General features: G+C 59.9%; 50 protein-coding genes (1 of these 50 only partly in view). 10 read left to right on the top strand and 40 right to left on the bottom strand.

Annotated elements, in window-relative coordinates; genetic code table 11:
- Positions 1-490: 490 nt before the first annotated feature.
- From RAH42_RS11875 to RAH42_RS11865, 3 genes are all read right to left on the bottom strand, one after another.
- Positions 491-1,843 carry an APC family permease gene (locus tag RAH42_RS11875; protein WP_199674778.1) on the bottom strand — a complete coding sequence of 451 codons (1,353 nt, stop codon included), beginning with the start codon at positions 1,841-1,843 and terminating at the stop codon, positions 491-493.
- 84 nt (positions 1,844-1,927) lie between these two features.
- Positions 1,928-3,151 carry an amidohydrolase gene (locus tag RAH42_RS11870; RefSeq protein ID WP_078014987.1) on the bottom strand — a complete coding sequence of 408 codons (1,224 nt, stop codon included), beginning with the start codon at positions 3,149-3,151 and terminating at the stop codon, positions 1,928-1,930.
- A gap of 205 nt (positions 3,152-3,356) precedes the next feature.
- Positions 3,357-5,225, bottom strand: coding sequence for an AAA family ATPase (locus RAH42_RS11865; RefSeq protein ID WP_317539590.1), 1,869 nt, complete (start codon positions 5,223-5,225; stop codon positions 3,357-3,359).
- Between the two features lie 146 nt (positions 5,226-5,371).
- Between RAH42_RS11865 and RAH42_RS11860 the strand changes: the two genes are divergently transcribed.
- Positions 5,372-6,161, top strand: a protein-coding gene (locus tag RAH42_RS11860; protein WP_317539589.1) for an IS5 family transposase whose coding sequence is annotated in 2 segments (ribosomal slippage) — positions 5,372-5,740 and positions 5,742-6,161 — 789 coding nt in all. Because the reading frame shifts where the segments join, the coding sequence is not laid out codon by codon here.
- Positions 6,162-6,700: 539 nt separating this feature from the next.
- Here RAH42_RS11860 and RAH42_RS11855 read toward each other — a convergent pair.
- From RAH42_RS11855 to RAH42_RS11835, 5 genes are read right to left on the bottom strand one after another with little or no spacing between them, the layout of a single operon-like run.
- Positions 6,701-9,568, bottom strand: a complete 2,868-nt coding sequence (locus tag RAH42_RS11855; protein ID WP_120372737.1) for a UPF0182 family protein — start codon at positions 9,566-9,568, stop codon at positions 6,701-6,703.
- A 52-nt stretch (positions 9,569-9,620) separates the two neighbouring features.
- A complete protein-coding gene (locus RAH42_RS11850; protein ID WP_120372736.1) occupies positions 9,621-10,403 on the bottom strand; it encodes a hypothetical protein in 783 nt (260 codons plus the stop codon).
- Positions 10,404-10,433: 30 nt separating this feature from the next.
- Positions 10,434-11,513: a transaldolase gene (gene tal / locus RAH42_RS11845; protein ID WP_120372735.1), complete on the bottom strand. Its 1,080-nt coding sequence runs from the start codon at positions 11,511-11,513 to the stop codon at positions 10,434-10,436.
- 32 nt (positions 11,514-11,545) lie between these two features.
- Positions 11,546-12,262: a sulfite exporter TauE/SafE family protein gene (locus RAH42_RS11840; protein ID WP_120372734.1), complete on the bottom strand. Its 717-nt coding sequence runs from the start codon at positions 12,260-12,262 to the stop codon at positions 11,546-11,548.
- Between the two features lie 9 nt (positions 12,263-12,271).
- Positions 12,272-12,763: a hypothetical protein gene (locus RAH42_RS11835; RefSeq protein WP_120372733.1), complete on the bottom strand. Its 492-nt coding sequence runs from the start codon at positions 12,761-12,763 to the stop codon at positions 12,272-12,274.
- A gap of 327 nt (positions 12,764-13,090) precedes the next feature.
- On the opposite strand from RAH42_RS11835, the gene RAH42_RS11830 reads away from it, so the two are divergent.
- The gene (locus tag RAH42_RS11830) at positions 13,091-13,732 is read left to right on the top strand and encodes an HAD family hydrolase (protein WP_009164596.1); all 642 of its coding nucleotides are present in this window, start codon (positions 13,091-13,093) and stop codon (positions 13,730-13,732) included.
- A gap of 52 nt (positions 13,733-13,784) precedes the next feature.
- Here the strand turns inward: RAH42_RS11830 and RAH42_RS11825 are convergent, their stop codons facing one another.
- From RAH42_RS11825 to RAH42_RS11765, 13 genes are all read right to left on the bottom strand, one after another.
- On the bottom strand, positions 13,785-14,915 hold the full coding sequence (locus tag RAH42_RS11825) for an MmcQ/YjbR family DNA-binding protein (RefSeq protein WP_120372732.1): 1,131 nt from the start codon (positions 14,913-14,915) through the stop codon (positions 13,785-13,787).
- A 13-nt stretch (positions 14,916-14,928) separates the two neighbouring features.
- Entirely contained in the window at positions 14,929-15,474 is a 546-nt protein-coding gene (locus RAH42_RS11820; protein WP_158606313.1) for a GNAT family N-acetyltransferase, read from the bottom strand.
- Positions 15,475-15,551: 77 nt separating this feature from the next.
- Positions 15,552-16,694: a M20/M25/M40 family metallo-hydrolase gene (locus tag RAH42_RS11815; RefSeq protein ID WP_233543508.1), complete on the bottom strand. Its 1,143-nt coding sequence runs from the start codon at positions 16,692-16,694 to the stop codon at positions 15,552-15,554.
- 68 nt (positions 16,695-16,762) lie between these two features.
- Positions 16,763-17,656: a DMT family transporter gene (locus RAH42_RS11810; RefSeq protein WP_009164600.1), complete on the bottom strand. Its 894-nt coding sequence runs from the start codon at positions 17,654-17,656 to the stop codon at positions 16,763-16,765.
- A 274-nt stretch (positions 17,657-17,930) separates the two neighbouring features.
- Complete coding sequence (locus RAH42_RS11805) at positions 17,931-19,865, bottom strand: S9 family peptidase (RefSeq protein WP_120372729.1); 1,935 nt, start codon at positions 19,863-19,865, stop codon at positions 17,931-17,933.
- A 56-nt stretch (positions 19,866-19,921) separates the two neighbouring features.
- Entirely contained in the window at positions 19,922-20,956 is a 1,035-nt protein-coding gene (locus RAH42_RS11800) for a membrane dipeptidase (RefSeq protein WP_317539588.1), read from the bottom strand.
- A gap of 259 nt (positions 20,957-21,215) precedes the next feature.
- Positions 21,216-26,288: a YadA-like family protein gene (locus RAH42_RS11795; RefSeq protein WP_317539587.1), complete on the bottom strand. Its 5,073-nt coding sequence runs from the start codon at positions 26,286-26,288 to the stop codon at positions 21,216-21,218.
- 439 nt (positions 26,289-26,727) lie between these two features.
- A complete protein-coding gene (citF, locus tag RAH42_RS11790; protein ID WP_317539586.1) occupies positions 26,728-28,284 on the bottom strand; it encodes a citrate lyase subunit alpha in 1,557 nt (518 codons plus the stop codon).
- Between the two features lies 1 nt (position 28,285).
- Positions 28,286-29,197: an aldolase/citrate lyase family protein gene (locus RAH42_RS11785; protein WP_317539585.1), complete on the bottom strand. Its 912-nt coding sequence runs from the start codon at positions 29,195-29,197 to the stop codon at positions 28,286-28,288.
- Entirely contained in the window at positions 29,194-29,499 is a 306-nt protein-coding gene (citD, locus tag RAH42_RS11780; RefSeq protein ID WP_078015011.1) for a citrate lyase acyl carrier protein, read from the bottom strand. The genes RAH42_RS11785 and citD overlap by 4 nt, the downstream gene beginning before the upstream one ends.
- 83 nt (positions 29,500-29,582) lie before the next feature.
- Positions 29,583-31,094, bottom strand: coding sequence for a tripartite tricarboxylate transporter permease (locus tag RAH42_RS11775; protein WP_317539584.1), 1,512 nt, complete (start codon positions 31,092-31,094; stop codon positions 29,583-29,585).
- Positions 31,095-31,108: 14 nt separating this feature from the next.
- On the bottom strand, positions 31,109-31,654 hold the full coding sequence (locus RAH42_RS11770) for a tripartite tricarboxylate transporter TctB family protein (RefSeq protein ID WP_158606312.1): 546 nt from the start codon (positions 31,652-31,654) through the stop codon (positions 31,109-31,111).
- Positions 31,655-31,772: 118 nt separating this feature from the next.
- Positions 31,773-32,765 (bottom strand): tripartite tricarboxylate transporter substrate binding protein, encoded by a 993-nt coding sequence (locus RAH42_RS11765; RefSeq protein WP_078015014.1) that lies wholly within the window; start codon positions 32,763-32,765, stop codon positions 31,773-31,775.
- Between the two features lie 162 nt (positions 32,766-32,927).
- Between RAH42_RS11765 and RAH42_RS11760 the strand changes: the two genes are divergently transcribed.
- A complete protein-coding gene (locus RAH42_RS11760; RefSeq protein ID WP_120372721.1) occupies positions 32,928-33,839 on the top strand; it encodes a LysR family transcriptional regulator in 912 nt (303 codons plus the stop codon).
- 301 nt (positions 33,840-34,140) lie between these two features.
- On the opposite strand, the gene RAH42_RS11755 is transcribed toward RAH42_RS11760, so the two are convergent.
- The 3 genes from RAH42_RS11755 to rmuC all read right to left on the bottom strand — a co-directional run bounded on the left by RAH42_RS11755 (position 34,141) and on the right by rmuC (position 37,921).
- Complete coding sequence (locus RAH42_RS11755) at positions 34,141-35,031, bottom strand: acetamidase/formamidase family protein (protein WP_078015016.1); 891 nt, start codon at positions 35,029-35,031, stop codon at positions 34,141-34,143.
- A gap of 14 nt (positions 35,032-35,045) precedes the next feature.
- Complete coding sequence (locus tag RAH42_RS11750) at positions 35,046-36,260, bottom strand: amino acid permease (RefSeq protein ID WP_078015017.1); 1,215 nt, start codon at positions 36,258-36,260, stop codon at positions 35,046-35,048.
- Positions 36,261-36,544: 284 nt separating this feature from the next.
- Entirely contained in the window at positions 36,545-37,921 is a 1,377-nt protein-coding gene (gene rmuC, locus RAH42_RS11745; protein ID WP_317539583.1) for a DNA recombination protein RmuC, read from the bottom strand.
- Positions 37,922-38,320: 399 nt separating this feature from the next.
- On the opposite strand from rmuC, the gene RAH42_RS11740 reads away from it, so the two are divergent.
- Positions 38,321-39,349 (top strand): aminotransferase class I/II-fold pyridoxal phosphate-dependent enzyme, encoded by a 1,029-nt coding sequence (locus tag RAH42_RS11740; protein ID WP_120373144.1) that lies wholly within the window; start codon positions 38,321-38,323, stop codon positions 39,347-39,349.
- Positions 39,350-39,451: 102 nt separating this feature from the next.
- Here RAH42_RS11740 and RAH42_RS11735 read toward each other — a convergent pair whose 3' ends face one another.
- The 11 genes from RAH42_RS11735 to RAH42_RS11685 all read right to left on the bottom strand — a co-directional run bounded on the left by RAH42_RS11735 (position 39,452) and on the right by RAH42_RS11685 (position 48,895).
- A complete protein-coding gene (locus tag RAH42_RS11735) occupies positions 39,452-39,820 on the bottom strand; it encodes a nuclear transport factor 2 family protein (RefSeq protein ID WP_078015020.1) in 369 nt (122 codons plus the stop codon).
- 48 nt (positions 39,821-39,868) lie between these two features.
- On the bottom strand, positions 39,869-40,486 hold the full coding sequence (locus tag RAH42_RS11730) for a Type 1 glutamine amidotransferase-like domain-containing protein (RefSeq protein WP_317539582.1): 618 nt from the start codon (positions 40,484-40,486) through the stop codon (positions 39,869-39,871).
- Between the two features lie 312 nt (positions 40,487-40,798).
- Positions 40,799-41,152 (bottom strand): nucleotide pyrophosphohydrolase, encoded by a 354-nt coding sequence (locus tag RAH42_RS11725; RefSeq protein ID WP_317539581.1) that lies wholly within the window; start codon positions 41,150-41,152, stop codon positions 40,799-40,801.
- Between the two features lie 144 nt (positions 41,153-41,296).
- The gene (locus tag RAH42_RS11720; protein ID WP_158606356.1) at positions 41,297-41,443 is read right to left on the bottom strand and encodes a hypothetical protein; all 147 of its coding nucleotides are present in this window, start codon (positions 41,441-41,443) and stop codon (positions 41,297-41,299) included.
- Between the two features lie 433 nt (positions 41,444-41,876).
- Positions 41,877-43,157 carry a TRAP transporter large permease gene (locus tag RAH42_RS11715; RefSeq protein WP_317539580.1) on the bottom strand — a complete coding sequence of 427 codons (1,281 nt, stop codon included), beginning with the start codon at positions 43,155-43,157 and terminating at the stop codon, positions 41,877-41,879.
- A complete protein-coding gene (locus RAH42_RS11710; RefSeq protein WP_078015023.1) occupies positions 43,158-43,652 on the bottom strand; it encodes a TRAP transporter small permease subunit in 495 nt (164 codons plus the stop codon).
- A 94-nt stretch (positions 43,653-43,746) separates the two neighbouring features.
- The gene (locus RAH42_RS11705) at positions 43,747-44,739 is read right to left on the bottom strand and encodes a TRAP transporter substrate-binding protein (protein WP_296426972.1); all 993 of its coding nucleotides are present in this window, start codon (positions 44,737-44,739) and stop codon (positions 43,747-43,749) included.
- Between the two features lie 77 nt (positions 44,740-44,816).
- Positions 44,817-45,644, bottom strand: a complete 828-nt coding sequence (locus tag RAH42_RS11700) for a carbon-nitrogen hydrolase family protein (protein ID WP_317539579.1) — start codon at positions 45,642-45,644, stop codon at positions 44,817-44,819.
- Between the two features lie 14 nt (positions 45,645-45,658).
- A complete protein-coding gene (locus RAH42_RS11695; protein ID WP_158606212.1) occupies positions 45,659-46,330 on the bottom strand; it encodes an RraA family protein in 672 nt (223 codons plus the stop codon).
- A gap of 220 nt (positions 46,331-46,550) precedes the next feature.
- Positions 46,551-47,303 (bottom strand): transporter substrate-binding domain-containing protein, encoded by a 753-nt coding sequence (locus RAH42_RS11690; protein WP_317539578.1) that lies wholly within the window; start codon positions 47,301-47,303, stop codon positions 46,551-46,553.
- 215 nt (positions 47,304-47,518) lie between these two features.
- Positions 47,519-48,895, bottom strand: a complete 1,377-nt coding sequence (locus tag RAH42_RS11685) for a PLP-dependent aminotransferase family protein (RefSeq protein WP_317539577.1) — start codon at positions 48,893-48,895, stop codon at positions 47,519-47,521.
- 358 nt (positions 48,896-49,253) lie between these two features.
- Here RAH42_RS11685 and RAH42_RS11680 point away from each other — a divergent pair, with 358 nt between their 5' ends.
- The 6 genes from RAH42_RS11680 to RAH42_RS11655 all read left to right on the top strand — a co-directional run bounded on the left by RAH42_RS11680 (position 49,254) and on the right by RAH42_RS11655 (position 52,848).
- Entirely contained in the window at positions 49,254-49,523 is a 270-nt protein-coding gene (locus RAH42_RS11680) for a hypothetical protein (protein WP_317539576.1), read from the top strand.
- A 73-nt stretch (positions 49,524-49,596) separates the two neighbouring features.
- Complete coding sequence (locus tag RAH42_RS11675) at positions 49,597-49,923, top strand: metal ABC transporter substrate-binding protein (protein WP_317539575.1); 327 nt, start codon at positions 49,597-49,599, stop codon at positions 49,921-49,923.
- 5 nt (positions 49,924-49,928) lie between these two features.
- A complete protein-coding gene (locus RAH42_RS11670; protein WP_317539574.1) occupies positions 49,929-50,633 on the top strand; it encodes a metal ABC transporter substrate-binding protein in 705 nt (234 codons plus the stop codon).
- Between the two features lies 1 nt (position 50,634).
- Entirely contained in the window at positions 50,635-51,390 is a 756-nt protein-coding gene (locus RAH42_RS11665; protein ID WP_078015032.1) for a metal ABC transporter ATP-binding protein, read from the top strand.
- Positions 51,384-52,214, top strand: coding sequence for a metal ABC transporter permease (locus RAH42_RS11660; RefSeq protein ID WP_078015033.1), 831 nt, complete (start codon positions 51,384-51,386; stop codon positions 52,212-52,214). The genes RAH42_RS11665 and RAH42_RS11660 overlap by 7 nt, the downstream gene beginning before the upstream one ends.
- 22 nt (positions 52,215-52,236) lie before the next feature.
- Positions 52,237-52,848: a hypothetical protein gene (locus tag RAH42_RS11655; protein WP_078015034.1), complete on the top strand. Its 612-nt coding sequence runs from the start codon at positions 52,237-52,239 to the stop codon at positions 52,846-52,848.
- Positions 52,849-53,097: 249 nt separating this feature from the next.
- Here the strand turns inward: RAH42_RS11655 and RAH42_RS11650 are convergent, their stop codons facing one another.
- The 5 genes from RAH42_RS11650 to RAH42_RS11630 form a co-directional block, all read right to left on the bottom strand.
- Positions 53,098-53,943 carry a DUF6282 family protein gene (locus tag RAH42_RS11650; RefSeq protein ID WP_317539573.1) on the bottom strand — a complete coding sequence of 282 codons (846 nt, stop codon included), beginning with the start codon at positions 53,941-53,943 and terminating at the stop codon, positions 53,098-53,100.
- 88 nt (positions 53,944-54,031) lie between these two features.
- Positions 54,032-55,285, bottom strand: coding sequence for an SLC13 family permease (locus RAH42_RS11645; protein WP_120371674.1), 1,254 nt, complete (start codon positions 55,283-55,285; stop codon positions 54,032-54,034).
- A gap of 32 nt (positions 55,286-55,317) precedes the next feature.
- A complete protein-coding gene (locus tag RAH42_RS11640; protein WP_317539572.1) occupies positions 55,318-56,016 on the bottom strand; it encodes an RraA family protein in 699 nt (232 codons plus the stop codon).
- Between the two features lie 64 nt (positions 56,017-56,080).
- Positions 56,081-57,601 carry a tripartite tricarboxylate transporter permease gene (locus RAH42_RS11635; RefSeq protein WP_078015038.1) on the bottom strand — a complete coding sequence of 507 codons (1,521 nt, stop codon included), beginning with the start codon at positions 57,599-57,601 and terminating at the stop codon, positions 56,081-56,083.
- 15 nt (positions 57,602-57,616) lie between these two features.
- Positions 57,617-57,671: the 3' portion of a tripartite tricarboxylate transporter TctB family protein gene (locus RAH42_RS11630; RefSeq protein WP_317539571.1), read on the bottom strand. 380 nt of this gene lie beyond the right edge of the window; only the last 55 of its 435 coding nucleotides appear in the window; its start codon lies off the right edge, out of view; it ends in the stop codon at positions 57,617-57,619.

The following is a 57,671-nucleotide window of genomic DNA, read 5'->3' as shown; positions in this document are numbered from 1 at the left end:
GTTTCTTTTATTTCCCGTTGCACTTGGATTGTATACCTAAGAACAAAAAGACCTCCTGCAGTAGAATGAAATCTACGGCAGAAGGTCTTTCGTATTAACAAGAAAATATTCAAATGCAGAATATCTGGTAAAAGGGGATGAATATATGCACCGTCATTGACCTCTGCGGCAAGATAGTAGGGGGTACAGAATCAGCACGAACATGACGGCTTCTCCTGTGACCGATACGATCTGCGAAGCTTAAAAAACGAAAAGGTCACTGATAGACTCGCACTCCACAGTGACCAGGAGTCGCGGTACAATATTAGAACTTGGATCAAGAATGCCACTTTCAGCCGTCAATGCCCAATAGAAACAGTTCCTACGATAATTCATCGATGGGAAACTTCTTCGGAACGCTTAAATCACGTACCTAAACCGCATGAAATTTGCGAACGGAATGCAACTGGCAGCCTGCGGAGTATGAAATGCAGCGCGGAATCAGAATGCGTCAGGATAACTCATAGCTGTTCTCCACTTTGACCTTGCCGCTCTTGTAGCGGAGACTGCCGAAGAGAAAGGCGAAGGCGACCACGCCCAGGTTGCCTAACAACAGAGACAAGGGCAGCTTAAAGGACGAAGTGACGCCGGAGACAACAATGACCAGAAGATCTACGATGCATAGCGTTTTCAATGCACCGTCGCTGATATGGAAGTCGGACTTTTTCCAGACTTCCGGCAGCACCTTGGGCATTCTCCATAGGCACAGCACGATCATGGATTTGGTGATGGCACCTACGGTAATAGTGATATTGCTGATGATGCCGATATTAATATTGAAAGCGATGGGCACAAAGCCAACCACATAATAGAAAGCCAGCAAAATCAAGGGAGTTCGGTACTTGGGATGCAAACGGGCCAGAGAGCGGGGATACCAGCCGTCGTTGCAGGCCTGCATCAGGGGCTTGGTACAGGTAGCGATGGAACTGTTCAGGGTGGTCAGCAGGGCCATCCAACCGCCGCCGATGCAGAACAAGTAGTATAGGGGCTTGGACAGAATCGCAGAAGCCACGACGCTCAGAGGTTGACCGGCAACCTGATTGATAGGCAGCACTCCGGCGGCCACAATGCCAATCAAACCGTAGAACACGGAAACACCCAGAGTGGAGAACAGCATGACCCGGGGAATGTCGCGAGTGGGATTCCTGGCTTCGCCGCTCATCTGAGTGACAAACTGGGCGCCGTCACAGGTGTAGCTCATGAGGACAGAAGCCTGCCACAGCCCCATAAATCCGCGGGTCATAAAGCTGGCGGGGTCGAAGTAGTTGCCGTCCAGCTTAGTGAGCCCGACAGCCGTGAAGATGGTCAGGGAAATGACCAGAAATATCACGGCCAGATTCTGGACTTTAGCAAATGCATTGATGCCGAAAGTGTTGGTGATAAAAAGCAGTGTCAGTATGCCCAATGCAATAGTTTTTCGGGTGAGGGCAGGCAGGAAGGGCATGGCGTAGTCTGCGAAGGAAAGGGCGTACATGGACAGTGTAACACTGGTCAGCAGGGCAATCATAGAGTAGGTACCGGTCCAGCGGGGCCCCAGGAAGGTGCCGACCATAGAATAGTCGCCGCCTCTGTAACGAGCCACCGAGTTCAAAAAGATCTGAGGGGAGCGGGCCAAAATGGCGATGAGACCGCCAACGACGAAAGCGATGCAGATGCTTCGGCCGGTGTCATCAATGCCCCAGCCGGTCAGAGACATGATACCTGAACCAATGATGGAACCGATGCCGACTGCCATCAGGTCCCAGAAGCCAAGGACACGCTTCAGTTCTTTTGTGGACGATAGATTTTTCATATTATCTGACATATGTTACTCTCTCCTTTCGTAATTTGACATTTTGGCATTTACTTTAGACGGAGAACTCTGGATTACCGCTTGACTCAAAGGAGATCACTCGCGGTAGTTTTGGGCGAACTCGGCTTTCAGATGCGCCAGCTTCTTTGGGTCGCCAGCCACCCGCAGGCCCGTCAGGGCCATCAGTTTACCGGCCAGCATGCACTGATCAATAGGATACTCATTGCAGGTCAGAAGAGCCGTCTCGTCCGCATGTCCCACGGGGACAGGCTCACCGTCATGCACAATGGGGAAGGTAATTTCCACCGTAGGGATCTTATAGGCCACACACCCCAAGTCAGAGGAAGCCTTGGGCAGATTACCGAACGTAAAGCGCGAGGAATCAATTCCCAAATCGGCAGCGTACTCCGCCGCGTAATGGTATAGAGAAGGAACGGGAGTGGCGCAGTACCACGGGGCGTCCCACTTGTAAACGGCAGTGGTATCCGTCATCAGTTCGGCACCCTTGATAATGTTGTCTACCCGTCGCATCAGGGAGTTCAATTCGGCGGAGTCGTTGCTCCGCAGTTCCACATTCAGCGTGGCCAGATCGGGAACAGAGTTGGCTGCCGTGCCGCCCTTGGAGATGATATAGTGGATGCGATTGGTTTCCAACATGTGTTCCCGCAGGAATTCCAAGCCCACAGTGGTCAGAATCACTGCATCCAAAGCACTGCGGCCCTTTTGGGGAGCGGAGGAGGCATGGGCAGTACGGCCTTTGAAGGTAAGCCAGTTATCATGGGTTGGCCAGACGATGGCCTTGCCGGTCACTTCCGAGCACCAGTCGGCGCCATAGTGGTTGGCCAGCATTAGATCCACCTCGTCCATGTAGCCGCCTTCCAGAATGTAATGCTTGGAACCCTCCAATTCCTCGGCGGGGGTGCCGTAGACGATGACAGATCCGACGGGGGCGAATGCCTCTTTCAGGCCCAATGCGGCGGAGAAGCCGGCGGCGGCGATCAGATTATGACCGCAGGCGTGCCCGTTGGGCAGAGCGTCGTACTCCAGCATCAGACCGATGGCGGGGCCTTCTTCCTTCCCCTTGAACACGGCCTTGAAGGCGGTAGGCATGTCCACGTCCTGATTGAATTTTGGATGCTTTCCAGTGAGGCCCCGTTGAACTTCAAAGCCCTCTTTTTCCAGCGCGTTCATCAACAGGGTGGATGACTGGAATTCTTCCCAGCCGACTTCCTTGAATTCCCAGATCTTTTTGGCAATCTTGTGAATTTTGTCCCTGTTCTCATCAATGATTTCCAGCATTCGTTTTTCTTCAGGGGTCATTTTAGTTCCTCCTCCTTTTCAAGAATTTAAGGATATTGTTTGGTGCCAAACGCATTTTCAGTGTAGCGTTGAAGCGTTAAAATTACGTTAATTTCTACGTTTGTTTTCTGACAATGTAATAAAAAGTCCACAGGCTCTTATAATGAAAAAGCCTGTGGACGGTTTGTTCAGAGACAATAATTATTCACAGATGGATTCAGAGGATTTATGATTTCCGCTCATTCTGGAGTTTTTGCAGAGCCTCTGCCCGCTTCGGATTCCCGCCGTATTCATAATGCCGAATGGCATAAGGAAGCAAGATCCACCAACGGTCGCCGGTTTTCTGCTTGTCATAGAATTCTGCGACAGTAGCGTGCCATAGCCGACGTTTTCCCATGGAGAGATTCTGGTAAACATAGTCCTTGTAAAACTGGTGCTTGAATTTATAAACAATACCGCTGCCCCAGGGTTGCTCCACGATGAACCCGGCGGCCAGCAACTGGTCCAACAATTCGATCTGCTCTTTAGAGGAAATGCCGGTCAGAAGTTCCAGGTCTTCCAGATTTGCATGCTCAAAGTGGATGGACAGAGCATCCAGAACCCGGCGCTGCTGGGCATCAAGACGGTTCAGCCGCAGTTGGATCAGCATGTCAAGCCGGGGCAGGGGCAATCCTTTTTTCCACCCTTCCTGGCGGATGACGCTCAGAGTCTCCATCAGCACCAGAGGATTTCCTTCTGAGCGAAGAAACAGTTCGTGAGTATCAGGGGTATTGGATGTGCCGGGGTTCTGTAGAGCTTCACAGATGACAGCAGCGGTTTCTTCCTCCGTAAAAGGGGAAAGAGGCAGAGAGGTAATGATATTCCGCTCCCGCAGCGCCAGCAACAGCCCGAGAATGTTCTTCTGCTCGTCAGTGCGACAGGTGGCAATAAGAAGTACTTGATCGTTGCCGAATTCAATCATAATTCGCTGCAGAAGCTGTTGACTGACAGAATCCATCCATTGGAGACTGTCAAAATACAGAATGACCTTTCGCTGACTTACCAGTTCTTTGAACAGTCCCAATACGCCGTTGATCAGTGCAGCGGAAGTCCAGGCGCTGTTGTCGTCTTCTTCGCTGATTCGTCCGGAGAGCAGAAGCGGCAACAACTGAAGACTGCGCGCGGATAATTGGAGCGTCCCGGCGATACACAGACTTTCCAACTGAACAAACAGGTTCCTCCAAGCGCTCAGGGAAATTTCCTCCTCCACGCTATAACAATGGGAGGACAGTTGCAGTACGTCGAAACCGTGGTTCATCTCTAAAATCTGCCGCATCAGCGCAGTTTTGCCTACGCCGACTTCCCCCTCAATAACCACGGAGACGGTGGATTCCTCGTTCAAAAACCAGAAGATCCGTTCATCGATATACTGCAGTTCTGCCAAACGGCCAAAAAAATTATCATGGGCGCGAGGTCTGCGGAGAAAGGAAACTTTCTTCCGGTGGAGCAGCGTCCGGTACAGCAGTTCCACCGCGTGGGAGGGGGATTCAGACAGATCATCCCGAAGACACTTGACAAACTCCTGATACAGCTGAAGTCCCAGATCGTATTTTTCTGCCTGAGCAAAACGCTTCATGCCGGTGAGAACCATTTCCTCGTCCCATGGCTTCCAGAACTGCCAGATACCGATCAGCTCCTGCAGCCGGGCAACGTCCTCGCAAACGGCGGGGTTCTTCAGTTGATTTCCGATGTAGGACAGACTACGGGAAATTTGCAGATCCCGTTTGCGTTCTACCCAAGCCTCAAATTCCGGACAGCCTTTCAGATAGAAGAAGTCCAGAAATCGCTCCTGACACAGAGCAAATTCCGGATCCGGCGCGTCCCAGTCCGTCCGGACGCCGCACCGTTGGTTCAGCTTCAGCCCATTCCGTCCTTGAAGAATAATAACATTCCCCCCAGACAGCGGCGGATCTGGAACAGAGCCTGACGCAGATTTTTCCGGCCGGAGTCCTCGCCGCAGGATCCCCAGAAAAAAGAAACCAATTCGTCGCGGCTGGCGTTTTTCTCTACGCAGAGATAGTAGAAGATCCCCTCTGCTTTCCGGTAGGGGAAACAAACCAGCTCTTCGTTTCGATAAACACTGGGGGTACCCAGAAGCGTTACCTGATAATCTGACAAGGCAAATTCCTCCTTTCTCATACTAGGGCTTGTTTAAAAAACGTCAAAGTTGCCTAAATCGATCCAATCGCTTAAACTTTTCTCATGGAAGAGAGAAGATATGAACTGACCTCCAGCGAGTGGAATCGAATCAAGAGAATGCTGCCGCCCGAACACCCGAAATCAGGTCAACGTGGACGCCCGGCAAAATACGATAACCGCAGGATCATCAATGGGATTCTGTGGCTTGCCAGAAGTGGAGCGCCATGGAGAGATCTTCCGGAGCGTTACGGCAAATGGCAGGCAGTTTACGCACGTTTCAGGCTGTGGAAACAGCGGGGAATATTCGAGGCGATCTTTGCCGCCCTAAGCGCTGATGCCGACATGGAAAATCTCTCTATCGACTCCACGTCCTGCAAAGTACATCAAAGTGCCAACGGGAGAGGGAAAACCCCGGAAGGGGGAAAAAGGGGCTCAAGCGATTGGCATGTCCAGAGGCGGCAAGAATACGAAAATTCATGCGATAGTAGATGGTTTAGGCAATCCGCTGGCGCTCCTGCTCAGTCCCGGCAATGACCACGATTCCCGCCATGCCGTGTCCTTGCTCGGGCAAGCGGAAATCAGAGGGAGCAACGTCATCGGCGATAAGGCTTACGGTTCGCAAGCCATCAGAGAGTACATTACTTCTCGGGAGGGAAGTTACACTATCCCGCCGAAGAGCGATAATCCCGAACCGTGGTTTATAGATGAGCATGTTTACAAGGAACGACACTTGGTTGAATGTTTCTTTCAGAAAATCAAATGGTTCCGTAGAATTTTCACCCGCTATGACAAACTTGACGCTTCGTTTTTCGCTTTTGTTCTTGTCGCTGCCAGTGTTATTTTATTGAAATAATACAAGCTGAAATGTTTTTTAAACAAGCCCTAGATCTTGTTAAAATGCTGTATTATTTAAAGATCTAGAAGTATTTAAACTTATCTACAGGAGGGGAATAAGAGGATATGAACTGACCGACAACGAATGGGATTGGATCAAAGATATCTTGTTACCAGCCCCAAACAGGTCAACACGGACGTCCAAGCAAAACACGATCCACGGCAGGGTGATGATATGAATCGCTGGAAACGGGGCGCAGTGGAGAGAGTTTCCTGAAAGCGATGGCACATGGCAGGCAGTTTATGCGCACTTCAGGTTACAGAAATAACTTTAGATGTACGAGCCAAATGTAACACGAGAAGAGAATAAGCTGAGTCTTATAGTTTCTAATAAAACGATATTTACAACAACAATATTATAAGAATAGCCATAATATACAATTATTGATATGCTCCCTCCATAATTGACAGTGATTTATCCCACTGCCCCTCATGGGGGGAGCATATCAGTGCGAACCGGAACGGGCCGAGGCTTTGCGTTTTATCTACAATACAGCGCTACTGGATCCCTTGGGGGAACATCGCGTTCAGGCTTTTTTCCAGGTCGCCCATAGCCTGACCGTAGGCGTTCCAGTCGGCGCTTTTCAGGGCCTGCTGGGAGCGGTCCCAGGCGTTTTTCGCCTGACGCCCCAGGGCCTGGATTTCGCTGTCTCCGGCAGCGGGGAGCGCGGGCTGGGAGCCCGATTGCGGAGTCTGACCGGACGGGAGCGAGAGTGAGGCGTCCTGCTCGCCGGGCCGATAGTTGAGCAGTTTTTCCAGCGCGCCTTCGAACGTCTCGTCCCAGACGACGTGCCCGCCGCTGGAGAGGATGACTCGCTTGAGCTCGGGCAGGTCGCTCTGGCTGGCCTTGAGGTACAGCGGGCGCACGTAGAGCAGCGAGTTGTTGACGGGCACCACAAGCAGATGGCCGAGGATCACGTCGCTGCCGCGCTGCGACCACAGCGAGAGCTGGGCGCTGATCTCCGGCGTCTGGTTGATGAGGGCGCTGATCTGGTTGGGGCCGTAGATCAACGTCTGCTTGGGGAAGCGGTAGAGCACGAGCTTGCCGTAATTGGCGCCGTCGCAGCGGCCGGCCATCCAGGAGATCATGTTGTCGCGCCCCACGGGCGTGTACGGAGTCATCATCAGGAACTCGGGCTTGCTCTCGCCGATCAGCTTGTTCATCACGTAGTACGACGACAGCGTGCCCTCGTTTGCCTCGCCCTGCAGCGTGTTCCACACGTCTTCCTTGTTGTAGAAGGTGTTCGGGTCGGCCATGTGGTAGGTGCGGTAGATGTTGGCCTGCACGGAGAAGAGGTCGCGCGGATAGCGCAGGTGGGCGCGCAGCTCGGAACTCATCTCGCCGCCGGGCGTGAAGAGGCTGGGGAAGATGCGCCGCCAGCAGGCGATGATGGGATCCTGTTCGTCGATGACGTAAAACTTCATGTGGCCGTCGTAGGCGTCGACGGTGCACTTGACGCTGTTGCGGATGTAGTTGATGCCGCCGGTGAGCCGTCCGCGGCGGTAACGGTGGCCGACCGGCTCCGAGTAGGGATAGAGGCTCGACGTGGTGTACGCGTCGACGATCCAGACGATGCGGCCGCCGATCACGGCGATGTAGGGGTCGGAATCGTAGGTCAGAAACGGCGCGGCGCGGTTGAGGCGGGCGCGGACGTTGCGCTCGTAGATGACGCGGCTCTCGGGCGTGAACACGTCGGAGAAGAGGATCTTCGAGTCGCCGAACGCCAGCGTGTAGACGAGCCGCCGCCACAGCGAGCCGATGGGCACGCCGCCGTCGCCCTCGTAGGTGCTGCGCGCGTTGGATTCGCCCATGGGATAGTCGAATTCTTTCACCGACGTTTTGACGAAGGCGTAACTCATCGGGTTTTCGCCGAAATAGATCTGCGGCTGGCTGATGGGCAGATCCACAGCGCTGACCGGCGGCAGGTCCTTGATCCAGAGGTTGGGCTGCCCGTTCTGTCCCACTTCGCGCGCGCCGTTCATGACGATGCCGTAGCCGTGCGTGAACTCGAGATGCTGGTTGACCCAGGTGCGGTTCTGCATGCCGCTCAGGTCCAGTTCGCGCGGCGCCAGCATCACCTGGCGCATCTTGCCGCCGATGGTGTAGCGGTCGATGTCGATGGCCGAGAAATCGTAATAGCTGCGGATCTCCTGGAGCTGCTTGTAGCTGCGCAGCAACGCGCGGTAGTCCCACAGGCGCATGTTCTCCAGCGTCTCCGGATCGGCCGCCGCGTCTTCGACGGTCAGCCCCGCGTCGGGCGTGATCTCGCTGGTCTCGATCTTGTCCATGCCGTAGGCGTGGAGCGTGGCCTCGATGTTGTTGCTGATGTATTCCTTTTCCTTCTCGAACTCGTTGGGCACCACGATATAACGTTGCACCAGCTCGGGATAGAGCCCGCGCAGCGCCACGTTGCAGACGACGAAGATGCCGACGACGATGCCGATGAATTTCCAGCTGCGGTTGCTCCTGATCGCGAACAGCAGCAGCCCCGCCGCGGCGAAAGCCAGCGCGGCCAGCGCCGACAGCGCCAGCAGCGTGGCGTGGATGTCGGTATAGCCGGGGCCGAAAACGACGCCGTTGGGGTTATAGAGCAGCAGATAGCGCTGCAGCACATACGACAGCCCCCAGAGCGCGGTCAGCACGGCGCCGAGCGTCAGCGCATGGGCGCGCACGGGGCGGGGGATCTCGACGCTGCCGAGGCGCGCGCCGCTGAAAAGGCGGAAGGCGTACAGCGCGCCGCAGACGACCAACACGTTGAACAGCAGATCCATGAGCCAGTTCTGCAAAAAATTCCAGAACGGCAGCGAGAACACGTAGAATCCCACGTCGTTGCCGAAAATGGCGTCTTTCACGCCGAAGGCGCCGCCGTGCGCGAACTGAAGGATCATCTGCCACTGCCCCATGGAGTCGGAACCGGCGCTGACGGCCATGAAAAGCCCGACGGCCAGCGGCAGCCAGCGGCTCCATTTGTGGTTCAGGATCAGCGAAAGCACGTCGTTCGCGCCGGGGATGCCGCGGGCGATGCGCAGCGCTGCGCGCAGATTGGGATAGACGATCACGAAGGCGACGGCCGAAAAGACGCCCAGCAGCGCCCACTGCGGCAGCAGCCGCGTCCAGAAGACCGACGTGATGCGCTCGGCCTCGTACCAGTAATAATCGGCGAGGAACGAGGCGATCATCGGCAGCCCGACGGCGACGGCCAGCAGCAGCGCCAGCAAAAACAGCGTGCGCCTGCTGAAGGGCAGCGATACTTTGGGGAAAGAGGGGCGCTGTTCGCGGCGTTCCGAACCTCCGTTGCCGAAGGGGAACCCGCCGAAAGGAAAACCGCCGAAGGGGCCGTTTCCGTCCTGATTGTTCCAGTTCATGGGTTTAGACCTCCCTGCTCTATGTTTTTCAGCGGCGCGCGGCCGCGCCGTTTCAAGAAGCCCGCTTTTCCGCCGCGTTCTTTTCGGGCTGCGAAGCGGCGTAGTCCCACCGCAGGCCGCCGGGCAGCGGCTTGGGGAGGATGCGGCTGTGCACCGAGCATTGACCGTCGCGGAACTCGACCTTGCTCAGGTACAGCGGCAGATTGTACTTTTTCATGTCGATGAAGGGCTGGATCTTTTGCAGCGCCCGCTCGACCGTCCCCGCCGAAACTTCCTGATTGTTGACCTTGAGGCGGATGTCGTCGAGCCACAGCGCCGTGCCGCGGGGAACGATGCGGCAGGAAAGGTCGAGCCGGATCTTGAGGCGCATCAGGCGCAGGTCGGCGCGGTAATAGGCCGTGGCGTTGATGCGGCCGGCGCTCATCTTCACCCGGACGTTCTGCCACTCTTTTTCGTGGCCGAAAACGTGGCGGCGCAGAAAGTCGTTAACGTCGTCCTCGGTGAAGGTCGCCTCGGCGTGGCAGGCCAGCATGGAATCCACGCGCGGATGCTCCATGCCCGCCCACTGCGCCGGCGGCGTCACCTGGGCGTCGAAGCAGTCCATTCTCAGCGAACGGATGCGCATGCCGCGCACGTCGGCGTTGACGCATTCCAAATAGCCCCAGGGGATGTAACCGTTTTCGCGCGGCGCCGAGCTGAGCTGGAAATAGGCTTTTTCCGGCGCCAGGTTGCGCAGGAACACGCCGAACAGTTCCTGGCCGCGGTCGGGCGCGCCCCAGGCGGCCGAAGCGCCGAGAAGAAACAGCAGGACGAGGCATGATTTCAGATATTTCAAAGGAGCGGCTCCTTTCGGGGAAGTCGTGGCTTAGGCCAGCGCCGCGCGCTTGGCGGCGATGATGCCCATCATGTCGCGGAAGGACTGAGCGAACGAAGCCAGCCCGTCGGCCAGCAGCTTTTCAGTGACGGCGGCCAGATCGACGCCGAGCGCCGGCAGCGCCGCCAGCTCGTCGGCAAAGCCGGGAGTGCGCACGGTGGCACCGGGCGTCCCCTGCTTCATGAACGCTTCGAGGGCCGCCGGCGGCAGCGTGTTCACCGTGTCCCTGCCGATCAGGGAATCGGCGTAGAGCGTGGGCGAATAGACTTTGTTCTTCACGCCCGTGCTGGCCCAGAGCGGGCGCTGCACGCGCGCGCCCTGGGCGGCCAGCGCCTGCCAGCGCGGCGACGAGAACAGTTCCGCGAACTTGGCGTAAACGGCGCGGGCGTTGGCCACGGCGATGCGCCCGGCCAGTTCCGGAGCTTTTTCCGCCAGCACGGGATCGAGCGCCGTGTCGATGCGGCTGACGAAGACCGAGGCGACCGAAGCTTGCCCCAGCGGCAGCCCTTGAGCGGCGCGGCGCTCCAGCGCGCGGATATACGCTTCGGCGACGGCTGTGTACTGTTCCAGCGAGAAGATCAGCGTGGCGTTGACGTTCGCCCCCGCGGCGATCACGTCTTCCAACGCGGCGGCGCCCGCGGGCGTGGCAGGGATCTTGATCATGGCGTTGGGGCGGTCCAGAGCCTTCCACAGGCGCAGCGCTTCGGACACCGTGGTGTCGCGGTCGTCGGCGATGAGCGGGTTGACCTCGAGGCTGACGAAGCCGTCGCCGCCGCGCGATTCGTCCCACAGCGGGCGGAAGAGCGCGCAGGCTTCGCGCACCTCGCTCAGCGTCAGCGCGTCGTAGATCTCCGCGTCGCTTTTGCCGGCGGCGATCAGCGCTTTGACGTCGGCGTCGTAATCGGCGGAACCGGCCAGCGCCTTCTGGAAGATGGCGGGATTGGTGGTGACGCCGCGCACGCCGGCTTCCAACAGCTTCTTCAGCTCGCCGCCGCGGATCGCCCCGCGGCTGATGGAATCGTACCAGACGCTCTGTCCGAGCGCGTACGTTTGGTGCAGTATATCGTTCATGAAGAACGCTCCTTTTTGAAAAATTGGCGCCGTCACAGCAGCAGCGACAGGCCCGAGACGACGATCATCGTCATCACGAAAACGCGAAAGAGCTTTTCCGACACGCGCTGTGCCAGTTTCAGCCCGGTCAACGCGCCGGCCAGCACGGCCGGCACGAGCAGCAGCGCCTCTTCCAGCAGCGAGGGGGCGAGCAGCCGCTGTTGCGCCAGCCCGATCAGCGTGAACAGATTCAACATCAGGAAGAACGCCGAGATCGAGGCGCGGAACACGTCTTTCCTGACGCTGCCGGCAGTGAGGAAGATCGCGATCGGCGGCCCCGAGACCGCCAGAGCGCCGTTCAGCACGCCGCAGGCAAAGCCGACGCCCAGCTGCAGCGGCCGTTTTTCCACGGGACATTTCCAGCCCAGCCACAGCAACGCGCCCGCCAGCGCGATGAAAAGCCCCGCCGTCGTCTTGAACGGCCCTTCCGGTACCGTTTTCAGCGCCCAGATTCCCGGCATCACGCCCAGCGCCGCGCCCGCCAGGATCGGCAGGATCAGCTGCAGGCGGATGCTGCGCCGCAGGTTCCAGAGGAAAAAAGAGTTCATGAACGTCGCCGCGATCAGCGACAGCGGCGTCACCGCTGCCGGCGGCAGAAAGCGCAGCAGTACCGGCACGCTGATCATGCCCATGCCGAATCCGGCCACGCCCTGCACGGCGCCGCCGAAAAAGACGATGCCCGCTGCCGCGAGAAGATGCGCCCCATCCATTGCGGTTGCTCAGCCCTGCAGGGGCTCCGACGCGGCGCCCTCGGAACGGAACAGCGTCAGATTGGCCAGCGTGTCGTCAAAGCTGTCGAACGGTCCCTTGCGCACGTCGACCGAGCCCATCATCGGGCCGCTGAGCCCCCAACGTTCGCCCGTGTCGCCGCGCCATTTCACCCACCACCAGCCGCCGCCTTCGAGCTTGTAGGCCGCGTAGCCGTCGCGCCAGCGCACCAAATCTTCGGTGACGCTGTCGGGATCGACGACGCCGAAATTGAAATCCTGCTGTTCCGGCACGTTTTCGGCAGTTTCCCGCTTTTCAGCCTTGCCGTCTCGTGCCAGCGCCGCCGCGAGACGGGCGAGGATGCGGGCGCCCTCGGCGCGCGAAACGCCCGAATCGAATTTCACGGTCACGCCGCCGTGCCCCGTGCGGAAGATCATCACGCAGTCGTTTTCGTAAGGCAGGTCTTCTCCGGCCGCCAGGTCTCTGGTCACATCGTAGATCATGAAGATCGCTCCCCCTGTCGCAAGGCAAACACAATGCAACGGTCTCATTATATCCTGTCGCGCCGCTTTTGGCACTGATGCTCGCAGGCAATTGAAAGACCTTGTTGAAAGTCGTTCCCGGGGGGCGTTCGGCGCCGCTTAAACCATGCGCCGTTCGATCCCGTCCGCCGCGGAAAATGTTCCGCGTAGAACATCCGATCCGAAAATCGTCGGCCGAATGGCCGGCTGCAAGGGGATTCGTTCCGCACACCGAGCGGCGCGATTGGTTTTGCGCCGGGAATGTGGTAGGATATGAGTTCAACATCGGGCAGGCAAAGGAGTTTTTTCATGACCATCAGAGCGGTGCTCTTCGATTTCGACATGACCCTGATCGACACCAGCGGCGCGCTGCTGGCGAACGTCAACAAGATCGCCGATCATTTCGGCCGTCCCCGCTGCACGCGCGAGCGTCTGCTGGAGGTGATCGGCTACAATTCGCGCGATTTCTGGCGGGTGCTGCTCGGCGACGAGCGCCCCGAATACGGCGAATATTACGTCGAAGAATGCGCGCCTTACGAAGCGGCGATGATGACGCCCGCGGCGGGCGCCGTCGAATGCGTCGCGGAACTGCGCGCATTGGGCGTCAAAGTGGGCTGCGCTTCCAACCGCATCGCGCCGCTCCGCGTCATCCGCGTCAAGCATCTCGAACACCTGATGGACTGCGTGGTCGGCGCCGACGCGGTGGCGCGCCCCAAACCCGCGCCCGACGTGCTGCTCAGGGGAGCCGAGTTGCTGGGCTGCGCCCCCGCAGAGGCCCTTTACGTGGGCGACACGCCCATCGACGTGGAGGCCGCCCGTCGCGCCGGCATGCGCAGCGTCGCCGTGCTCGCCAGCAATTCCGCCGAGACGCTGAACCGGGCCGGAGCTTGGCGGATCGTCGCCGATCTTCGCGGATTCGTCCCGCTGCTCAAAGGCGAAGGACTGCTTTAAAAGACGAAAATCGCCGGAAACGGATCTCCCAAGGAGCCGTTTCCGGCGATTTTCATTTGGCTCGGCGCGTCTTCGGCGGCCGTTTCGGCTTTTTCCCCGCGGCGGACGGCGCTTCAGGATCCTCCGCTTCGAGGCGGTCGATCTCGCGCCGCAGCGCTTCGGGCATGCGGCGGGCGCTGCGCACGGCGCGGACGCCGAATTTTTTCATCAGCGCCATCGGCAGCAGTTCGCGGCCGTAGCGGCGCAGCATGGCCAGGCGCATGACCCTGCTCATGCGCACGGCACCGTCGTCGTAGTCGTAAGGGATGTCGGTCTCGAGGGCGCGGCACTTGCAGTAGATGGCCGACACGGGAGAACCGATGTACAGGTAGACGAGGTCGCCCGGGCGCACGCGGGCGGTCTGCTTCCACGTGTGCACGGGATTTTCGGCGAAGCCCTTTTCCACGTCGTAATATCTGTAGTTGGCGGGCACGAGCCAGGCCCCGTCGCTGAGCGCGGCGGAACTTTTGCCCGAACCGCGGGCCGCGAAAGCGTGGCTGGCCTCGATCAGTTCCATGACGCGCCCGTCGCCGAGCGAATCGTCGAGCGCGACGGTGACCCAGTATTTTTTGTTCATGTGGTAGCAGCGGAAAACGCCCCGTTCTTTCAGGAGCGCGGGCACGTCCGCGGCGTCGGCCTTGACGTTGAGCACGTCGACTTCGCCGTCTTTCCCGGGTTCGAGCTTGTCGCGGCCGATGCGCATGATCACGCCGTACCATTTGCGCGTGCGCGGCTCGCGGAACACGGCGGACGAATCGCTCTGCCACGGGAACTCGGGCGGATCGCCAAAGCGCTCGCGGATCAGCGCGGCGACTCGGTTTGACTGGTCGGCGACGAAATCGTGCGCGGTGAAACACTGCTGCGCCAGCTCGCGCAAAACGTCCGCGTAGGCCTGCCGCACCGAGGCCACGAAAGCTCCCGACTGGCTGGGGATGTGCACGGCCAGGTATTCGTCGCCGGTGTCGAGGTCGTAGACGCGCCCGCGCACCTCGCCTTTGGCGTCGACGCGGATGTCGGCGCGGAACTGCCCGTCCATGAAGACGCGCGAACAACGCCACTCCCGCCCGTCTTTCTTCAGGCCGGCGGCCTCGAAGCGGGAAAAGTCGGGCCGCCGCCGCTGGAAGATCTCGCTCTCGAGTGTCATTCCAGCGCCTCCGTTAAAGCTCGAGAGCCATCAGATACAAAGACTGGTACCCGCCGCCACGCAAACGGAAAGCTTTCTCGCGCACGCCATACGTAACGAAGCCGAAGCGCTGGTACATCGCGACGGCTCGCTCGTTACCCGTTACTACGTCCAGTTCCAGTTGTTCGAACTGGGCCGCGCGGGCACACTCGAGCAGTGATTCCATGAGCAGGGAGCCGATTCCCCACCCCCAAGAGGCGCGAAGCACGCACAATCCCGCGCTGGCGCGATGACGGCATTTTTCGCAGGGAACGGGCGGAGCAAAACCGGCGCTGGCAGTCAGCACGCCGTCGACTTCGGCTATCAGCAGCAATTCCGTGGGACTGACCTCCGACGCTTCGATAGAACGCCGCTGCGCTTCGACGTCGACGGCGATCTCGTCGGAGTAGCGCAACATGAAGTCTGTTTCCACCGCGGCGCACCGGCGCTGCTCCAGCAACGCGGCGGCATCTTCGGCGGCCGCGCTGCGCAGAACGCAGAGGCTTCCGTTTCTCAGCGTTGTTTTACGAAAATATTTCATCTTTTTACCTTTCTTTGCCGTGATTTCGATCGCGGTCCTTTCTTGGCGTCTCCGGGCTGTTCGCCGGAGACGCCGTGTCATACGCGGCTGATGAACGACGCCATCATGGCCACGCGGGGCACGAGCTGGTCGAGATAGACCTGCTCCTGCGGGTTGTGCATGAAGTCGCCGACCACGCCCATGCCGTCGATGGTGGGCACGCCGGCGGCGGAAATGTCGTTGCCGTCCGAGCAGCCGCCCACCATGGGCGACGCCTCGAGTTCCATGTCGAGGTCGGTGCCGACCTGTTGAAGCAGCGCGAAGAGCTTTCGGTTGCCCTCGCACTCGGCCAGCGGCGGGTGAGACAGTCTGATCTCGAACTCCACGCGCGCGCCGGGCAGCACGGCCCCGCGCCCGGCGAAAACGGCGCGGCCGCGTTCGACTTCCTCGGGCACGCACATGCGCCAGTCCACGACCGCTTCGGCGTAATCGCAGACCACGTTGTCCGCGGTTCCGCCGCGGATCACGTTGGCGCTGAACGTGCTGCCGCCGGGGCCGTAATCCGACCGGCTCTCGGCGAAGAGGATCTGATGCGCCAGCTCGATATTGGCGTTGACGCCGCCCCGCGGATCGTTGCCGGAGTGGGCCGCCTTGCCCCAGCATTTGATGAGGATCTGGCCGCCGCCCTTGCGGCTGACCTTGATCAGGCCGGTTTTCGCCACGGCCGGCTCGGCGACGATGCAGGCGTAAGCCTCTTTCGCCTTTTCCAGCAGCAGCGGACGGGAATGGAACGATCCCGTTTCCTCGTCGGAGTTGTTGACGACCAGAACTTTCTTGTCCAGCTTCACGCCCAGCTCCTGAAGCGCTTTTAGCGCCCAGATCACGGAGATGTCGCCGCCCTTCATGTCGACCACCCCGGGGCCGTAGAGGACGTCGCCTTCGCGGCGCACCGGCACCGTTCCCAAAGGGTGGACCGTGTCGTAGTGGCCGACGATCAGCAGCGTGCGGTCGCCCGAGCCGATCTCGGTGACGAGATGGTCGCCCACTTCCGTCTGCGGCACGAACTGCGTCGCGACGCCGAGGCGGTCTTTGTAGAGCGAGGCAAGCAGCCGCGCGCACGCGTCGGCGGCCGCCTTGTCCCCGGTCGGCGATTCGGCGCGGGCGAGCGCGGCGAGGTCGGCGACGATGTCTTCCCTGTGCGCTTCGAGATAATCGTAAATTTTCTTTTCCAGAGCTCTCATGAAGAAACCTCCTTGCACAAACGCCTCGTTTTTTTCTTCGCCGCCGGCCCGAAAGACCGCGGCGGAGCTCACGCGCGCTCCGCCTGCGATTGTCTCTGCGCGGCGAAGAACAGCGCCAGCCCGGCGAGGATGACGGCGATGCCTGCGGCCTGCCGCGCCGAGAGCGTTTCGCCGAGGAACAGCCAGGCGAGGAAGCAGGTGCCCACCGGTTCGCCGAGGATCCCCATGGTGACGGTGGTGGCCGTGATCCACTTGAGCAGCACGTTGAACACCATCTGCCCGCCGATCGTCGAAATCAGCGCCAGACCGAGGAACGCGCCCCACGTGCCGGGCGCGTAGCCGGTGAACGGATGCCCCATGAAGAGCGCGTAAAGCGCCAGCACGGCCGAACTGCTGCCGTAGCTGAGCACCGAATAGGGCACAGCCCCCATGCGGCGGCGCAGGATCTGCCCGCAGAAGAAGTACAGACTGATGACGCCGCCGGAAACGAGCGCCAGCAGGTCGCCCCACAGCGACTGGCTGCTGACGCTGAAATCGCTCCAGCCCACGACCGCCGAGCCGACGATGGCGATCGCGCCGCCGGTCAGCGCGCGGGCGCCCAGCCTTTCGCCGAGGAACAGCCGCCCCCAGATCACCGAAAACAGCGGCTGCAGCGCCGCCAGCACGGTGGAGCTGGCGACCGACGTGTAGCGCAGCGACTCGAACCACATCACGTAATGAACGGCGAGGAAAAAACCGGCCAGCGCGCCTTCCGCATATTGAATCGGAGAGAGCGAGCGCAGCTCGCGCCGGTCGTTTTTGTGGCTCAACAGCCACGGCAGCAGCGCCAGCGTGGCGAAAAAGAGCCGGTAGAAGGCGATGACGCCCGCCGGCGCGCGGGCGACCTTGGCGAAAACGCCCGACGCGGACAACATGAACACGCCGGCTGCCAGCGCCAGATAAATGACGGAACGAGATCTCACGGCGATTCCTCCTTGCCTTCTCAGTCACATCGGCGGATCGCTTTTGGCGACGATTGTAAAAGAACGCGGCGGCAAAATCCGGCGCGCCGGCGGCGCGTCCGACCGAACCGCGAAGGCTCCGCCTGTCCCGGTCCAAGCGAACTCCGGCGGGCGGAGCGTTCCGTTTTTTTAGGTGCGCTGTCAAGGCTTGCGGCAACTTTGTTTGTGTAAAATGTTCCACGTGGAACATCAAAAGCGGGGCGAAAAACGCGGCGCGTTCTCTTCGTTTGGGATCCTAGCCTTTCAGATGGCCGTCGAACCACGCGGCGATCTCGCGCAGGCGGGCGAGGCGGTTCTTGGGGCGGCCGGAGCGGCTCAGCTCGTGATTCTCGCCGTTGAACAGGCACATGCGGCATTCCACGCCCAGCACCTTGAGCGCGGTAAACATCTGGAACGACTGGTCGCGCTCGCAGCGGAAATCTTCCTGCGACTGGATCAGCAGCAGCGGCGTCTTGACGTTGGCGACGTGCTTGAGCGGCGATTCCTGCCAGGCCTGTTCGCGCGCGTCCCACGGGCGGCCGCCGTGCTGGTCTTCCACGTAGTAGTAGCCGATGTCGCAGCTGCCGAATTTCGACACCCAGTTGCTGATCGGTCGCTGCGCCGCGGCCGCTTTGAAAAAGTCCGTCTGCGTGACGATCCAGTTGGTCATGTAGCCGCCGTAGGAGCCGCCCGTGACGCCGACGTTCTTCTCGTCGACGAAGGGCAGGTTGGCGACGCACCATTTCGTGAACGCCATGATGTCGCTGTAATCCTTGACGCCGTAAAAGCCGCGGATGTCGTCGAAACCGCCGGGCCGTCCGTCGCCGCCGCGCGGGTTGCAGTAGATCACGGCGTAGCCGCGAGAAGCCCAGCACTGCATCTCGTGGAAATAGACGCCGCCGAAGGCGCTTTTGGGGCCGCCGTGGATGTGCAGGATCGTCGGATACTTCCTGCCTTCCTCATAGCCCACGGGCTTCATGTACCAGCCGTCGAGCTGCCAGCCCTCGTTTTCGTAGCTCACGTGTTCGGGCGCGGAGAGCTGAAGCTCCTTCGTAACGTCTTCGTTGTGGCGCGTCAGCTGACGCTCGCGGCCGTTTTCGAGCAGATAGAGCTCCTGCAGCTGCAGGCTCTTGAAGCCCGTCATGACCGCCGCGCCGTCTTTCCAGTCCCAGTTGTCCACCGTGTCGGTCCCGTTGGTGAGAGCGGAGATGGAGCCGTCGGCTTCGAGCGCGTAGAGTCGGCTCCGGAAGCCCTCGGTGGCGCAGTAGATCACGCGCCCGCCCTCGACGGCGAAGCCGCCCTCCTGATCAGCCGTGTTGTAGCGGCAGTCGCTGCCCACGGCGTTGCGCAGGCTGCTGTCGAGAGCGGGCGTGACGGCGTCGAGCTTTTTGCCCTTAAGGAAGAAGAACTGGATGTTCTGATTCACGCCGACAGTTTTTTGGTCGCTGCCCGTGACCAGCACGCCGTCCTTGTACCAGCCGGCGTCCTTGAAGCCGAACGTCAGCCCTTCGCTGAGGCAGGACAGTTCGCCCGTGCCCAGGTCGAGCTCGTAGACGTGGTTGGTCGTCGGCTTCACGTCCGTATACTCGACGGCGACGAGCAGGGCTTTGCGGCCGTCATCGCTGAGATGGCAGCGCGCCACTTCCATATGCTCGGGCGTGACGCGCGTGAAGCCGCCGCTGGCGGCGTCGTACACGGCCAGCCCCGTGCGGCGCTGGCAGACGAAGCCCTTGCCGTTGGCGGTGAAAGGGAGCTGCTCGATCACGTAGTAGTCGGCGCCTTCGGGATTGTCGTAGACGGGCTCGAACGTCGCCGTCACCAGCCAGCGGCCGCCGCCGAGGTCGGCGATGGCGCTGGCCGGGCGGTCGATCGTGAACAGTTCGCGCGCCTCGCCGCCGTCAAGCGGCAGCGCGTAAAAGCGCGTGCTGTCCTTGGGCACGTCGCCGCGCCCGGAAGCGAAGATCAGCTCGCGCCCGTCGCGGCTCCAGGCGAAGAACTTCTCGGAGTTCGTGAACGTCAGCTGCCGCCCGCTGTCCGCGGCGAGGTCGTAAAGCCACAGGGCGCTGTCGTAATTGTTCTTGTCGAAGTTCGCCGAGCTGACCACGTAGGCGATCTTGCCGCCGTCGGGCGAAAACGCGGGACGCGAGAGGAACTTGAACTTTAACAGGTCGTCGTGTTGTACCGGTCTCATATGAACGTTCTCCTTTATAAGTATGGGAATTGAAAAACGGCGCGCGCCGCTGTGTTTTAGCCGATTGTGCGCTCCAAAAAGTTCAGCAGGTTTTCGCCGAGCGCGCCGCGAACTTCGTCCTCGCTGAAGCCGCGGGCCAGAAGCCCGGCCGTCAGCCGCCAGCTCTCGTCGTAGAACGGCACCGCGTCCTTCGGTTCGCGGCTGTTGCCGATACGGAACTCGTCGCAGAAATCGAAGCCGAAGCACAGATGTTCCGCGCCGGCGATCTGTTTGACGTGCGCGCCGTGCGCCGCCAGCTCGTCGGGATCCGCGCGCCCCGCGCTGCCCGCGTCGAGCCGCACGAAGTCGCTGCAGGCGTTCATGCCCATGACGCCGCCGCGCTGCGCGAGCGCGGCGATCTGCTCGTCGGTCAGGTTGCGCGCCACCGGCGTCAGCGCGCGGCAGTTGGAGTGGGAAGCGATGAACGGACGTTTGGTGAGCGCGCAGAGATCCCAGAACCCCTCGTCGTTGAGGTGCGAAACGTCCAGATACATGCCCAACCGTTCCGCCTCGTCGGCCAGCCGCGCGCCGAAATCCGTCAGGCCGCCCTTGCGCCCTTCGCGCCGCGGCTGGAAGAAGCAGCCGTCGGCGGCGTAGTTGCGGCGGCTCCAGACGATGCCGATGCCGCGCACGCCCAGCTCGTAAAAGGCGCGCAGCAGATTGAGGTCGTTGCCCAGCGGTTCCACTCCTTCAAACGACAGGAGCAGGGCGATCTTCCCCGCCGCGCGGGCGGCGCGGATCTCCGCGACGCCGCGGCACAGGACCAGATCGGGACACTGCGCCAGCTCCTCGTGCATGCAGGCGATCTGGTCGAGGGCGCGGCGCAGCGCCATTTCCGGCACGTGCCGGTCGTCGATGAAGATCGACGAGATCAGCAGGTCGACGCCGCCGGCGCGGATCTTTTCCAGATAATCCGTCCTGAAAACGTCCGTCCTGCCACCCTCGAGGCGCTTGGCGGCGAGCAGGTTGAGCAGGTCGTAGTGCGCGTCGGCCACAAAGCAATCACGGTGCAGCGCCTGCGCCCGCTCCTTCAATTCCGGGGTGATGTCCATAAAGTTCCCTCCTTGGCGAAATACTGCCATGATTATAACGCGAAAGCTCTATCGCGTCCCCATGGTGAAGGAAAAAAACGGCGCTCCCGGGACGACCGCCCCGTTTCGCGGAAGCGCCTTTCACGAAAAGAGCCGCGGCGAACGAGAATCGATCGTTCGCCGCGGCTCTTCGGTGCGGTGCTTGTTTTTCCGCCGCGGAACGGCGGCGTGTATCGCGTTTTTTTGCTTTTCTTCGTCCGCGGCAGTTTGTTCCCCGCTTTTATCTGATCTTGCCCGAAGCGCGCAGCAGGCGCTCGAGGCGCTCCACGCGCGCCTCCATTTCCGCCTTGACCGCGGCGATCTCTCGCGCCTGATTGGCTTTGCTCTCGACGAGTTCGTGCTTGAGCGAAGACACCTCGGCCTGCAGCTCGGCGTTCTCCTTCTGCATCACGTAGACGCTGCTGATCGGGCCGGAGCGGTAGCGTTCGGGGATCTGGTCTTTGTCTTCCTTGCGGCCGATCTTCCACGTCAGGCCGGCGTTGGCCATCGACTCGCCGTGGTGCGTGACGGACACTCCGGCGTGGACCATGAAGTCTTCTTTCAGGTAGTGCGCGAAGCCGAGGGCCAGCGCGTACTCGCCTCTGTACGCTCCGAAGCCGGCCATGATCTGGCTGGGCTCGACGGGGTCGTACTGCATCGGTTTCAGTCCGGCGAGCGCGGAGCCGAGCGCGCCGGTGCTCTTGATTTCGCTTCTCAGTTCGCCCATCTGGTTGTAGACGCTGCCGAAGTTGTTGTAGATGTTGGTGAACTGGGTGTCGACGGCGCTGAGGGCGTCGCCGACGTTATGGTACGTGCCGCCGCGGATGACGTAGGTGGGGGCGGAGACGGAGCCGTCAGGGTTGACAGAGGAGCCGCCGCCGAGGTGATTGGAGACGCTCGACGACACGCCCCAGAGCTGCGAGCCGTTGACCGCGTCGGCGCTGGTCTGAGTGACGTCTCCCCTGGCGACGTTGACGATCTTGTTGCCGGTCGCGTCGAAGCCTTTGGCGGTGACTTTGCCGGCGAAGGTGGGCGCGTCGACGACGCGCACGGTCACGTCTCTTTCGTCGCGGGTAATTTCAATGTTGCTGCCGTTCTTGAACTGGACGGTATTGTTCTTGGCGACGACGATCGACGGTCCTCCATTGGTCTGAAGGTTCCATTTGCCGCCCTGCCCCGCGTCGGGATCGAGGCCGATCGTGACGACGCCGCCCGCGACGGTGGTAATGACGCCGTTGGCGCCGACGAACTTGATGTCCGGCGTCGCGCTTTGTCCGAGCGTGACCGTGTGCGCGGGAGACGTTGTGGAGTCGCTGAGGGTGAATTTGTAGGTCGCGGCCCCGCCTGCGGCGGAGACGGCCGCCCGAAGTTGGGCGACGTTGACGGCGTCGGTATCTTCAAAACCGGCTGCGACGTTGGTGATCTGGCGGGTGCGTCCTGTCGTCTTGTCGCCGATGGAAAGCGCGCCCAAGGTGGATTGCCACGCGCTGCCGCTCTCCGTGGACGCGGCTCCGGTGGAAGGATCATAGCCTTGCACGTTCGCAGCCGTATCCGCCACGCTGTAGGAGCCCAGCGCTACGCCAGCGTCCGTTGTAGCTTTCGCTCCATAGCCGCCGACAGCGGTAGCGGTCTGCGCGTTTGCCGCGCTGTCTGCGCCCAGCGCCATCGACCAGCCGCCGGAAGCGTTTGCATGCCAACCCATGGCGACATCCATGGTCTTTTTCGTTGCGCTTTCCGCTCCGATGGCAACGGTCCAGCCCCCTTCCGCCGTACTTTCATTGCCGACAGCCACTGCCATTTCGCCGGATACGGTCAGTTTATTCCCCAGCGCCACGCCCCACTGTCCGCCGCCGTGATTGTCATTTGAGCCGATGATTTTATTGGCAATGCCGAAAGAGGAGCCCAGATTTTCCGCTTCGGAGTCGGTACCGACGACGACGCTGCCGCCGTTTGCCGTATTCTTCATACCGACGGCCACGTTCTGGTCAGAACCTCTTCCCCCGCCGGTCTTGGTATATGTCCATGTGGTGCCGTTCCGTTCCGCCGTGTAGCCCACAAGGTTCCCCACGCCAAGGACCGTATTCTGTTCACCGGCCACATGGGTTATTTTATTGTCGTAATTCTCGTAATCCGTACCGAAGACTGCGTTATGCACGCCGTCCACGGTCAGGCTCTGGCCGACGACGATGCTGTTGTTCCTTCCATTCTTGACGCCCGCCAGCGTGTTGTTGTTGCCGAGGACGGTGCTGTTGTTGCCGGAAGACGAGGAGGAAATGCCGATGACCATGCTGTCCGTCCCGGTCGCTCCGTCGTTGGCATAGTTCGTCCCCGCTCCCTGTTTGTCGCTCTTCACGGAATAGTAGCGGACGGCGCCGTTTGCTATGGCCGTATTCAAAGCTTTCATCTGCGCCACGTTGACGGCGTCGGTGTCTTCCGTGCCGGCCGCCACGCCTGTGATCTGGCGAGTGACGCCTTTTGAAACGTCGCCTACGGAAACGGCGGCTGCGGTGGCTTTCCAGGTGCCGACAATCAGATTCCTTTCGCCGCGAGCGGTATCGTACTTTGTCTCCGCATCCGTATACCCGGTTTTAGCGGAATTCATGGCTGCCTGAGCCGTATCCATGGCCGCTTTGGCATCATCCATTTTTTTCTTGCGTGCCAAATCATATTGATTACCGGAATGCTCGTAGCTGTGATAAGTCTGATAAGCCTGTGTATATGCGGCGCTCTTCTCCAGGAAATCATTGACTTTTCCTTCGTAGTCCGCTTTCTTCGTGGTGTAATCGGATTCCAAACCGGGTAATGCTGCGTTCAGCTGTGTCAGTCTTTCTGTTTTTCCTGACAAAGTTGCTATTTCCGCGTCATTTTGGATGTTTTTCTTTGTGGCGGGGTTATAACCGTATACCCCGGCGTCCACGGAGGAAACAGACTCGCTGCCGAGGGCTACGCCGCCGTTTTTCTGCACATCCGTATTGTAGCCGAGCATGACGGCGTTGCTAACATTGGCGGTATGTGTCTTATCCGGGACAATAGCTTTCACATTGTATGGAATCGGTATGCCTGTATATCCTCCCGGCGTACCGGCAGAATTTCCCAAACTGGGCGTGTAGGTTTTGCTCACTACATCTTCCCTGGTTGCCATGGAGCCAAGAACGACATTATTCGCTCCGCCGGACAGTTGATGGTAATCGCCGATCACCACGTCAGCCGTTCCGTCAGACACACTGTTTCCCGTACCTACGACGGACACGCGGTTCACGTTGATTCCTGTGTTCTGGAACCCCGTCACTGTATTGTTGGAGCTGACGCCGTTTGTCGTACCGTTCAGGATATTTCCCGTTCCGATGATTTGAGAACGCCTTGCATAATCAGAGGTGTTGCCGTTACCCACAGCCAAGACAGAGCCGCCGCCGGTAGCCGCAAAATTACCCATTGCTTTTGCAGCCTGATCCGAATACCCTTCCTGATAACCGCTGCGGAAAAGCAATTCTGTCATAGCGCCTTGCCCGAATGTTCCCTCCAGTCCGCTTGACATGTCTCCTGTGGCGTGAGAAATGATATTTCCTGAACCGAATACCATGGAATTATCTGCATTATCCAGTTTGTTCCAGGTGCCGATTATACTGCCCGCCACGCCATTTGAGGTGTCACCGTCCGAGGTAATCTTATTATTTACCCCATAAATGGAAGACCAGATATTCGGAAAAAAGCCATCATTGCTTTCAATGACAGAATTGTGTCCTGTCACAGTTCCTTCGTGCCCCAGAGCCAGTGCGCTGTGTCCCACCGCCACGCTCAATCCCCGGGCGCTTTGCGCATTATACCCCACGACAACGCTGCCGCTGCCCTGTTCCCTTTTGCCGGACGCCTTTTCCTCCGGTGTCATGGAGCCGATGATTACCGATTCCTTGATTGTGCCAAATGTTTGATAATCGCCGATTACGATGCCCGAGTTGGGATTGGTCGTTTCGTTGTTGTTCCCGATGATGGTGAGGCTTTCCGTCCCCTTCATGTAGGTATCGTTGCCGGAAATTTTGTTGCCCATGCCGATGACCAGATCCGAGGTGCTGTTGCGCACGATGCCCTGATATCCGGAAACGGTGCCGGCATCCCGCTCCGTGATGCTGTTGTTGTCGCCGAACACGTTCTGGCGGTCGCTGTTCGTCACGGTATTCTTCTTGCCGATGACCCGTACGTCTTCGCTGTCTTTGACGTTGTTCTCCTCGCCCAGCACATACGTGTGTTTTACTTTTTCTCCGGTATTCTTGTACCCATTGATCATGTTGTAGCGGCTGGCATCGCTGTTTGTCCCCGTCAGCGTGTTATTGACGCCGATCAGCTGCGAGGTCATGGCGTAGTTCGCCTTGTTCCCGCCGCCGATGGCCAGCACCGCCCCGCCGCCTTCGGACGATTTGACGGCGCCGCGCAGCGTGTCGGCAAACTCTTTGGCCGAATTTCCGCCGCCGGTAAACATGCTGATGCCCGATATCGCGCCGATCGAATTTTCCACTTCGTTGCCGGTGCCGAAGATCAAGGCGCCGTTGGCGTTGTTCGTGCGGTTCGCCGTACCGACGACGCTGTTGGCGATCCCTGAAACTTCCGAAGAAGAGCTGTTCGATTCGATGCTGTTCAGGGAACCGACGATATTGGCCCCCATATTTTGTGTAACATAAGAAGACCAATTACTGCCATTATATTTTCCGGAAATGATGGAATACGTGCCGAGCACGGAGGAAAACGCTCCCTGATTGTAACTGTTCGCGCCGATGGTGGTGGCGTTGATGTTCACGTTTCTCGATTTGACGTTTAACACGTCGGAGCCGTCGACTTCCACGTCGCCGAGTTTCCCGACGTATTTGTGGTCCCCGATCATCGTGCTGCCGGAGCGGGCGTAGGCGTTCTGGCCGATGGCGACGCTGCTCGCCCATTTCTTCTCATCTGTCTGCCCGAATTTGAAGAATTTTTCCTGATTGCCGTACATGTTCTCGACGAAAGCGTTCTTGCCGATAGCGATGCTGCCTTCCTGCATGACGTAATCGTCGATCTGCGCGTGGTCGCCGATGACGACCGCGCCGTTGGTCGCCGCGTTGTTGCGAAGCTGCGTATCGTTGCCGATTCTGATGTTCTGGTTCCCCGGCTCGACGAATGTCGTCACGCCGTCCGGCGCCGCTGCTCCCGGCACGGGGCGCAGCAGCATCAGGCCGAGCGCCACGGCCGCCAGCGCGCCGCCTTTCAGGACGGCCGACGAATTCCTTTTCGTCCCGTGCGCCTCGGGAGCGGAGCGGTGCGGACCATGCGTGTTTCCCTTTTCCATCAAAAATTTCCTCCTTCCGGAACTTCAAAAAATATCCACGGAATTGTGGGGTGAAAACGTATTTTGCAGAAACAACAAAACAAATTCATGGTAACATGTTTATCTTTATAATAAACCTGATTATTAAGTTAATTTCGGCTCGGGGGGGGGGTAAGATAATTATTTCATATAAGATTATTTAAATTCATCGTCTCGATGAAAAATGGACGCCCGCGCGAAAGGTATCGCGAAGGCATGGAGGAATGCAAGAAGAAAGGTTTTGCGGCGCCCGGCGAAAAAAAATCTGCCGCGTCCTTCGCTCTTTCGCGAGGGACGCGGCAGATTTTTTTTCGGGAGTTCCAGTTTTCGGGGCTCGGGGGTGAAGTACGCAAACTTGGCGAAATGCCGCTCCGATTATGCTGCGAAAGCGGGAACAATCCCTCGCGGGGAGCGCGGCGCGTTACGATCTTTCGTACGGCTTGATCTCGCGCACGACGTCGAGGATCGTGCCGTCGCGGGCTTCGAGGATGGCGACGACTTTGTCGTTCCATTGCAGCGGATCGGGGCGGCCGACGAGCGCGTAGGCTTTTTCTTGGAGCTCTTTGATACTCACGTGCTTGACGCCGGCGCGGTCGAGGCAGTCGACGATGTCCTGCCGTCTGGGGTTGACGGCGACGCCGTAATCGGTGACGACGACGTCGACGCACTCGCCGGGGGTGGTGACGGTGACGACGCGCTCGCAGACGGTGGCCATGCGGCCGCGGGTCAGCGGCGTGACGATGACGGTGCATTTGGCGCCGGCGGCGGTGTCGGGATGGCCGCCGGGCGCGCCGCGCAGCACGCCGTCGGAGCCGGTGATGACGTTGACGTTGAAGTCGACGTCAACTTCCAGCGCGGCGAGGATGACGAAGTCGAGCTTGTTGACGAAGGCGCCTTTGTTGGCGGGGTTGGCGTATTCGCCGGCGCTGATCTCGTAATGGCGGGGATTGGTGCGGATGTCGTCGATGGCGCCGGTGTCGAAATCCTGCGTATCGACGACGCAGCCCACGAGCCCCTTGCGCTGCAGCTCGCAGATGGGGCCGGCGATGCCGCCGATGGCGAAGCTCATTTTGATGCCGCGCTCGCGCATGAGCGGCTCGATGAAACGGTTCACGGCCAGCGAGGGGCCGCCCGCGCCGGTCTGGAAGCTGAAGCCGTCTTTGAACCACGGCGTGGCGGCCATGACTTTGGCGGTGGCCTCGGCCATCATCAGATCGCGGGGATTTTGGGTCATGCGCGCGGCGGCGGAGGCGATCTTTTTCGGATCGCCGATCTCGTCGACTTTTACCACGTAGTCCACGTTGACGCCGTGGATCGAAGCGGGAAAGTTGGGGTAGGGCACGAGCGTGTCGGTGATGACGACGACCTTGTCGGCGTATTCCGAATCGACGACGGCGTAGGAGAGCACGCCGCAGTCGCTCTTGCCGCCGACGGCGCGGCAGTTGCCGTACTCGTCGGACGTGGGAGAACCGATGAAGGCCACGTCGATGTGCACGTCGCCCTCCTCGATGGCGCGCACGCGGCCGCCGTGGCTGCGCAGGATCGCGGGCGTCTTCAGCTTGCCGCGGGACACCACTTCGCCCATCCGCCCGCGGATGCCGCTGGTCTGAAGGCCGGTGACGACGCCGTCTTCGATGTAGCGGGCCACGGGATCGTGAGCCGAGCCCAGGCTGGAGGCGGCGATGGTGATGTCTTTGAGGCCGAGGGCGACGATCTCCTTCATGACCATGTTGACGACAAAGTCGCCGTCGCGGAAGTGGTGATGGAAGGAGACGGTCATGCCGTCCTTGAGCCCGCACGCTAGGATGGCCTCGCGGATGGAGGCGACGATTTTGCTTTCCCGCGGCTTTTCGCAGATGCGCGTGCGCGGGCCCTGTTTTTTTATGTACCGGCCGTCGCGGGCGTAAGCGCCCGCGTAAGGTTTCCAACCCTGAGCGATCAGTTCTTCGGGAATTTCCCGGCCGACTGCGTTCAGCATTTTACAGTTCCCCCTCGTAAACGCCGCTGGCCTTGGCGAGCGCGATGACGCGCTCGGCGCCGGGCACAAAGGCGATGTCGATCATTTTGCCGTTGATGGTGAACACGCCGACGCCTTTGGCGGCGTTTTCGCGATAGGCTTTGACGAGCGTCTCGGCGGCGGCGATCTCCTGCGGCGTCGGCGCCAGCATCTCGTGGACGATGCGGATCTGCCGGGGATTGATCAGCGACTTGCCGTCGAAGCCCATGTCCTTGTTCTGCTGCATTTCGGCGCGGAAGCCCGCCTCGTCGTCGAGATCGGTGAAGACGGTGTCGAAGCACTGCACGCCGGCGGCGCGGGCGGCGATCAGCATCTGGCCGCGGGCGGCGAGCATCTCGATACCGCCAGGGACCGGCTTGACCTGCATGCACTTGCGGTAGTCGCCGCCGGAAAGGGCGATGCCGAACAGGCGGGGCGAAGCGGTGCAGATCTCGTAAGCGTTGAGCACGCCCTTGGGGCTTTCGATGGCGGCCATCAGCAGCGTGCGTCCCTCTTCGACGCCGAACTCGCGCTCGGCTTCGGTCACGGCGGCGTCCACGGTTTGCACGTCGGCGGCGCTTTCGGTCTTGGCGATGCGGATGCCGTCGGCGCCTCCGGCCACAGCGACGCGCACGTCCTCGCGCCAGTGCGGCGTGTCGAGGCCGTTGATGCGCACGAGCACTTCCGTGTCGCCGTAATCGACGGTTTTCAGCGCGTGATAAAGCGAAAAGCGCGCCGCGTCCTTCTGGTTCTCGGCCACCGCGTCTTCGAGGTCGAGCATGATCGAGTCGGCTCCGTAAATATACGCGTCCTTGATCAGTCCGGGCTTCTGCGCGTTCATGAACATCATCGTGCGGCGCAGGCGGAACTTTTCCGGTTTCGGGCGGGGGATCATGCGATCTCGCCTCCCCAGGGATACGGTCCGTCGGCGTCGCGCTGACAGCCGCGGTAATAGGCGCACTCGACGCGCGCCGTGATGGTGCAGTCCAGCGCGCCGTGGTCGCTGACGGTGACGGCGGCGTTTTTCACGCCGAGGCGCGCCAGCGTGGCGAGCACGGTCTCTTTGATCTGGCGGCCGTACTGGTTGATGACGGTGCTTTCAAGGTTCAGGCTGATGCCCGACGGCGCCGGCTCGAGCGTAACCATCACGTCGCTCGATTCGAGCGTGCCGGCCACGCCGGTGGTTTTCAGTTCCATGGCTTTGACCTCCTGACAGGATTTCTACGATAATTCCAAGGAGAAAGCGCAGCCGGGAAAGCGCTGCGCTCGATCGGACAAAATCAGGCGTTCGCCGACGGTTTCTTTTTTCCGAAGAAAGAGGCGACGATGGGGTAGACCAAGAGGGCGACGCTGAGCACCATCAGGGAGCCGGCGATGGGGCGCGAGAACATGCTTACCAGGTCGGCGCGCGAGATCGTATAGGCGCGGCTGAAGTTGCTCTCGCAGATCTCGCCCAGCACCAGGCCGAGGATCATGGCGGCGCTGTTGAAGCGGCAGACGGCGAAGATCAGCCCGACGATGCCGGCGACGGCCATGATCTTCACGTCGGCGATGCTCATGTTGGTGGCGTAGGAACCGATGATGGCCAGCATGACGATGATCGGGCCGAGATAGCTGTAGGGGATGGCGAGGATCTTCGCGAAGACCTTGGCGATGCCCATGGCGACGATGACCATGAGGATGTTGGTGACGAGCATGGAGGCGAACGTGGCGCTCAGGTACTGGGGCTGGTTGGTGAGCAGCAGCGGCCCGAGCTGCACGCCCTTGAGCACCAGCGCGCTCATCATCACGGCCGCGGCGTTGCCGCCGGGGATGCCGAGCGAGAGCAAAGGCACCATAGCGCCGCCGGTGGCGGCGTTGTTGGCCGATTCGGATGCGGCGATGCCGTCGATGATGCCGGTGCCGAACTTCTCGGGATGCTTGGAGAGCTTCGTTTCCGTGGAGTAGCACAGGAACGAGGCGATCGTCGCGCCGGCGCCGGGAAGGATGCCGATGATCGTGCCGATAATGGAGCAGCGAAGCACGAGCCACTTGATCCTCAGCCACTCGGCCAGCGTGGGCATCTTCGTGTCCACGTGACCGCCGCCGACGCCTTCCTTGGCGTCGAGGCGGTCGCTCTTGCGCGTCTGCTTGAGCACCTCGGTGACGGCGAAAATACCGATCAGCACGGGGATCATTTCCAGACCGGCCAGCAGTTCTTTGGAGCCGAAGGTCATGCGCTGCACGGCGTACATCCTGTCCTGGCCGACGCAGGCCAGAAGCAGGCCGATCAGGCCGGAGATGATCGTGCGCAGGATGTTGGACGAGTCGAGACAGGCGAGGATCGACAGACCCATGAACGTGATCGCGAACAGGTCGGAAGGGCCGAACGACAGCGCCGCCTGCGTGAGCTGCGGCGAAAGCAGCAGCATGCAGAACGCCGAGACCAGGCCGCCGATCGCCGAAGCGCCGAGCGCCACTCCCAGAGCCTTGCCGGCTTCGCCGCGCTGCGCCATCGGGTAGCCGTCGAACGTCGTCGGCGCGCTGGAAGGTACGCCTGGAATCTTGAACAGGATCGCCGTGATCGAGCCGCCGGTGATGGCCGAGCAGTAAACGGCCACGAGGAAGACGATGGCCGGCACCGGCTCCATGCTGTACGTAAACGGCAGCCCGAGCGCCACGGCCATCGTGGAGCTGACGCCGGGCAGAGCGCCGAAGATCGTCCCCATCACGATGGCCATGACCACCATGAAAAACACTTGCGGCTCCATCAGCACGCTGAAGCCGCTTTGCAGCAATTCAAAAGTCGACATTCCGATTCACCGCCTCACGAGATAAGAGATTGGGCCTGAGACACCAGCGACTCCAGCCAGAGCGCGAAGTTGCGCGCCTGAGGAATGGTGCCGCGGGGCAGATTGACCGACAGCAGGACGCTGAAGACCACGTAGAGGAGCAGCGTGACCAGAATCGAGAAGACGAACAGGCGCGCGACTTTCCGTTCGCCCAGCAGCATGCCGTAGAAGAACAGCATCAGGAAACACGTGCCCATGAAGCCGAGCGGTTCGAGCACAAAGCAGGCCGCCACGACGATGACGATGCCGAGGAACAGACGGCTGGCGAAAAATCCGCCGATGGAAGCGAAAAAGGCGCCCAGCGAAAACTCCGCTTTGCCCCTGTTTTTCATGACGATGCGCGCGATGTTGATCGCCACGCAGATCAGAAGCAGAACGATGATGACGTTGGGCCACACGTCGGGCTTGAGGGCGTAGGGATTGCGCAGGACCTTGGCGGGAACGGGCGCCTCCAGCACGTGGAACGCGTACGTGTAGGCCAGGCCGAGCCACAACAGAACGTTGAGAATCAGTTCGAACACTGATCCGCACCACCTTTCAGGGATTGAGGAAGCTTGTGCTACAATAAACGTTGACAGAGTAAAGAAAAAAAGGGGAGCGGCAAAGCCCCCCTTTCGTGGTTGCGGCGCGCAGGAGGAACTACTTGGCGTAGTAATCCTTCTTCAAAACTTCCTCGGACTTCAGATACTCGGTGAACGTCTTGTACTCGCTCTCGAACAGCTCGGCGAACTCCTTGGGCGCGGCGAAGCCGGGGCGCTCGTCGTAAGCGCCGGCTACGAGGAAATCCTGCCATTCCTTGGTTTGAACGGCCTTCTCGATGGCGGCGACCAGCGCGTCGATCGCGGGCTGAGGCGTGCCGGCCTTGGCGAAAATGCCGCGCCAGGTGCCGATGAAGGAATCGATGCCCAGCTCGCCCGTGCTCTCCATGTTGGGATAGAGCTTCATGCGCTTTTCGCAGATGGCGCACAGCGGCACGATGTCGCCCGCCTGGATCAGCCCGGCGATCTCGTCGGTGCCGGTGATCATCATGTCGATGTGACCGCCCACCAGCGCGGAGTTCATCTCGGAACCGCCGGAGTAGGGCACTTCGTTCACGTCGAGCCCGGCCAGCGTCTGGCGCAGCGAAGCGCCGTCGGCGCCCGTGGCGGTGAGCATGCCCACGTTGATCTCGAACGGATGCTCCTTGGCGTACTTGATCATCTCGGAAAAGCTGTGATAGCCCTTCTGGTCCATGGCTTTCTTGGAGCCGGCGATGATGTTGATGGAGTGGACCAGTTTGGCGACGGGAATGAACTCGGAGCGGAAGTTCATCGAAGTGGCCCCCTGCAGGTCCTGCATGATCAGGCTCTGCGTGCCCAGCATGAAGGTGTAGCCGTCGGCGGGCTGCTTGTAGGTGTACTCCACGCCGTTGACGCCCGAGCCGCCGGAAACGTTGACGACCTCGACCTCGACGCCGAGAATGTCCTTGAGCAACTTGGCCATGGGGCGGATCGTGCTGTCGGCGCCGCCGCCCACGCCCCAGGGGCAGACCACGTCGATCTTGCGGGTGAACTTCCACTCTTCGGCCCCTGCGGAAACGGCCGCGGCGCCGAGCAGGGATACGGCCAACAGAGCATACACGAACTTTTTCACTTGCAATTCCTCCTTTAAACGTAAACGAGATTGAGTTAATGACGCTGATTTTATTATTCAACTTTTTAGGGAAAATGCCAATACTAAAAGTTTTATGCGCCCATAAGGTCACAATTATGGTCAAAGATATTTATACAGTATACATTTAAGGAGGCGGCGCGATTGAATTTGAAACACGCTTCTTACATCATGGCTATTCTCGAGGCGGGCAGCATCACGGCGGCCGCGAAAAAACTCCTCATTTCCCAGCCGTCGCTGTCGCAGACCGTCAAAGCCGTGGAAGACGAACTGGGGCTGCTGATCTTCGACCGCCACGCCAAGCGGTTGACGCTCACCTACGCCGGCCAGCGCTACGTCGAAAGCATGCGCGAGATCATGACGGCCGAGCGGAATCTCCTCAGCGAGATCGCCGAAATGAAAAACGATCACCGCGCCACGCTGCGCATCGGCATTTCGGCGCAGCGCAGCATCTCCCTGCTGCCGCAGATCCTGCCCGCCTTTCTCGCCCGCTATCCGCTCGTCACCGTCGAACTGAAAGAACTGCCTTCCGTCCGCCTCGAGGAGCTGCTCAGCAAGGGCGGCTGCGACGTGGCCTTCATCACCACCGCGTCGAAGCAGAACGACTTGGAATACCGCCTGCTGGAAAACGAACAGATCGTCCTCATGGCCTCCAAGCAGACGGCCATTTCCCGCCGCATCGGCCAGGGGACCGAAATCGAACTGAGCGAAGCGCGAGAGGAAAACTTCGTCAACCTCACCTCGGGGCACAGCGTGCGCACCATCCAGAACCACCTCGCTCAGCTGTGCCAGTTCGAGCCGCGCGTGCTGCTCGAACTGTTCAACATGGAAGCCGCCAAATTGGTCACCGCCCAGCTCAACGCCGTGATGGTCTGCCCTTACGGCTACATCCAGGGGGACACGCGCGTGGAAACACTGACTAAATGTTATCCGCTGCGCTGCCATGGCTTCGAGCGGCATTTCTACTTCTGTTATCGGAAAAAGCTGCGGCTTTCCAGTTATATGCGCGACCTCTTCGACATCGCCCGCAGCAAGTGTCAGTATCATACGATGTAGTCCGCGCCGATTGAAAGCGCGTGTCGAAGGCGAAAAAACCTTTCGGGCGGGAACGTTCCGTCCGAAAGGTTTTTTTGCAGCTGCGCCGTTTGCTCCCCGGCGCGCGGCGGCAAGGGCCCCGCAAACTATGTCAGCGCTTTTTATCAAGAAATAGCATAAGCGCGGCGAAGCTGGGAATCGGCGGCGGAATCTCACGAAAAACACAGCCCGCAGGCAGCTCTGGAATGTTCTCCGAAGACGCCGCGGGCTGTGTTGTCTTAGAAAGTCTGCGTTGTTAGTCCCTTTATGTTCAAGGGAAAAACTAGATTCCGCCCAGCTTCAGGAGCTTCTTGGGGGCGCGCACGCGGAACGTGTGCAAATCGTTGACTACCTGGCTGATCTGAATGTCACAGGTGGCGCTGAGAAGGCGGTACGCATCCTGAAATTCCAGTCCGGTTTTTTTCATCAGATAATTGACCATGTCTTCGACGGCGGCACGCACGCCGTCTTTGAATTCCTTTGCGGAAGCGATCGTGTACATGCTGTCCTTCGTCTCCACCATAGGACGTTCGAGGCGCGTTCCTTTGACCACGGTCGTTTTCATCAGGATCGTGCCGGCCGTTTCGATGCCGGTGCCGCTGAGTTCTCCGTCGCCCATGCAGGCGTGCAAGTCGCCGACGGCCAGCAATGCCCCTTTGACGGCGACAGGCAGATAGACTTTGGAACCGACGGTGATGACTTTCGTGTCCATGTTGGAACCATGATCGCCGGGCACGGCACAATGAATGTCGCCGCTGCGGGGCGCCACGCCGATCACGCCCACCATCGGCGTCAGCGGCAGGATGATATCCTTGCTGAAATGGGCATAGCCGTCCTCGATCGGAATGATTTTCGTATTGGCTTTTTTCGTCTTCCCGCCAAGCACGCCCAGTCCCGGCGACGTGACCATGACGCCCTGCGGCGCAAAATCAATGCCAAGGATCTCGACGCACAGCACATCGTCCGGCTCGGCGCCGTTAACGTAAATCGGGCCGACCGAACAGTCCATGATGGAAATGTCGATGTCGGGGCGCAGCACGCTGGAATCTTTGATCTGACCACTGTAGCAGTCGTCGGTTTCGACGGTGAAAACTTCGCCGTCGTCGACGAAATACGCCGGCTTGTTGTCTTGGTTAAAAGAGAAAATAACTTTGTCTTTTCCTAAAAACTGCATTCAGCACACCCGCTTTACCACGCGCTCGGAAGGATGCCCGCGAGGTCGAAAATCGCGTAGACGGCCGCACCGCAGAAGAGGACGATCAGCAGGCCCTGAACCCAGCCGGCGCTGTACCAGCCGCACTTCCAATGTGGCTCGACGTCGCCGCTTTTGCGCGAGCTGTTCAGCATCATCACGGGCAGGATGGACATGATCACGCCGCCGAATGTTCCGGCCAGATAAATTGCGTCGACGAAGCCGACCATGCCGCTGTAGGCCAGCAGAAATGGAGGCACGCAGACGCAGATCACCGAAACGAGCCGGGTCATGAAATCGGTCTCGGACTTGAAATGGAACATGTCGACGATGTTCGTCAGGAAGCTGCCGCCGACGGCCCAGTAAGAAGTCATCATAGCGCACAGGGCGAAGATGTTGGCGACGAAGAAAGCCCACTGGCCAAGGGCTTCACCCCAGGCGATCGTGGCGACCTGCGTGACTTTTTCGGGGCCGGTCAGAGAGATGACGGCCAGGGGCACAAGAGCCAACAGCACGGCGGTGAGAAACATGCCCGTGGTGATAGCCTTGGGCAGTTCCCGAGGATCATGGCGCAGGCCGCGGGCCATTTCGGGCACGGCGTACTGAGCGATGTAACAGAAAATCGCGACGTTAAACACGGGCACGGCGTACGTCCAGTTGGCGTAAAGAGCGCTGTTCACATTCGCCTTGTCGGAGAGAAACGAAGCCGCGATAATCACGCCGACCATGACCATCATGCCGGTGCTGATGATTTTTTCGGCGACGCCGGTAGCCTTCAGACCCAGCCAGACGACGATGACGGCAGGAACGGCGAACAGCAGACTGCCCATTTGATTGGGAATGTCGAACATTTTGGCAAGAATATTGCCGCTGCCGGTCATGTAGGCAATCATGCAGCCGATCGAGTTGGCTGCCACGGAGATGAAGATGAGCGCGGCTCCCAGTTTGCCGACATAACGCTCGGCCAGTCCGGGGAGCTGCAGAGGTTTTTCCGTGCGCAATGTCGTCTCGGCGACGTACAGCATCGAGAATGTCGTGAAAATGCCGGCGACAATCAGCCACAGCAACAGAACCGGCCAGCCGGCCTTACGGCTCGAATAGGCCAGCCCGAGAATGCCGGAACCGATATTCGCGCCGACGACGATCATCGTCGCTTCCCAGAACGTCAGCTTGTGAACTTTCAACGCGGAACTCTGTTCGTGAGTGCTCATCCATATTTCCTCCTTGAAAAGCATAATCTATCTTTATGACAGTATTTTTATAAAAGATAATATCATGATATAAGTCAGTATATCATGGAATGTCGAAGTGTCAAAATAACCGCAGCAGGGATTGGAGGAAGCACCGCATGTCATCCGAGGCGTCCGGAGAGAGTTTTTTATCGGGAGGTTTCAGTCTTTCGGAACTCTGCCTCTTTCAAGATAACGGGATCTTCCCATTCGAGCCGGAGCGCTTACCGTTGGCGGGACAGAGGACCGGGTTCCGGGAGGGGGTCTTAAGAATCGGCGCGATCTTCCGGTTCGGAGGCTTCAACATTTTCTTCGCCGCCGGGCTGAAAAGCGGTCATGTCAGTGAGGTGTTCCACGGCGTCGAGGCGGCGGCGCAGGACGCGGCTGCGGCGGCCGGTCTCCTCGATGGAGGCGGCGGCGGCGTTGAGCTGACGCCTCGCTTTGTCGAGGGCTTCGCCGAACTTGCCGAACTCGCCGCGCACGGAGGCGAGGAGTTCCCACACTTCGCCGCTGCGCCGCTGGATCGCCAGCGTGCGGAAGCCCATGCGCAGGCTGCTGAGCAGGGCCGCCAGCGTGGCGGGACCGGCGACGACGACGCGGTACTTGCGCTGCAGGCGTTCGGCCGCGGCGGGGTCGCGCAGCACTTCGGCGTACAATCCTTCGACGGGCAGGAAGATCAGGGCGAAGTCGGTGCTGTGCGGCGGCGCGATATACTTTTCGCAGACGTCTTTCGCCTCGCTTTCGAGCACTTTGAGCAGGCTTGCGCGCGCCGCGCCAGCGGCCTGTTCGTTGCCGCACTGCGAGGCGTCGCAGAGGCGGTGATAATCTTCCAGCGGGAACTTGCTGTCGATCGGCAGCCACACGGGACGCGCCTGCTCGCCGTCGCCCGGCAGGCGCACGGCGTACTCGACGCGCTCCTGCGAATCGGGGCGGATCGCCACGTTGGCGGCGTACTGCTCGGGCGAAAGGATCTGTTCGAGGATGGCGCGCAGCTGCACTTCGCCCCAGGAACCGCGCACCTTGACGTTGGTGAGCACGCGCTTGAGATCGCCGACGCTGCCGGCCAGGCTGCGCATCTCGCCCAGCCCCTTCTGCACGGCTTCGAGCTGCCGCTGCACGAGCGCGAAGGAACTGCCCAGACGCTTGTCGATGGTCTCCTGCAGGCGCTCTTCCACGCCGGCGCGGATCTTTTCCAGCTGTGACTGGTTTTCCCGACGCAGTCCGAGCAGGTCGGTCCGCAGCGATTCGAGGCGTTTGTCCACGGCGGCGTTGAGGTCGCCGCTGCGTTTTTCCAGCCGTTCGATGCGGTCGGCCTGCAGGTCGCCGATGACGCGCACCGACTCGGTGAGGCTCATCGAGCTGGCGCGCAGCGTTTCGTTCAGCTCGCGGCGCATTTCCGAATTTCGCCGCAGCGCCTCCTCGCTCTGGTCGGACAGTTCCTGCTGGAGCAGTTCCATGAGCAGGTCCTCCGTGGCGATGCGGCCGCGCTTCTGGACAAAGATGAAAACGACGCAGGCGACCGCCGCTCCCAGCGAGCAGACCGCCGTGATCCATGGCAGATAGTTTTCCATGTGTTCTCCCGATTTCGTAAAGATGGCGTTCTTTCCGTCATTGTAGCACAGAAATAAAATATCAGTTTCCATAGGTTATTGTTTGTTGACATATTTTGTCGTTCCGACCGTCAGGGGCGCCATCGGCGACGGGATGAGAAACACAGGAAACCGCCTCGGAAAAACGGCCGGAGCGGCTTCTTATACTAATTCTTGATAGAAAGTATTAACGTAATTTCCCGGGCGCTGTGGGGGAGTTCAGTCGCTCGGGACTGTCTCGACCGCCGCGCAATCCGCCCGTCCCGCTTTGTGGAGCTCCCTTGCCGCGTTATGCGGCGCGAGACGATTTTCGACAGCAGGAAAGATCCTGAGCGGGCGATGATCGCTGCCGCGAGAAAGAGCCCCGCCTGCGTTTTGTTCCGCAGCGTCGATTTTCATCCGCCGGGTTTTGAGGTATACTGAACGAAATTCGCCGGCAGAGGAGGTGGCATCGTGGTCAAAATTCTCGATTTCAGCGTGCGGGCCAATCCGCTCGGCACGCCGGAAGCCATCAAAACGGCGCTGACGGCCGCCATTCGCGAACAGTGCGACGCGCCCGTCGACCCCGACTTCACCGCGCTGCGCCAGACCATCGCGCTGCGCCACGGCGTGCAGAGCGGACAGATCGCCGTCTCGCAGCGCGAAGAGGAGCTGATCGCGCTGCTCGCCGCCAGCGCCGGCGGAGCGCGCCGCGCGCTGCTGCCCGTGCCGTGCCCGCGTTCGTACGAGCGCGTCCTGAAACGCTGCGGCCTGGACGTGAAAAGTTTCGCGCTGCCGCTCAAGCACAATTACCGCATTCCCCGCGGCGCGCTGGCCGAAGCGCTGGACGGCTGCGACCTGCTCATCCTCGGCAATCCCTCCTTTCCGTCCGCCGCCCTCATGCCGCCCGCCGAGCTGCTGTCCGAACTCGACCGCTGGCTGGCCGGCGGCGGCTGGCTGATCCTCGACGAACGGGCCGTCGATTTCACCTACGGCAGCATCACCAACTCGCTGTGGTCGGGCGTGCGCCGCGAACCGCGCGCCGCCCTGATCCGCTCCTTCACCGATTCTCTGGCGCTCTCGCTCTGTCCGCTCAGTTACGCCGTCGGCGGCGAAGGCTGGATCTCCGCCCTGCGCGCCCGCCAGTTCGCGCCCGCGCTCAGCCCGCTCGCCCATTATCTGGCGCCCGCGCTCGAACGCATCATGCCCTTCCGTTCCAGCACGGTCGACGTGGTCACGCGCCTGATGCCGCGCCTGATCGGGCGCCTGCGCCGCATCTCCGGGCTGCGCCCGCTGCCCAGCGACGCCAACTGGGTGCTCTGCCGCCTCGAACGCGACGACATCACCGCTCCCGAGCTGGCCGCTCAGCTGCGCCGGCGCTCCATCCTCATTCTGCCCTGTATCGACGAACGGCACTTCACGCTCGGCCTGCGCGTCCCCATCGAGACCGACCGTTTCATCAAGGCCGCGCGCGAGATCCTGATGCCGAAAACGAAAGCGTGATTCGAGAAAAGACGCGGCCGCCGGCCGGAAGAATTTTCCGACCGGCGGCCGCGCCGTATTTTATCCTCATGGACCTCGCACGAGTTCAAGGCGGAACGGGGATTATTTTATGGCTCTGCCGATTTTTTTGTCCAGCCGCCACTGCGGCGGCGCGCCGTCGTCGCCCCAGTACTCGTCGATGGAGACGATTTTGCCGTCTTGCACGCGGAAGAAAGAGACGACGTGAAAGGACGGGCCGCCTCCCGCGGCGAAGACGCGGAGCGCCGTGACGATCAGCCCGCCGATCCGTTCGACCCGTTCCACTTCGCCGTCCCACGCGCCGGGATATTCGCAGTTGACCTCGATGAACTCTTCGGCGCTGAACGCTTCGTTCGTGTTGTGCCAGAACACGCAGGCGCCGGGCGCGAAGAACCTCCGCATGGAGGCGGCGTCCTGCCCCAGCGTCGCCTTCCAGAAATCGCGTATTTCCATGTGGATTGCCTCCGGCAAGCTTGGATTTTATCGTTAAGAAACCGAGAGCTATTTCCCCACAACTCGGCAATTGTTGTCGATCACAATAATTGCCTCGCTGTTATTCAAAGGCTTCAGAGCCAATTTTTCTTTGTACGTGCGAAGTGTCAGTTCGGCCGATTCCTCGAACGGGAATTCCTTGTAGTGGGGAACCACATAGAAATTAACGATCCCCAATGACTCATAAGATTTCAGTTCATTGCCCTTTTCTTTATCATCCATCAGCTGATTGTATTCTATGTTCGGGGCAGTTATGATTGCTCCCGCTGATTCCCCAACGTAGGGGATTCCGTTCTCAATCATTCTACGCATCACTTCGACAAGATTCTTCCTTTTTATCTCCTGCAAGAGATAGAAGGTGTTACCGCCCGAGACATACAGGAAATGACTTTCCAAAATTCTGTTGGTGAGCGTTTTTTCGTCCAGACTGGAGATATCGAGAGAATCTACTTCATATCCCATCTTTGCGAGGAGCTCTCGAGCTTCTTCTATGTATCCCGTATATTCTTCGACATTACCTGCTGTCGGAATGAAAGTCACTTTTTTCCCCTCAACGTTGTCCTTCTCGAACTCCTTAAAGGCTTCAACTGTGCCGGCAAAATATGAAGTTAAAAACAGCTTCTTCATGAACATGCTCCTTTTGTGCATTCAAATGTTTTCCTGACGCAGCGCAGAGGCCTGCGACGCGCAACTGACGCCGTTTTTTCGAAATGTTCCTCTGACGCCAAAAGAACTGATTGCCTCATTTACGGGAGAGCCGGAAGGAGAAGACAAAGACTCAGCCCCGTTAGGGGCAGCTCGGCAGACTGTGGAAGTAAGTGGTGCGGTTGTCGGTTTTTCGGTGCCCTTGAAGGGAGCCGGTAGTGGACTCTTAATAAGGGCAAAGCAAGCCATCAGCTTAACCGATGGTTCCGACTTTCAGGCCTCTTCGGGGCTTCTTCACCGTTTGCGGTTGTCGCCGCGGCACTGGTCCGCCGGGTACTTGCGCGCGTTTTTCGCCATTTTGCGTTCCAGCGCGCGGCCGAGGTCGATGCCGTTCATCTGCGCGAAGCGCAGCACGAAAAAGAACACGTCGGCCAGCTCGTCCTCGATGTGCCCGCGCGTTTCGACTCCGGCCAGCAGCTCTGCCTGCTGCTCCGCGCTCATGAAGCGGAAGATCTCCAGCAGTTCGCCGGCCTCGGTGGCGATGCCGATGGCCAGGTCTTTGGGATTGTGGAACTGATCCCAGTCGCGTTCTTCGCAGAAACTGCGCAGCCGGTCGCTCAAGGCGCGCAGGCTGTCGTTGTCCGTCATGTTTTTCACCTCCGTGACGCTTTATTTTTATACGAGAGACGCCGTTTTGGCAAGACGCTCTTTCGCTCCATAAAAAAACGCCCCGATCCCGAAGGATCGAGGCGCTGAAAGGTCGCAGAGCCTTTTCCCCGCGCGGGGGAAAGGTCACTCGCCGAGCAGGGCGGTCCTGACGTAGCCGGTGGCATTGCGGACGAGCAGAAGCTTCTTCTCGCCGCAGCCGACGATCACGCGGTAACTGCCGTTGCGCTCGCAATACTTTGACGCTTTTCTCAGTCTTTCATTGTACGACATGTTTCTGTTGCTGACCTCCATATTTCTGTTACCTGTTACGGTACTGCTGCGCCGCCCGGAAGCATTGCGTTCCCGTGAGCCGAACGCTTTCGACCGGGGGCGGTTCTTTAATGCTCATAGCATTATCGTAATATTCTACCACAGATTTGTTTTTCCGCAAGGGGTGATATCGTTGCTGTGTCGTTGTTCAGTGATAATGTCACTCGTAACTGTTCAAAGAAAGTGTCACGCTGAGATAATACCGTTCATGAAACGGGAGCGAATGACATTGTCATGTCAAAAGCTGATACAGTTTCTCGATTAAAATATTAAATGGGCAGAGCGTCCCGAGGAAGATTCACGGCGCCTTTAAATTCAAACTTTTTATAAGGAATGCTCTGAGAGGACGCGGGAATTTTACGAAAAAGACGGGATTTCGATTGAGCAATATATACTAGGGCATCAGCAGATTGGGCAACCAGGTGGAAATCTGCGGCACCAGCGTCAGCACGATGAGCATGACGACCAGCGCGGGGAAGAAGGGCATGAAGCCTTCGAAAACCTCTTCGATCTTCTGGTGCGTGATGTCTGCAAGGATATACAGTCCCATGCCGACGGGCGGAGTGGCGATGCCGATAGTGAGGGCGAAACACATCAACACTCCCAGCTGGATCGTGCTGACGCCGAGTTTTTCCATCAAGGGCAGAAGGATGGGCGTGAGCAGGATCATGGCGCTGGAAGCGGACATGAAACAGCCCAGAACCAGAAGCAGCAGATCGATCAGAAAAAGCACGAGGTACTTGTTCTGCGTCAGGCTGAGGATCAGCGTCGCTAGTTTTGTGGGCAGCATCTCCATGGTGAGAATGTAGGACATGGTGGAGGCGAAACCGAACAGGATCAGGCTCGAGGCGGCCATGATCATCGAATCTCTGACGGCGTTCCACAGCGCGTTCCACTTCAGCGTGCGGTAAATGACGCCCAGCAGCAGCGAGTAAAGTACGGCCACGACGCCGGCTTCGGTGGGGCTGACGGAACCGGAGGTCATGCCGATGACGATAATAACGGGAGCCAGCAGCGACCATACCGATTTTTTGAAGATGCGCCAACGTTCCTTCATAGGGGTGTAACTGCCGCGCGGAAAAATGTCGGGCCGTCTGATGGAGATGCGCGCGCAGACAAGCATCAGCGCCAGGCTGATGACGACGCCGGGAACAATGCCGGCGATGAACAGTTTGGCGATGGACGTGTTGGTAACGACGCCGAACATGATAAAGAACACGCTGGGCGGGATGATCGGCCCGACCATGGATGACGCCAGCGTGATGCCGGTGCTGTATCTCAAGTCATATCCCTTGTCGGTCATGGACTTGATCTCGATCGGCCCGAGCGCGGCGCAGTCAGCGGCGGCCGCGCCGGAAATGCCGGCGAAGACCATGGAACACAGACAGTTGACGTGCGCCAGTCCGCCGGGCCAGTGCCCCACGCAGGCATTGGCGAAGCTGAAGATCTGATCGGCGACGCCGCAGACGCCCATGATGTTGCCGGCCATCATGAAGAAGAAAATGGACAGAAGGCTCCAGGACATGGAACCGTCGATGATGCCCTGCGCGATCAGATACAGCGGCAAGTCTCCCAGCCAACAGCCCACGGCGACCGACGTACCCATGGCGACAATGACCGGCGCTTTGAGGAACAGCATCATGATCAGCGTTGAAATAAGACCGACGGATACCATTTACCGCTCTCCTCCTTCGGGCGCAGGACCGGATTTTTCAATTTTACCGACGGCGATGCGGTGCAGGTTGTACAGGCCGTTCCAAATGACGGCAAAACTCAGCAGATAGACGGGCAGCAAGTTGGTCTCGGGCGGGAAGGGAAGGTACTGTTCGGGCGTGCCCATGCCGACAAGGCCGGTGTAGTCGTAGGTGGCGTACAGCAGGATAAAGCCGAAAACGACGCAGGCGGCGTTGATGGCAAATTCAGTAAGACGCCGCAGCGTACGGGGGAGATAGTCCACGATAATGCCGACCCGGGTCTCGGTGTTCTTGAGGAAATGCGAGGCGACGCCGGGAATGATGGAGAACAAACCCAAAAACGTCAGCAGTTCCACCGTCCACGCGACAGGACGCCCCATCATGCGTGAAACGATCTGGAGCGTGGCCGTTGCGATCATGAGGCAGCCGTTCAGGGCGAGAATCCAGTCGATGATTTTTGCGATCTTCTTAGCCACAGGGATCTCCCTCTCTCAAAAGATTCTCTCCAGATGTGGAGCAGAGGGTCCCCCCGGACCCTCTGCTCCACATCGTACAGATGGGAAAGCTGGCTTACTGGATGGCGCGGATACGTTCGGCAAATCCTTTGGGGATATAGTTGCTGTTCTCGAGTTCTTCGAGAAAGCCGTCCATCTTCGCTCTCCATGGGGCGAGATCGACTTCGATGATCTCGACGTTGTATTCTTTTTTCATGAGTTCGATGATCTCGGCGCTGCGTTTGTTGGCCTGTTCGGTCACGTAGTCGCCGGCTTTGTCGACTTCGTCGAGAAGGATTTCCTGCTGTTCCGCTGTCAAACGCTGGAATTTACGGTCGTTCATGACCACGGCGACCTGCTGAGGGTATTCGTTCGTGACGGTCAGGTAGGGAGCGACTTCGCAGAATTTTTGAAAATAGGCGTCGACGACCGGGCACGTGACGGCATCCACTGTTCCCTGTTTGAGGGCGAGATACGTCTCGGAATAAGGAATGACGGTGACGGCGCAGCCAAGGGCTTCCCATGCCTTGACGCTGGTGGGGTTGGAGTTCATGCGCAGTTTCAGTCCCTGAAGGTCTTCCAGCGAGCGGATCGGTTTGCGCGAGGCGATGACCCGGAAAGGACCGCGCAGCCAGTTGCGCTTCCTGTCGACGACGCGAAGTCCCGCTTTCTTGAGCAGGGGCTCCTCGATTTCTTTCTCGACGTCGCTGAGCAGAAAACGCCGATAGTGCTCGTTGTCGCGAAATAAGTAGGGCAGCGAGGACACGCGCACGAGGGGCGAGTACATATCGTAATAGCCGTAGCCGTCGGCGTAGAAATCCTGTACGCCGCGGACCATGTTCTCGATCTGTTTCTTGTTGTCGCCGAGAACTTCGCCGAAGTAACATTGAATCTCCACTTCGCCGTTGGTACGGGTTTTTACGTTCTCGGCCATCATCTTCAAAGCCTGGCTCTCGTAGTGATCCTCGATCATCTTGTTGCCGAGGCGAAGTTTCGTCGCGGCTTCGGAAGGAACGGCGTTCATGGCGGCGCAGACGCAAAGCAGGGACAGAGCGATACGTTTTAGCATCAGAATACTCTCCTTTTCGAAATTCACAGCGAATGGTTCGCTGTGTTCAGTGACAGAGAAAGGACTTTCGGTGGAAATCACTCAGCCGGCCATACGTAAGCGCCCGGCTGCCGGTTTTTGAGGCTGGGCAGCTGTTCGCGGATCTGATTTACATAATCGGGATCGATCTCGGCGTAGATGATCGTTTCGCGGTCTTCGGCGCAGGCGACCGTAACGCCCCAGGGATTGATGATCATGGAACGGCCGTAAGCCTGGAACGCCGGCTTCTTGCCGATCTGAGCGGGAGCGACCACGTAGCATTGATTCTCGATGGCGCGGGTTTTGAGGATGCATTCCCAGTGGTCCTTGCCCGTGAACAGCGTGTAGTTGGCTGGCACGAACATCACCTTCGCGCCTTGAAGGGCCATGATGCGGTACATTTCGGGGAAGCGCATGTCGTAGCAGATCGACAGCCCCACTTTGCAGAACTCGGTGTCGACGACGACGATCTTATGCCCCGGTTTTTTCGTGTCCGACTCGCGCGTGGAAGGCCCGTTCTCGATCTCCACGTCGTACATGTGGATCTTCTCGTAGCGGGCGGCCAGATCTCCCCGAGGATTGTAAAGCAGCGTCGTGTTGTAGAGCCTGCTCTCGCCGGGAACGACTTCGCCGATACTGCCGCAGTGCAGCCAGATCCTGTGCTGCTTGGCCTTGGCGGCGAAAAATTCGCTCATCGGCCCGGGAATCGGTTCGGCGCTGGCGAAGACGCCATCCTTTGGGCCGCAGTAGTGAATGTTCTCCGCCATGGCGACGAACCGCGCGCCATGAGACGCCGCTTCGTCGATAAAACGGCCGACCTTGTCGAGATTGGCTTTCTTATCGGCCTGCGAGTCGATCTGCAGCACGGCCATTAAAAATTTGCTCATGGTCGGTTCTCTCCTTATTTGGCGTTTTTCTCGAAATATTCTTTGATCAGAGCGCCGGCGCGAGTCACGTCGGCCATATGTTCGCCCTTGGCAATGCGATCCTTTTTGCCGGGCTCGGCGTTCTGAATCTCGATGGCTTTCTTGCAAACAGCCGCGGCCTCGCCGGCGGGAAGCGCCACGAAACCGTTTTCGTCGGCCACGATGATGTCGCCGGGATTGACCGTTACGCCGCAGCAACTGACGGTCGTGTTGATCTCGCCGTCAAGACCGAACAGGCGCGTGGTGATGGCTGACAGACGGCGATACAATACGACCAGCCCCATCTCGCGGATCTCTTCGATGTCGGTGGCGGCTCCGTCGACGATGACTCCTTCTACACCGCTGATGTGCAGCGCCCAGGAAACCACTCCGCCCAAAGCGGCGTACTGCTGGTCTCCGGCGCGGTCGATCACAAGCACGTCGCCGGGGCCGACCATTTCGGTGACTTTGTGCAGCAGGGTGGAATCATTGGACGCCAGCTTGACGGTCACGGCGCGCCCGGTAAACCTTTTGCCCGGGAGGGAGATAAAAAGCGGCGCAGTGTTAAAGCCGAAATTGCGGAAGTGCCCGATTGTCGCCGGTTCGGCCTCCTCGATGGCGGCAAGTTCCTCATTGGACAGAGTGACAACGCTGGGATTGATGATCATTGACGGTACGTCTCCTTTTATTGAGAATAAACGGAACGCGAACAGAAGAACCGGCCTTGCGCTGATAATAGATAACATTGTAAACAATACTCATGTGATGTCAATATTGCTGATTGATTCCGGATTCTGAATTGAAATGATTACTCCAGAAAATCGAGCCCCCCGAACTTCCATCAGTTCGGGGGACTCGGTCTTTATAAAGCGGATTGTGGCGCGCGGATTACTTTTTTCCCAGCTTCCACTTCTTGCGCAGGGCGGGGAGGGTGCCGTCGGCTTCCATGGCGGCGATGGCGCCGTCGAGTTCGTTTTTCAGCGCGGTGTTGCCGAGGTTGACGGCCAGCGCTTTGCCGGCGCCGGTGAGCTGGAAGGTGTAACCGCGCACGGCTTTGCCTTTGAAGCTGGGCAGTTCGAGGATCTTGTTGGCCACGGGCACGTCCATGAGGGTGAAGTCGCTGCGGCCGGTGACGATGTCCCATAGACACTCTTCGATCTTGGCGAAGTTCTTGATCTGAAAACCCAGTTTGCCCGCCAGCGGCGTGAGAAAAACGTCCTGCGTGGTGCCGACGGGCACGCAGCCGCGCAGGCCGCGCAGGTCTTCGAGCTTTTTCACGGCGACGTTGGGCGCGGTGACGAAGGAGGCCATGGTGGGCACGTAGGGAGTGGAGAAGAGCACGCGCTTGGCGCGGATGGGCGTGGCGCTCATGCCGGCGGCGATGACGTCGGCGCGGTCGGTGACCAGCGAGGGGATGACCATGTCGTAATGGCCCGTGTCGAGCCAGACGATCTTTTCGCCGAGACGGCGGCCGATCTCTTCCATCAAATCTTTGTCGAAGCCGTCCAGTTCGCCTTTTTCGTTGAGGAACTCGTAGGGCGGGTAGGTGCTGGCGGTGGCCACGCGCAAATCGGCGCGGGCCGCCAGCGGCACGATCACGAGCGCTGCAAGCGCGGCGACGGTTTTCCCGAAAAATTTCATCCTCATTGCCTCCTTGAAAATGACCGGCGTTGACGGCCGCTGTGTGATGAAAATGTTCCACGTGGAACATTTTCATCGCACGACAGTCGGCGGCTGGATCCCTTTTTCCGCGCCGCCGGCGCGGAAACGGTCTTTCGTTGCAGAACGTATTATAGAACAAAAAAATCGCCATGCAATAATAAAATTGCATGGCAAACGCTTTTGTTTTTGGACGGCTAATCGGCGATCAATTCGGCAAGGACGCGCAGCCCTTTTTCGAGTTGGTCGCGCGGCGGCGTGCAGAAGGCGACACGCACGGCGCGGGCGGGCGGCGTTTTGCCGACGGCGAAGCGTTCGGCGGCGGCGACGCGGACGCCCCGCGCCAGGGCCGCCTGCTCGAACTGGACGCTCGCGAAGCGTTCGGGCAGCGTCAGCCAACGGAAGATGTCGGCGTCGCCGCCGCGGCATGTCGCGTCGGGCAAAATCGCGCGCACGAGACGGCTGCGCTCGCCGGTGTGCCGCCGGTGCGCGGCGATGATACGCTCGAACTGGCCGGAGGCGATGACGCGGGCCGCCAGTTCGGCCATCATCGGCACGACGCCGACGTTGAGGCTGTACAGCGCGCCGGCGACGGCCTCTTTGCAGGCGTCGGGCACGGCCACGCAGGCGGCGCGCAGCCCCGGAGCGATCACTTTCGACATCGTGGCGATGTAGAGGCTGCGCTCCGGCGCGAAACTCGACACGGAGGGCACGCCGCGCTGCATGAGCTGGTTGGTGCCGTCCTCGATCAGCAGCGCGTCGTGGGCGCGCAAAACGGCGGCGATCTCGCGGCGGCGGTCTTCCGGGAGCGTGGCAGTGGTGGGGTTGTGGCAGGCGGAGATCAGGTAGACGCCGTGGATCTTTTCGCTGCGGCAAAGACGTTCGAGGTCGGCCGGTTCCATGCCCTCATCGCCGCTCCTGACGGGGACGAGTTTGACGCCGAACATGGCGGCGGCCGACTTGACGCCGGGATAAGTGTGGTCGTCCACGGCGATCTTTTCGCCGCGGCGGAACAGCGAGGCGAAGATGGCCGAGATCGCGTTCTGGGCGCCGTTGGCAAACAGGATCTGCTCGCGGTGCGCCTCATGTCCGCACAGGCGCATGAACGTAACGGCGGCGTCCTTCTGCCACTCGTCCTCGCCCTGGGCGTGGAAGCTGAACAGCGCGGCGGCCTCGTCGCTGCGGAAGAGCGAGCGGGCCATCTCCAGCAGCGCGGCGTTGGCAGAATCCTCCGGCTGGACGCTGCCCATGTCGATAACGTGCGCTCCTTCGGCGCGTTCGAGAAACCGTTTGTCGGTGAGCGCGCTGTACGCCACGAACGTGCCGCTGCCGACGGTGGCGGTGAGCAGCCCCTTGAGCTCGCAGAGCTTGAAGGCTTTGGCCACGGTACTGACGTTGACGTCGAGAAAGTCGGCCAGTTCGCGCTGCGGCGGCAGACGCGTGCCGGGCTTGAGCGCGCCCGACGCGATATCCTCCTCGAGCGTGCGCGCCAGCGTCAGATAGAGCGCGCGTTCGCTGCGGTCCAGCTTCGGCCGCCAGCTCATCGGATAGTCGTCGAAGGAATTGTAGGGCATGATCGTCACCTCGCCGTTCCATTATAGACGAGAGCCGCCGCCATTTCGCGTTTTGTTTTTGTTGTTTTCGCGGAAAGCAAGTTGACCGCGGTGTTATAATTTAACCGACGCACGATGAAGAGCCGCGTGTTTCGCTCTTTTGCCGCGCGTTTTTTATCGGCCGGCGCCGTGCCGAAGGCAGCGTGCGGGGCGGCCTGCCGTATCATGTGAAACAAGCGAGTTTGACAGTGCTAATACCGCTCTGTATAATGAAAAATAAGGGCTGGACGAATGCCCGGAGCCGCCGGCGGCAGTATGGACGGCGATTTTTTCGGACTGGAGGAGAGGCAGGCATGAAGAAAAAAGAATATTGAACCTCGTGGTCTGTCTTTTCCTGGCCCTTTCGGTGCTCTGTTCGGTGGCGTATCTGTTCATCGAGGCCGTTCACGACTGCCACGGGCACGGCTGTCCCATCTGCGCGCAGATGGACGAGTGCGTCAAGGCGCTGGCGGGCTTCGCCGTCGGCGTGGCGGGCGCGTACTTTTACGCCGCGCGGTATGTCGGTGCGGCCTGCGCTTCCGCGCAGAGGAAGAGTCTCCGGCGCGAAAATGTGACGCTGGTGGCTCTGAAGGTCAAGCTCTCCAATTAGACGGCGCGCGTTTTTTCATGCGCGTGTCGGTTTGCAAGTCGAATTTTTGAATAGAATTGGAGAGATCCCTTAGATGAAGAAAAAATTTTTCGCTCTGTGTGCCGCGATGGTTTTCGCTTGCGGCGCCGCTTTTGCCGCTCCGGCGGCGGACGCTGAAAAGCTCAGCGTCATTTGTTCCAACTTTGCCGAGTACGATTTCGTCCGTCAGATCACGGGCGACCTGGCCAACGTGAAGATGCTGCTGCGCCCGGGCATGGAAAGCCACAGCTTCGACCCGACGGTAAAAGACATTCTCGACCTGCAGAACTGCGGGCTGTTCGTTTACGTCGGCGGCGATTCCGATGCCTGGGTCGACAAGGTGCTGGCCTCTTTCGACAAGGGCAAAGGCCCCGCGTCGTGAAGCTGATGGACTTGGTGAAGACGGTTCCGGAGGAGATCGTCGAGGGCATGCAGCACGATCACGACCACGACGGCGGCAATGATCACGGTCATGCTCACCATGACCACGGTCCCGACTGTGACCACGGGCACGATCATGACGCCAAGGAAGAGGGGCATCATCACCACGACGGCGAGGAGCCGGAGCTGGACGAGCACGTGTGGACGGCGCCCGAAAACGCGATCCAGATCGTGAAGAAGCTCAGCGAAGTGGTTGCTGAGCTGGATCCCGGGAACAGGGGCCAGTACGCCAGCCGCGCCGCCGTGTATCTTGAGCAGTTGCGCCGGCTTGACGATGATTTCCGCAAATTGATCGAGGGCTCGAAGCGCCGCGAGATCATCGTCGGTGACCGCTTCCCCTTCCTGTACTTCTGCCGCGAATTTGGCCTGAAGTACTACGCTGCGTTCCCCGGCTGCTCGACCGAGACGGAACCGAATCCCGAGACGGTTGCTTTCCTGATCGACAAGGTGAAGCAGGACGGGATCCCCGTCGTGTTCCACATCGAGCTGTCGAACGGCCAGATGGCCCGCGCCATCGCCGACGCCACGGGCGCCCAGGTGCGGCTGCTGAACGCGGTGCACAACGTCAGCGCCGAGGATTTCGAAAAGGGGATCACCTACCTCGACCTGATGCGCCACAATCTGAACGTCCTCAAAGAGGCGCTGAACTAAAATGAGCCTCCTCGCGTGCCGTAATGCGAGCTTCGCCTACGACGGCAGGAAGGTCCTGGAGGACGTCAGCTTTGAGGTCTCCTCCGGCGGCTACCTTTGCATCGTCGGCGAAAACGGAGCCGGCAAGAGCACGCTGATGCAGGGACTGCTGGGCCTCGTCAAGCCGGTCGGCGGTTCTGTGGAAGTTGGCGCAGAGGCGCGCATGGGAGGCATCGGATATCTTCCCCAACAGACGGCGGTGCAGAAAGACTTTCCCGCCAGCGTCGAGGAAGTGGTGTTGTCGGGCCAGCTGCGGCGCTGCGGCCTGCGTCCCTTTTTCGGCAAGGGCGACCGTCGGGAAGCCGAGGCGAAGCTGCGGCTGGTGCGGATGCAGGATTTCAGAAAGAAATGTTTCCGCGATCTTTCCGGCGGCCAGCAGCGCCGGGTGCTGTTGGCCCGGGCCCTGTGCGCCACGCGTTCGCTCCTGCTGCTGGACGAACCGGCGGCGGGGCTGGATCCCCGCATGCAGGACGAAATGTACCAGATCCTGAACGAGCTGAACCGCGAGCAGGGCATGACGATCGTCATGATCACTCACGACGTGCGGAGCGCCCTGCGCTGCGCCCGGCAGATCCTTCATCTCAACGGCCGCCAGCTGTTTTTCGGCTCCGTTGAGGAATACTCGCAAAGCGCGGCCGGCCGCCGTTTTATCGACGGCGGCCCGTTCCGCGTCTTGAGCGGTGCGGCTGCGGAAGAGGGCGGGGCGAAGTTATGCTGAACGAACTTTTGCAGATGCTGTCCTATCCTTTCGTGGTCAACGCGCTGATCGTCGGCTGCCTGGTCTCGCTCTGCGCTTCGCTGCTGGGGACCAGCCTGGTCCTGAAGCGTTATTCGATGATCGGCGACGGTCTGGCTCACGTGGCCTTCGCGGCGCTGGCCCTGGCGAAAGCGCTCGACCTCGCGCCGCTGAGCCTGGCGATTCCCGCCTGCATTGTGGCGGCCTTCCTGCTGCTGCAGATCAAGAGCAGTTCGCGGATCCGCGGCGATTCGGCGACGGCCGTGCTGTGCAGCGGCGCGCTGGCGGTCGGCGTGGCGGCGGTCTCGCTTTCGACGGGAATGAACGTGGACGTGTGCAATTACATGTTCGGCAGCATTCTCGCCATGAGCCGTTCCGACGTGATCCTCTCGGCGGCGCTGAGCTGCGCGGTGCTGTTGCTCTACGTCTTGTTCTACAACCGCATCTTCGCCGTCACCTTCGACGAGACGTTCGCGCAGGCGGCGGGGATCCATACAGGGCGCTACAACATGATCATCGCCCTGCTCACGTCCGTAACGGTCGTTTTGGGAATGCGCATGATGGGGACGCTGCTGATCTCCAGCCTGATCGTTTTCCCGTCGTTGACGGCGATGCGGATCTGCCGCCGTTTCAGGAGCACGGTGCTGCTGTCGGCGGCGATCTCGGTCGGCTGTTTTTTCACGGGCATGTTCCTTTCCTATCTGTATTCGATTCCCACCGGATCGTGCATCGTGATCGTCAATATGGCGCTTTTCGCCGCCGCCGTCGCCGGCTCGCACTTTCACGGGTTCCGGCGGCCGCAGTGACGCAGGCGGGCTGAAAAGGACGATGAAAGAAATGATGAAATTCAGAGGAAAAAGCGCGTTTGGGGCGTTTCTGCTGGCGCTGCTCGCGCCGGCTCTTTTCGCCGCCGTGCCTCTGCCGGAAGAGGAGGCGGAGAAGCTGGAGGACTATCTGGCGGAGATCGACGCCCAGGCGGGGATGCTGATCCTCGAGGGGCCGGACATCTCGCTTTACAACTATCCTCACGACATCGAGAAGGACCGCGCCGCCTTCGATCCGCGTAAAATCGACATCGTCGTCGGCAACCGCCTCTACATGACCCAGATCAACGACTGGTTCCTGAACTTCGACAAATACGCGGGCAAGTCGGTGGAGATCGAGGGCTTTTACATGGACTTCGACGGCTTCACCTACGTGGGGCGCAAAGGGCCGATCTGCCCGTTCTGCACGGGCGGATACGTGAACTTCGAGTTCAAGTACGACCGCGACCTGTCGGCGCTCCAGTCCGAAAAGTCATGGGTCAAGGTGCGCGGTATCCTGCGCGAGGGCAGCGTGCCCTCCGTCTTCGAAAAGGACACGATGGAGCCTTTTTACTACATCGAGGCCATCACGGTCGAAAAGATGCCCAAAGTCGGCAAAGCGACCGTGCGCGACTGATACTATTTCTCAATTAAAAGGCTGAACCCAAGGGCGTTGCGAGGAAGATTCACAAAGCGAGCTGCGCAGACTGCGCAGCAGTCGAGGTAGTTCGAGCGACTGAACTCCCCCGCAGCGTCTTGAAACTATGTTAGTGCTTTTTATCAAGAAATAGTATGAGCGCCGCTGTAAAAGAACGGGAGCCTGAACCCTGCTCAAAGAGCAAGGGACAGGCTCCCGTTTTTCGTGGCGCGCCGCGTTTTTTATGGCTCAGCGTTCAAAGCCGAGCAGGCGAGCCGGCGTGTCGCGGAACATCATGCCCAGTTCGGCGTCGTTGAAGCCCTGCGCCGCGAGCAGATTCGCGTATTGTAAAAGTCCCTCGTCGGAGTAGGGCGATTGCGGTTGCCCGAAATCGGTGGAAAGGATCACCCGTTCCACGCCTACGGCCCGGATCTGCGCGGCGATCGTCTCGATGGGCGTGCGTTTGTAATAGGTCGTGAAGTAACAATGTTCGACGATCGCCCCCAGCGCCGCGGCCTCGCGCTGCTGGTCCGTTGTGTAAACGTCGGCAGGATTGTCGGCGTGCGTCAGGATCACCTGACAGCCCGTCTTTGCGCCGGCGCGTGCCAGCGCCAGTCCTTCCGCGGCGCTGACATGCCCCGTGCCGACCAGCATCCCGCAGCGTTTCGCCGTTTCCAGCACCGCGAGCGCTTCGGGAACCAAGTTTCCCCGACCGTCAAGGACGTCAATGCACCTGCTCGGATCCGCGCCGGGCGTTCCGTTTTGCTTGCGGAATTCCTGATAGCTGCGCGAGTCCATCGTCGGGAACCAGACGATTCGGCCGCCCATCTTGTCGCTGGCGGCGACTGCTTCGGGATTGAGCCCGCCGACTGAATTGTTCAGCGTCACGCCGCCGGCGAAATGCAGTTGCGCAAATTGCTCGTTCAGCAGCGCCGCGCGAGCCGCCGTGTCGGCGTAGTGGCATTTGATCAGAGCCCCCGCCAGCCCGGCGTCGCGAAAGCGCCGCGCCAGTTCGAGATCGCTGCATTTGCGTGCCGTCACGTCGGGCGAAGTGTGGACGTGCATCTCGTAAGCGCCGCGAAGACAGTCTCTCATGTGTTGTGCCTCCAGTTCGTCGCGAAAAAGCGCGCCCTCACAGCCCGCAGCGGGCGTACCGAGGGCGCGCTTTTTTCGGAAATTCAGTTTAATAGGGCAGATAGAAAGGGATGACGGCGACAATGACCAGATAGGTTACCAGCAGCATCGGCAGTCCTGCTTTGATGTAGTCCATGAAGCGGTACTGCGTCCAGCCGACGGTCATCATGTTCTGCGGGGCGGCGAAAGGCGTGGCGTAAGACGCGGCGCCGGCCAGCGTGATGATCATGCAGATGGGATAAGGACTGACGTTGATCGCTTTGGCGATGGAAACGCCGATGGGCATGAACAACATGATCGTGGGAATATTGGACATCACCTGAGTGAGAATTACGGCGGCGATGAAGATCACCGTCGTGATCATGAACGTACTGGGATGTTCGCCGAGGATCTGCAAAATCAGTTCAGCCATGGCGGCGCCGGCGCCGCTTTTCTGCACGCCTGTGGAAATGGCGGTCAACGAACCGACCAGCAGCATGCAATTCCAGTCGATGGCGGCGATGGCTTCCCGAACGGTCATGCACTTGGTGCCCATGATAACCAGCGAGCCGATCACCGCCGCCACGTGCATGGGCATCTTCTTGGGACTCAGCGCGATGACTACCAACACGGCGGCCATGGTGATGCAGGCGATGGCGGCCTTGTTTTTGTCGAAGGGTTTCTTCTCGACCTTGGCGAACTCGGGGACATATCCCGTGTCGGGCAGGAACTTCATGCCCACGAAAGTGAAGTACAGCGTGCCGAGAACGCAGATGCCGAGACCAAAGGGCGTGATGCCGAAGAACCCGAACGGCGTTAGGCCGAGGTCGGCCATGGCGTTGGCCGCGGAAGCGTTGGAACCGACGCCGACCAGCGTCACGAAGCCGCCGAATTGAGCGCCGAAAAGCAGCGCCATCAACGTGCGCGAAGGACCGCAGCCAGCGGAGAAACACATGGCCGTGACCAGCGGGGCCATGGCCGTCATCACGCCGATGTTGCTGCACACCGAACTGAGGGCGCAGGAAACGATCAGCGTGGCGAGGACGATGTTGCGCTCGCTTTTTCCCGTGATCTTCACCATCTTTTCGCCGATGATGTCGGTCAGGCCGGTGTGGAACAGCGACGATCCGACGATCATCATGCCGGCCAGCAACACGATGGTGTTGCTGTTGTAGCCCTTGAAGATGTCGCCGACGGGAATAATGCCCGCGTAGGCGTAAGCGATCGAAGCGCCGATGGCAGTGACGAGGATGGGCACCGGCTCCCAGATGAACAGAACGATCGTGGCGGCGAGAATGATCAGCGCGATTGCCATTTGGCTCATGATGGTGTCTCCTTTGGCGTTATTTGGCGAGCTTACGCGGGATACGCGCCGTCGATGATCTCGCAGCCTTTTTCTTCCAGCTTCTTGTCGACCCAGTCGCGCTTGGCGTGCCCCTCCTGCGCCGCCTTCAGCTTGCTTTGGTCCTGTTCCATGAACTTTCGCGCCGCTTCCAGCACCCTTTCGGCATCCTGACGGGGAATGACGATCACGCCGTCGGGATCGCCGACGATGATGTCGCCGGGATTGACCATGATGCCGCCGCAGGCGATGGGAACGTTGATCTCGCCGGGCCCCTCCTTGAAGGGGCCGCCGGGAGTGGTGCCCGTCGCGTAGAACGGCACGCCGCCGTCATAAAGGCTGTCGATGTCGCGCATCGGTCCGTCGAAGACGAAACCGGCCACGCCGCGCGATTTGGCGTAAGCGGCCATGACCTCGCCCATCAGGGACTGGCTGCGGTCACCCTCGTTGGAAACGACGACCACGTCGCCGGGTTCGATCATGTTCAGCGCCTTGTGCAGCATCAGATTGTCGCCGGGACGGGCCTTGATGGTCAGCGCCACGCCGACCATGTTGCCGTCGCCGGGCTTTGTCATCAGATGAATGTCGGAGTGGATGGCGCAGAGGCGGTTCATCGTATCGGCGATGTTGGAGGCGGGAATGTGACGGAACGCCTCGACGAGCTCTTGGGGCGGCAGGTTCCTTTTGGTGTACACGCGAAATCCTACGGACATGTGAAAAACTTCCTTTCCAAATAAGAGACAGATTTTAAGTGAGAAAACGCAGCCGAAAAAATGTTTACAGCTCTTCTTCCTCGGTATGGCTCTCCTCTTCGGCCAGGGAGGAGACGTTGCGGATTTTGCGCCAGCGGAAGATGAAGGGCGTCACGAAGGAGACGGCGGCGAGGATCAGAAAAACGCAGGAAATCGGCTTGCCGAAGAAGAACGACCATTTGCCGTCGCCGATCAGCATGGCTTGCTCGAAGTTGGCTTCGATCATCGGCCCGAGGATGAAGCCCAGCACGACGGGGGCCGTGGGCGTCCTGATCGTTTTCAGGAAATATCCCAGCAGGCCGAACGCCAGTACGACCCAAATGTCGAAAGGCTCGTTGCGCAGCGCATACGCTCCCACCGTACCGAGAATGAGGATGCCGCCGGAGAGCACCGTGGGCGAAATCTTCAGGATCCTGGGGAAAATCCTCACGCCGCCGAGGCCGATGGCGAGGAAGAAAAAGTGGGCGATGCCGAGGCTGAGGAACAAGCTGTAAATCAGCGGCGCCTGTTCCTGGAACAGGAACGGTCCGGGCTTCAGTCCCTGGATCGTCAGAGCGCCCAAGAAGATGGCCGACACCGCGTTGCCGGGGATTCCCAGCGTCAGCAGCGGCACCAGAGAACCGCCGACGACGGCGTTGTTCGAAGTTTCCGTGGCGACGACGCCGTCCATGCAGCCCGTGCCGAACTCTTCCTTGTGCTTGGAAAAGCGCATCGCTTCGTTGTAGGAGATGAACGTGGCGATGCTCGTTCCGGCGCCGGGAAGGATGCCGACGAACGTGCCGATCACCGCCGAACGCAGCAGATTCACCCAGCGTCTGGCAAACTCGCGCAGCGGCGGCACCTTGCCCGTCAAAGCGTTCATGCTCGACTCTTTCGCCTTTTTGACCACCATGTCGATCGCCTGTGGGAACGAGAACAGGCCGATCAGACAGGGTACGATCTCGATGCCGCCGTACAGGCCGGGAATGCCGTCGGCGAAACGCGGATAGCCTGTCAGCGGATCAGTGCCGAAGGTGCCGAGGAACATCCCCAGCAGCCCGGCAAAGAGCCCGCGCGACATGGACTTGCCCGAGATGCTGGAGATGATCGTGATGCCGAAAACCATCACCGCGAAGTACTCGGCCGGGCCGAAAGACAGCGCTACCTTGGCCAGCGCCGGCGCGCAGAAGCTCAATACTGCGACGCTGAACAGCCCGCCGATGAACGAACTGATCGCTGCGATGCCGAGAGCCTCCACGGCGCGTCCCTTCTGCGCCATCGGATAGCCGTCCAACGTCGTTGCCGCGCCGGCGGGCGTGCCCGGCGTGTTGATGAGGATGGCCGTGATGGCGCCGCCGTAGACTGAGCCGCAGTAAATGCCGCAGAGCATGGCGAATCCCGAGGCGGGCGCCATGCCGTAAGTGAGGGGCACCGCCAGCGCCACGCCCATCGTCGAGGTCAGACCGGGCAGCGCGCCGATCACGATGCCGACCGCCGTGCCGATAAAGTTTGAGAGCAGCACGCTGGGAACCAGGGCGAGTTTCAAAGCTTCGAGCCAATCTAACATATGCGTCGCTCCTTCCTAATCGGGCAGAACGTTTGCCAGCAGTCCGGCCGGCAGCAGGACCCCGAGAACG

It is taken from the genome of Pyramidobacter sp. YE332 (assembly GCF_033060595.1).
Taxonomy (GTDB): domain Bacteria; phylum Synergistota; class Synergistia; order Synergistales; family Dethiosulfovibrionaceae; genus Pyramidobacter.
The sequence above is the reverse complement of the archived record's forward strand: the minus strand, read 5'-3'. Positions and strand labels throughout refer to the sequence as shown.

Excerpts from the sequence above, each read along its gene's own strand:
- RAH42_RS11795 (WP_317539587.1), bottom strand. The coding sequence starts at position 26,288 with ATGGAAAAGGGAAACACGCATGGTCCGCACCGCTCCGCTCCCGAGGCG.
- RAH42_RS11815 (WP_233543508.1), bottom strand. The coding sequence starts at position 16,694 with ATGAGAGCTCTGGAAAAGAAAATTTACGATTATCTCGAAGCGCACAGG.
- RAH42_RS11720 (WP_158606356.1), bottom strand. The coding sequence starts at position 41,443 with ATGTCGTACAATGAAAGACTGAGAAAAGCGTCAAAGTATTGCGAGCGC.
- citD (WP_078015011.1), bottom strand. The coding sequence starts at position 29,499 with ATGGAACTGAAAACCACCGGCGTGGCCGGCACGCTCGAATCGAGCGAC.
- RAH42_RS11835 (WP_120372733.1), bottom strand. The coding sequence starts at position 12,763 with ATGATCTACGATGTGACCAGAGACCTGGCGGCCGGAGAAGACCTGCCT.
- RAH42_RS11755 (WP_078015016.1), bottom strand. The coding sequence starts at position 35,031 with ATGCAGTTTTTAGGAAAAGACAAAGTTATTTTCTCTTTTAACCAAGAC.
- RAH42_RS11635 (WP_078015038.1), bottom strand. The coding sequence starts at position 57,601 with ATGTTAGATTGGCTCGAAGCTTTGAAACTCGCCCTGGTTCCCAGCGTG.
- RAH42_RS11640 (WP_317539572.1), bottom strand. The coding sequence starts at position 56,016 with ATGTCCGTAGGATTTCGCGTGTACACCAAAAGGAACCTGCCGCCCCAA.
- RAH42_RS11840 (WP_120372734.1), bottom strand. The coding sequence starts at position 12,262 with ATGGATGGGGCGCATCTTCTCGCGGCAGCGGGCATCGTCTTTTTCGGC.
- RAH42_RS11820 (WP_158606313.1), bottom strand. The coding sequence starts at position 15,474 with ATGAAATATTTTCGTAAAACAACGCTGAGAAACGGAAGCCTCTGCGTT.
- RAH42_RS11750 (WP_078015017.1), bottom strand. The coding sequence starts at position 36,260 with ATGAGCACTCACGAACAGAGTTCCGCGTTGAAAGTTCACAAGCTGACG.
- RAH42_RS11775 (WP_317539584.1), bottom strand. The coding sequence starts at position 31,094 with ATGTCGACTTTTGAATTGCTGCAAAGCGGCTTCAGCGTGCTGATGGAG.
- RAH42_RS11700 (WP_317539579.1), bottom strand. The coding sequence starts at position 45,644 with ATGAGCAAATTTTTAATGGCCGTGCTGCAGATCGACTCGCAGGCCGAT.
- RAH42_RS11645 (WP_120371674.1), bottom strand. The coding sequence starts at position 55,285 with ATGAGCCAAATGGCAATCGCGCTGATCATTCTCGCCGCCACGATCGTT.
- RAH42_RS11730 (WP_317539582.1), bottom strand. The coding sequence starts at position 40,486 with ATGAAGAAGCTGTTTTTAACTTCATATTTTGCCGGCACAGTTGAAGCC.
- RAH42_RS11665 (WP_078015032.1), top strand. The coding sequence starts at position 50,635 with ATGAGCCTCCTCGCGTGCCGTAATGCGAGCTTCGCCTACGACGGCAGG.
- citF (WP_317539586.1), bottom strand. The coding sequence starts at position 28,284 with ATGCTGAACGCAGTCGGCCGGGAAATTCCCGAAGAACTGATCGCTCAG.
- RAH42_RS11800 (WP_317539588.1), bottom strand. The coding sequence starts at position 20,956 with ATGGACATCACCCCGGAATTGAAGGAGCGGGCGCAGGCGCTGCACCGT.
- RAH42_RS11735 (WP_078015020.1), bottom strand. The coding sequence starts at position 39,820 with ATGGAAATACGCGATTTCTGGAAGGCGACGCTGGGGCAGGACGCCGCC.
- RAH42_RS11785 (WP_317539585.1), bottom strand. The coding sequence starts at position 29,197 with ATGATCCCCCGCCCGAAACCGGAAAAGTTCCGCCTGCGCCGCACGATG.
- RAH42_RS11805 (WP_120372729.1), bottom strand. The coding sequence starts at position 19,865 with ATGAGACCGGTACAACACGACGACCTGTTAAAGTTCAAGTTCCTCTCG.
- RAH42_RS11660 (WP_078015033.1), top strand. The coding sequence starts at position 51,384 with ATGCTGAACGAACTTTTGCAGATGCTGTCCTATCCTTTCGTGGTCAAC.
- RAH42_RS11725 (WP_317539581.1), bottom strand. The coding sequence starts at position 41,152 with ATGACGGACAACGACAGCCTGCGCGCCTTGAGCGACCGGCTGCGCAGT.
- RAH42_RS11875 (WP_199674778.1), bottom strand. The coding sequence starts at position 1,843 with ATGTCAGATAATATGAAAAATCTATCGTCCACAAAAGAACTGAAGCGT.
- RAH42_RS11855 (WP_120372737.1), bottom strand. The coding sequence starts at position 9,568 with ATGAACTGGAACAATCAGGACGGAAACGGCCCCTTCGGCGGTTTTCCT.
- RAH42_RS11690 (WP_317539578.1), bottom strand. The coding sequence starts at position 47,303 with ATGAAATTTTTCGGGAAAACCGTCGCCGCGCTTGCAGCGCTCGTGATC.
- RAH42_RS11715 (WP_317539580.1), bottom strand. The coding sequence starts at position 43,157 with ATGGTATCCGTCGGTCTTATTTCAACGCTGATCATGATGCTGTTCCTC.
- RAH42_RS11685 (WP_317539577.1), bottom strand. The coding sequence starts at position 48,895 with ATGCCCTACAATTCCTTCGACGACTATCCGATGAGCTGGCGGCCGAAG.
- RAH42_RS11695 (WP_158606212.1), bottom strand. The coding sequence starts at position 46,330 with ATGATCATCAATCCCAGCGTTGTCACTCTGTCCAATGAGGAACTTGCC.
- RAH42_RS11650 (WP_317539573.1), bottom strand. The coding sequence starts at position 53,943 with ATGAGAGACTGTCTTCGCGGCGCTTACGAGATGCACGTCCACACTTCG.
- RAH42_RS11675 (WP_317539575.1), top strand. The coding sequence starts at position 49,597 with ATGAAGAAAAAATTTTTCGCTCTGTGTGCCGCGATGGTTTTCGCTTGC.
- rmuC (WP_317539583.1), bottom strand. The coding sequence starts at position 37,921 with ATGGAAACTGATATTTTATTTCTGTGCTACAATGACGGAAAGAACGCC.
- RAH42_RS11705 (WP_296426972.1), bottom strand. The coding sequence starts at position 44,739 with ATGCTAAAACGTATCGCTCTGTCCCTGCTTTGCGTCTGCGCCGCCATG.
- RAH42_RS11655 (WP_078015034.1), top strand. The coding sequence starts at position 52,237 with ATGAAAGAAATGATGAAATTCAGAGGAAAAAGCGCGTTTGGGGCGTTT.
- tal (WP_120372735.1), bottom strand. The coding sequence starts at position 11,513 with ATGAACGATATACTGCACCAAACGTACGCGCTCGGACAGAGCGTCTGG.
- RAH42_RS11670 (WP_317539574.1), top strand. The coding sequence starts at position 49,929 with ATGGACTTGGTGAAGACGGTTCCGGAGGAGATCGTCGAGGGCATGCAG.
- RAH42_RS11825 (WP_120372732.1), bottom strand. The coding sequence starts at position 14,915 with ATGACACTCGAGAGCGAGATCTTCCAGCGGCGGCGGCCCGACTTTTCC.
- RAH42_RS11830 (WP_009164596.1), top strand. The coding sequence starts at position 13,091 with ATGACCATCAGAGCGGTGCTCTTCGATTTCGACATGACCCTGATCGAC.
- RAH42_RS11870 (WP_078014987.1), bottom strand. The coding sequence starts at position 3,151 with ATGACCCCTGAAGAAAAACGAATGCTGGAAATCATTGATGAGAACAGG.